The organism is Cohnella lubricantis (assembly GCF_014212015.1).
GTDB classification, from domain to species: domain Bacteria; phylum Bacillota; class Bacilli; order Paenibacillales; family Paenibacillaceae; genus Cohnella; species Cohnella lubricantis.
Genome location: NZ_JACJVN010000065.1, coordinates 55,670 through 110,794 on the forward strand (window position 1 = coordinate 55,670; position 55,125 = coordinate 110,794).

45 protein-coding genes and 1 riboswitch (1 of these 46 running past the window's edge) are annotated in these 55,125 nt (G+C 58.9%); of the genes, 35 read left to right on the plus strand and 10 right to left on the minus strand.

Annotated elements, in window-relative coordinates:
* Nucleotides 1-84: the final stretch of a tRNA epoxyqueuosine(34) reductase QueG gene (gene queG, locus H4Q31_RS16995; protein ID WP_185180255.1), read on the plus strand. The gene continues 1,176 nt to the left of window position 1, outside the view; 84 of the gene's 1,260 nt are visible here — the last part of the coding sequence; its start codon lies off the left edge, out of view; the stop codon is at nt 82-84.
* A 100-nt stretch (nt 85-184) separates the two neighbouring features.
* Nucleotides 185-1,207 carry an HD-GYP domain-containing protein gene (locus tag H4Q31_RS17000; RefSeq protein WP_185180256.1) on the plus strand — a complete coding sequence of 341 codons (1,023 nt, stop codon included), beginning with the start codon at nt 185-187 and terminating at the stop codon, nt 1,205-1,207.
* Nucleotides 1,208-1,509: 302 nt separating this feature from the next.
* Here the strand turns inward: H4Q31_RS17000 and H4Q31_RS17005 are convergent, their stop codons facing one another.
* On the minus strand, nt 1,510-2,373 hold the full coding sequence (locus H4Q31_RS17005) for an AraC family transcriptional regulator (protein ID WP_185180257.1): 864 nt from the start codon (nt 2,371-2,373) through the stop codon (nt 1,510-1,512).
* 128 nt (nt 2,374-2,501) lie between these two features.
* Here H4Q31_RS17005 and H4Q31_RS17010 point away from each other — a divergent pair, with 128 nt between their 5' ends.
* The 7 genes from H4Q31_RS17010 to folE all read left to right on the plus strand — a co-directional run bounded on the left by H4Q31_RS17010 (nt 2,502) and on the right by folE (nt 9,904).
* Nucleotides 2,502-3,869, plus strand: a complete 1,368-nt coding sequence (locus H4Q31_RS17010; RefSeq protein WP_185180258.1) for a Gfo/Idh/MocA family protein — start codon at nt 2,502-2,504, stop codon at nt 3,867-3,869.
* A gap of 68 nt (nt 3,870-3,937) precedes the next feature.
* Nucleotides 3,938-5,389, plus strand: a complete 1,452-nt coding sequence (uxaC, locus tag H4Q31_RS17015; protein WP_185180259.1) for a glucuronate isomerase — start codon at nt 3,938-3,940, stop codon at nt 5,387-5,389.
* 21 nt (nt 5,390-5,410) lie between these two features.
* Entirely contained in the window at nt 5,411-7,042 is a 1,632-nt protein-coding gene (locus H4Q31_RS17020) for a tagaturonate reductase (protein ID WP_245347438.1), read from the plus strand.
* A 17-nt stretch (nt 7,043-7,059) separates the two neighbouring features.
* Nucleotides 7,060-8,634 carry a UxaA family hydrolase gene (locus tag H4Q31_RS17025; RefSeq protein WP_185180294.1) on the plus strand — a complete coding sequence of 525 codons (1,575 nt, stop codon included), beginning with the start codon at nt 7,060-7,062 and terminating at the stop codon, nt 8,632-8,634.
* On the plus strand, nt 8,631-8,771 hold the full coding sequence (locus tag H4Q31_RS17030) for a hypothetical protein (protein WP_185180260.1): 141 nt from the start codon (nt 8,631-8,633) through the stop codon (nt 8,769-8,771). Before H4Q31_RS17025 ends, H4Q31_RS17030 begins: the two co-directional genes overlap by 4 nt.
* Nucleotides 8,772-9,015: 244 nt before the next feature.
* On the plus strand, nt 9,016-9,240 hold the full coding sequence (locus H4Q31_RS17035; RefSeq protein WP_185180261.1) for a YneF family protein: 225 nt from the start codon (nt 9,016-9,018) through the stop codon (nt 9,238-9,240).
* A 70-nt stretch (nt 9,241-9,310) separates the two neighbouring features.
* Entirely contained in the window at nt 9,311-9,904 is a 594-nt protein-coding gene (gene folE, locus H4Q31_RS17040; RefSeq protein WP_185180262.1) for a GTP cyclohydrolase I FolE, read from the plus strand.
* Between the two features lie 95 nt (nt 9,905-9,999).
* Here folE and H4Q31_RS17045 read toward each other — a convergent pair whose 3' ends face one another.
* Together H4Q31_RS17045 and H4Q31_RS17050 are read right to left on the minus strand one after the other, a co-directional pair.
* Nucleotides 10,000-11,751 (minus strand): methyl-accepting chemotaxis protein, encoded by a 1,752-nt coding sequence (locus H4Q31_RS17045; RefSeq protein ID WP_185180263.1) that lies wholly within the window; start codon nt 11,749-11,751, stop codon nt 10,000-10,002.
* Nucleotides 11,752-12,011: 260 nt separating this feature from the next.
* Nucleotides 12,012-12,755 carry a Crp/Fnr family transcriptional regulator gene (locus H4Q31_RS17050; RefSeq protein WP_185180264.1) on the minus strand — a complete coding sequence of 248 codons (744 nt, stop codon included), beginning with the start codon at nt 12,753-12,755 and terminating at the stop codon, nt 12,012-12,014.
* 124 nt (nt 12,756-12,879) lie between these two features.
* Here H4Q31_RS17050 and mobA point away from each other — a divergent pair, with 124 nt between their 5' ends.
* The 5 genes from mobA (at nt 12,880) to H4Q31_RS17075 (ending at nt 19,694) form a co-directional block, all read left to right on the plus strand.
* Nucleotides 12,880-13,542 carry a molybdenum cofactor guanylyltransferase gene (gene mobA / locus H4Q31_RS17055; protein ID WP_185180265.1) on the plus strand — a complete coding sequence of 221 codons (663 nt, stop codon included), beginning with the start codon at nt 12,880-12,882 and terminating at the stop codon, nt 13,540-13,542.
* 90 nt (nt 13,543-13,632) lie between these two features.
* Nucleotides 13,633-15,903 (plus strand): formate C-acetyltransferase, encoded by a 2,271-nt coding sequence (pflB, locus tag H4Q31_RS17060; protein ID WP_185180266.1) that lies wholly within the window; start codon nt 13,633-13,635, stop codon nt 15,901-15,903.
* 42 nt (nt 15,904-15,945) lie between these two features.
* The gene (pflA, locus tag H4Q31_RS17065) at nt 15,946-16,704 is read left to right on the plus strand and encodes a pyruvate formate-lyase-activating protein (protein ID WP_185180267.1); all 759 of its coding nucleotides are present in this window, start codon (nt 15,946-15,948) and stop codon (nt 16,702-16,704) included.
* Nucleotides 16,705-16,820: 116 nt separating this feature from the next.
* Complete coding sequence (locus tag H4Q31_RS17070; RefSeq protein ID WP_185180268.1) at nt 16,821-17,897, plus strand: Gfo/Idh/MocA family protein; 1,077 nt, start codon at nt 16,821-16,823, stop codon at nt 17,895-17,897.
* Nucleotides 17,898-18,083: 186 nt separating this feature from the next.
* Nucleotides 18,084-19,694 (plus strand): sensor domain-containing diguanylate cyclase, encoded by a 1,611-nt coding sequence (locus tag H4Q31_RS17075; RefSeq protein WP_185180269.1) that lies wholly within the window; start codon nt 18,084-18,086, stop codon nt 19,692-19,694.
* Between the two features lie 323 nt (nt 19,695-20,017).
* Here the strand turns inward: H4Q31_RS17075 and H4Q31_RS17080 are convergent, their stop codons facing one another.
* Nucleotides 20,018-21,043, minus strand: a complete 1,026-nt coding sequence (locus H4Q31_RS17080; protein ID WP_185180270.1) for an alpha/beta hydrolase — start codon at nt 21,041-21,043, stop codon at nt 20,018-20,020.
* Nucleotides 21,044-21,277: 234 nt separating this feature from the next.
* Between H4Q31_RS17080 and H4Q31_RS17085 the strand changes: the two genes are divergently transcribed.
* On the plus strand, nt 21,278-22,030 hold the full coding sequence (locus H4Q31_RS17085) for an IclR family transcriptional regulator (protein ID WP_185180271.1): 753 nt from the start codon (nt 21,278-21,280) through the stop codon (nt 22,028-22,030).
* A gap of 539 nt (nt 22,031-22,569) precedes the next feature.
* Here H4Q31_RS17085 and H4Q31_RS17090 read toward each other — a convergent pair.
* Nucleotides 22,570-23,616 carry a YlbL family protein gene (locus H4Q31_RS17090; protein WP_185180272.1) on the minus strand — a complete coding sequence of 349 codons (1,047 nt, stop codon included), beginning with the start codon at nt 23,614-23,616 and terminating at the stop codon, nt 22,570-22,572.
* Between the two features lie 138 nt (nt 23,617-23,754).
* Nucleotides 23,755-26,469, minus strand: coding sequence for an aconitate hydratase AcnA (acnA, locus tag H4Q31_RS17095; protein WP_185180295.1), 2,715 nt, complete (start codon nt 26,467-26,469; stop codon nt 23,755-23,757).
* 290 nt (nt 26,470-26,759) lie between these two features.
* On the opposite strand from acnA, the gene H4Q31_RS17100 reads away from it, so the two are divergent.
* From H4Q31_RS17100 to H4Q31_RS17135, 8 genes are all read left to right on the plus strand, one after another.
* The gene (locus tag H4Q31_RS17100) at nt 26,760-27,842 is read left to right on the plus strand and encodes an amidase domain-containing protein (RefSeq protein WP_311771750.1); all 1,083 of its coding nucleotides are present in this window, start codon (nt 26,760-26,762) and stop codon (nt 27,840-27,842) included.
* Between the two features lie 41 nt (nt 27,843-27,883).
* Nucleotides 27,884-29,038 carry a D-alanine--D-alanine ligase gene (locus H4Q31_RS17105; RefSeq protein ID WP_185180273.1) on the plus strand — a complete coding sequence of 385 codons (1,155 nt, stop codon included), beginning with the start codon at nt 27,884-27,886 and terminating at the stop codon, nt 29,036-29,038.
* A gap of 185 nt (nt 29,039-29,223) precedes the next feature.
* Nucleotides 29,224-29,547: a hypothetical protein gene (locus H4Q31_RS17110; RefSeq protein WP_185180274.1), complete on the plus strand. Its 324-nt coding sequence runs from the start codon at nt 29,224-29,226 to the stop codon at nt 29,545-29,547.
* An 86-nt stretch (nt 29,548-29,633) separates the two neighbouring features.
* Complete coding sequence (locus tag H4Q31_RS17115) at nt 29,634-30,464, plus strand: sulfite exporter TauE/SafE family protein (RefSeq protein ID WP_245347437.1); 831 nt, start codon at nt 29,634-29,636, stop codon at nt 30,462-30,464.
* Nucleotides 30,465-30,607: 143 nt separating this feature from the next.
* Complete coding sequence (locus H4Q31_RS17120; protein WP_185180275.1) at nt 30,608-31,435, plus strand: inositol monophosphatase family protein; 828 nt, start codon at nt 30,608-30,610, stop codon at nt 31,433-31,435.
* 140 nt (nt 31,436-31,575) lie between these two features.
* Nucleotides 31,576-31,869: a hypothetical protein gene (locus H4Q31_RS17125; RefSeq protein ID WP_311771751.1), complete on the plus strand. Its 294-nt coding sequence runs from the start codon at nt 31,576-31,578 to the stop codon at nt 31,867-31,869.
* 306 nt (nt 31,870-32,175) lie between these two features.
* The gene (locus tag H4Q31_RS17130) at nt 32,176-32,403 is read left to right on the plus strand and encodes a hypothetical protein (protein ID WP_185180276.1); all 228 of its coding nucleotides are present in this window, start codon (nt 32,176-32,178) and stop codon (nt 32,401-32,403) included.
* A 48-nt stretch (nt 32,404-32,451) separates the two neighbouring features.
* Nucleotides 32,452-32,745, plus strand: coding sequence for a hypothetical protein (locus tag H4Q31_RS17135; RefSeq protein ID WP_185180277.1), 294 nt, complete (start codon nt 32,452-32,454; stop codon nt 32,743-32,745).
* A 128-nt stretch (nt 32,746-32,873) separates the two neighbouring features.
* Here H4Q31_RS17135 and H4Q31_RS17140 read toward each other — a convergent pair whose 3' ends face one another.
* Nucleotides 32,874-34,184, minus strand: coding sequence for a glutamate-1-semialdehyde 2,1-aminomutase (locus H4Q31_RS17140; protein ID WP_185180278.1), 1,311 nt, complete (start codon nt 34,182-34,184; stop codon nt 32,874-32,876).
* Nucleotides 34,185-34,395: 211 nt separating this feature from the next.
* Nucleotides 34,396-35,442: an LCP family protein gene (locus H4Q31_RS17145; RefSeq protein WP_245347436.1), complete on the minus strand. Its 1,047-nt coding sequence runs from the start codon at nt 35,440-35,442 to the stop codon at nt 34,396-34,398.
* 141 nt (nt 35,443-35,583) lie between these two features.
* Between H4Q31_RS17145 and H4Q31_RS17150 the strand changes: the two genes are divergently transcribed.
* Genes H4Q31_RS17150 through H4Q31_RS17160 form a run of 3 tightly spaced genes read left to right on the plus strand, consistent with a single transcriptional unit; the run spans nt 35,584 to nt 38,214 of the window.
* A complete protein-coding gene (locus H4Q31_RS17150) occupies nt 35,584-36,624 on the plus strand; it encodes an ABC transporter ATP-binding protein (RefSeq protein ID WP_185180280.1) in 1,041 nt (346 codons plus the stop codon).
* The gene (locus tag H4Q31_RS17155) at nt 36,617-37,411 is read left to right on the plus strand and encodes an ABC transporter permease (protein ID WP_185180281.1); all 795 of its coding nucleotides are present in this window, start codon (nt 36,617-36,619) and stop codon (nt 37,409-37,411) included. Before H4Q31_RS17150 ends, H4Q31_RS17155 begins: the two co-directional genes overlap by 8 nt.
* Before the next feature lie 14 nt (nt 37,412-37,425).
* Complete coding sequence (locus H4Q31_RS17160; RefSeq protein ID WP_221626882.1) at nt 37,426-38,214, plus strand: ABC transporter permease; 789 nt, start codon at nt 37,426-37,428, stop codon at nt 38,212-38,214.
* 515 nt (nt 38,215-38,729) lie between these two features.
* On the opposite strand, the gene H4Q31_RS17165 is transcribed toward H4Q31_RS17160, so the two are convergent.
* Nucleotides 38,730-39,404 (minus strand): DNA-binding response regulator, encoded by a 675-nt coding sequence (locus H4Q31_RS17165; RefSeq protein ID WP_185180282.1) that lies wholly within the window; start codon nt 39,402-39,404, stop codon nt 38,730-38,732.
* Between the two features lie 217 nt (nt 39,405-39,621).
* On the opposite strand from H4Q31_RS17165, the gene H4Q31_RS17170 reads away from it, so the two are divergent.
* The 9 genes from H4Q31_RS17170 (at nt 39,622) to H4Q31_RS17210 (ending at nt 53,894) form a co-directional block, all read left to right on the plus strand.
* Complete coding sequence (locus H4Q31_RS17170) at nt 39,622-40,128, plus strand: peroxiredoxin (RefSeq protein ID WP_185180283.1); 507 nt, start codon at nt 39,622-39,624, stop codon at nt 40,126-40,128.
* A gap of 505 nt (nt 40,129-40,633) precedes the next feature.
* Nucleotides 40,634-41,563 carry an ABC transporter permease gene (locus H4Q31_RS17175; RefSeq protein WP_245347439.1) on the plus strand — a complete coding sequence of 310 codons (930 nt, stop codon included), beginning with the start codon at nt 40,634-40,636 and terminating at the stop codon, nt 41,561-41,563.
* 52 nt (nt 41,564-41,615) lie between these two features.
* A complete protein-coding gene (locus H4Q31_RS17180; protein ID WP_185180285.1) occupies nt 41,616-42,503 on the plus strand; it encodes a carbohydrate ABC transporter permease in 888 nt (295 codons plus the stop codon).
* 149 nt (nt 42,504-42,652) lie between these two features.
* Nucleotides 42,653-44,347 (plus strand): type 2 periplasmic-binding domain-containing protein, encoded by a 1,695-nt coding sequence (locus H4Q31_RS17185; protein ID WP_185180286.1) that lies wholly within the window; start codon nt 42,653-42,655, stop codon nt 44,345-44,347.
* A gap of 82 nt (nt 44,348-44,429) precedes the next feature.
* Entirely contained in the window at nt 44,430-46,343 is a 1,914-nt protein-coding gene (locus H4Q31_RS17190) for a cache domain-containing sensor histidine kinase (protein WP_185180287.1), read from the plus strand.
* Nucleotides 46,340-47,869, plus strand: a complete 1,530-nt coding sequence (locus tag H4Q31_RS17195) for a response regulator (protein ID WP_245347435.1) — start codon at nt 46,340-46,342, stop codon at nt 47,867-47,869. The genes H4Q31_RS17190 and H4Q31_RS17195 overlap by 4 nt, the downstream gene beginning before the upstream one ends.
* 28 nt (nt 47,870-47,897) lie before the next feature.
* Nucleotides 47,898-49,826, plus strand: a complete 1,929-nt coding sequence (locus H4Q31_RS17200; protein ID WP_245347434.1) for a glycoside hydrolase family 5 protein — start codon at nt 47,898-47,900, stop codon at nt 49,824-49,826.
* 598 nt (nt 49,827-50,424) lie between these two features.
* Nucleotides 50,425-51,945: a glutamine-hydrolyzing GMP synthase gene (gene guaA, locus H4Q31_RS17205; RefSeq protein ID WP_185180301.1), complete on the plus strand. Its 1,521-nt coding sequence runs from the start codon at nt 50,425-50,427 to the stop codon at nt 51,943-51,945.
* 306 nt (nt 51,946-52,251) lie between these two features.
* Nucleotides 52,252-52,351: riboswitch (purine riboswitch) on the plus strand.
* Between the two features lie 148 nt (nt 52,352-52,499).
* On the plus strand, nt 52,500-53,894 hold the full coding sequence (locus tag H4Q31_RS17210; protein ID WP_185180288.1) for an NCS2 family permease: 1,395 nt from the start codon (nt 52,500-52,502) through the stop codon (nt 53,892-53,894).
* A 142-nt stretch (nt 53,895-54,036) separates the two neighbouring features.
* Here the strand turns inward: H4Q31_RS17210 and H4Q31_RS17215 are convergent.
* On the minus strand, nt 54,037-55,125 hold a 1,089-nt coding region (locus H4Q31_RS17215; protein ID WP_185180289.1), incomplete at its 5' end, for a glycoside hydrolase family 3 protein.

Below are 55,125 nucleotides of genomic sequence, written 5' to 3' on the forward strand. Positions count from 1 at the left end.
AAGCGGCGCAGCTCCAAGCGTAAGGAGCAGCAGCCGGCATCGGGGAGGCGTGACGCCGACGAGGTTCAAGGGAATTATCCTTGAACCTTTTTTTTCGATAGAAGCGATATCCGGGCTTCCGAAAATACATATTTTCACCGATATTAGATATAGGTTTGGAACGCAGAACAGGAGTGAGCAAGACTTGAAGCTAATAGACATCGAAATGGTGGAGCCGGGACAGAATCTGGGCAAGACGATCTTCTCCGCGAACGGAACCGTACTTCTGTCGGAAGGCGTGCAGTTGACTGTCTTCATGATCAGCACGCTCAAGAGGCTCGGCGTTACCATGGTATACATAGACGATCCGCTCTACCGCGACATCCCCGATGAGGAGGTGCTGTCGGAGGAGACCAAACGGATGGTCATTAAGCAGATGTCGGAATCGTTCGATGCGCTGCGCTCCGGCAAGGAATTCAACACGAAAGCGATCAGCAAGTCGGTGGATCAGATGCTGGACGATGTGCTGCAGAACCAGAATGTGCTCGTTCAGCTGTCCGATATCCGCACTGAAGATAACAAGATGTACATTCATGCGATGAACGTCTGCATGATGGCGACGCTCGTCGGCGTCAATATGGGGCTGAACATGATTCAGTTGAAGGAGCTGGCGATCGGCGCGCTGCTGCATGACATCGGCAAGCTTGGCGCGACGGAGAAGGACGAAGGCCGCCATCATCATGCGTGGCGGGGGTTCGAGCTGCTGAAGATGAAGCGGGAATACAGCCTGCTTAGCGCTCACGTCGCCTTCCAGCATCACGAATGCGTGGACGGCACCGGCCAGCCGCGCGGCATCGGGGGGGACGAGATTCATCTCTATGCGAAAATCGTGGCTGTCGCCAACATCTACGATAATCTGTTGACGGATCTCTCCGAGGGACGCCCGATACTCCCTCACGAAGCGTTGGAACGCCTTCATGCCATGTCCGGGACGGCGCTGGACCACCAAGTGCTGGTCGAATTCATGCGCATCGTCTCCGTCTATCCGAACGGTATCTCCGTTCGCTTGTCGAGCAATCGGACCGGCATCGTCGTCGGGCAGCATAGAGGGCTGCCGGGAAGGCCGATCGTGCGCGTCATCGACAAGGAAGGCGACGAGGCCGTCGGTGCGGTGGAGATCGATCTTGCGCAGCATACGACGCTGTTTATCGATGCTGTTCTGTCGTAACGGACGGACGGCATTCATCGTTTGTTTGCCTAGAGGACGGTCCTCGAGCTGACGCTCGCGGGGCCGTCCTTGTTGCGTTAGGGGCTGGCCTGCGCTCGGCGGTTCAATGGGCGAGGCGAGGGCCGGGGCGAGCCGCGGAGTAAGCCGCGGGCGGCGTGGGAGCGGGTGAGTGAACAAGGCACAAAAACAGCCTTGTTGGCGGGCGGCGTGGGAGCGGGTGAGTGAACAAGGCACAAAAACAGCCTTGTTGGCGGCGGCGTGCGAGCGGGTGAGTGAACAAGGCACAAAAACAGCCTTGCTCCTCAGCGCTTCCCGCGGAATTGCGACCGGTAGCCGCGGGGCGACAGCCTCGAGAACGCTTTGAACACCTTCTCGAAGTGGGAGAGGTTCTCGAAGCCGACCTCCTCCGAGATGTCGGTGATCCGATCGTCCGTCTCGCGGAGCAGCTTCTGGGCTTCCTTAACACGCGTGATGCCGACGTACTCGGTGAAGCTGAAGCCGGTTACTTTCTTGAATGTGCGGCTAAGGTAGCTCGGGCTAAGATAGAATCGGCGGCTTAAGCCGTCCAGCGTCATCGGCTCTTGGTAATGGGCAGCGATGTACCGGGCGATCTCGGTCATCTTGGCTTCGGTGGGGGAAGGCGCGCCCTCGGCATGCCCCGCATCGGCATCCAATGCCTGACGGGCCGCGAACAGCAGTACCTCCACGGCGGCATTGCGAATCGACAGCGCATGCCCGGGAGGGCGTTCCTGGATCTCGCGCAGCATCCCGTACAGCAGTTGTTCGATATGCAGCCTGTCCTGCGTCTCCAGCCGGAGCACTCGGCTGCTGCCGCGGAACGAGGAGAGCAGCAGCTTGGCCTCTTCTTCAGTGAACTGGCGGAAGTAGCCGGGGCTGAAGTACAGGACGATGCGCTCGTGGTTCGGTACGCCGGTATCCGACGTCTTGTGCACCTCGTCGCCCGGGATTAATACGAGATCGCCAGGCTGAATCGCATAGGAACGGTCCTTGATGAAGTAGAACCTCTCGCCGCCGAACAAGTAATAGAGCTCGAAGTGGCCGTGCATATGGTTCGCCGGCATTGAGTAATGTCCCCTTCTCCGGTCGTACTCCACATAGAAGAGGTCGCTCTGGCTGCCGTATCGAAGCCCGCTGCTGAGATTCATGCGAACGCCTCCAGTTAGGACAAAATATGCGGGTTTTCATTAAGAATAACATAGATTGCGGAGCTAATATGCATATAATTGCGGTACATTCTCTTCATAAGGAACTTAAGACAAAGGAGAGATGGGGCATGGCGAAGAAAAAGTATGTACAGGTCGGCGCCGGCGGGCGCGCTGAATTCTTCTATTCCGCGATCGCGACGATGTTCCGGGACACGTCCGAGCTGCTCGCCTTCTGCGATATGAACCAGACCCGCATGGATTACGCGAACAAGCTGCTGACTGGCAAGTACGATTACCCGGCTGTGCGCACCTACAAGAGCAACGAGTTCGAGCGCATGATCGAGACCGAGAAGCCGGACGCCGTCATCGTCACCAGCGTCGACCGGACGCATCACACGTACATCATCCGGGCGCTGGAGCTTGGCTGCGACGTCATCACCGAGAAGCCGATGACGGTCGACGAAGAGAAGTGCCAGCAGATACTCGACGCCGTCGAGCGCACGGGCCGCAGCGTCCGCGTGACGTTCAATTACCGCTACGCGCCGCATCACACGAAGGCGCGGGAGCTGATCGCGGACGGCACGATCGGCGACATCACCTCGATTCACTTCGAATGGCTGCTGAACACGCAGCACGGGGCGGATTACTTCCGTAGATGGCATCGCGACAAGCGGAACAGCGGCGGCCTGCTCGTGCACAAATCGACGCACCACTTCGATCTCGTGAACTTCTGGATCGGCTCGCAGCCGGACACGGTGTTCGCGATGGGCGACCTGCTCTTCTACGGCCGGGAGAACGCCGAGAAGCGCGGCGTGACGAAGTTCTACGACCGGGCGACTGGACACCCGAACGCGAAGGACGATCCGTTCGCGCTGCCGCTGGACGGGAACGAGCATCTGAAGGCGATGTATCTCGACGCGGAGCACGAGGACGGCTACAAGCGCGACCAGAGCGTATTCGGCGACGGCATCTCGATCGAGGATACGATGAGCGTGCTCGTGAAGTACAAGAACAAAGCGCAGCTGACGTACTCGCTAAACGCCTATTTGCCTTGGGAAGGCTACCGGATCGCGTTCAACGGCACGAAGGGCCGCATCGAGATGAAGGTCGTCGAGCAGTCTTACGTCAATTCCGGCGGCGACAAGGCGCTGGAGGGGGCGGTTCAGGGCGTGAACATTCTCGTCTTCCCGATGTTCGGCGAGGCGTACAAGGTAGACTTCGAGCTGGGCGAAGGCGGACATGGCGGCGGCGACCCGGTGCTGCTGAACGATATCTTCGGCGTGCCGGCGCCCGATAGGTTCAACCGGGCGGCCAACCACATCGACGGCGCGCGCTCGATTCTGACGGGCATCGCGGCGAACAAGTCGATCCGCACCGGGCAAGCGGTGAAGGTGGACGATCTCGTCCGGTTCTACGAGCCGTCTGCCCGAGCTAAGGCAGCCGGCCGCCCTGCGGACGATTCCAAGCGCGAAGCAATCAGCGCGAGCTCGAACTGAGGGCGCGGCTGGAACTACCTTTTTCGACAGAAGGACTATACGATTATTCGACGGAGGAAGATCTGCACATGAAGACGTTTATGGATGACCGATTCCTGCTGGGAAGCGACACGGCTGTCACGCTGTATGAACAATTCGCCAAGCCGATGCCGATTATCGACTACCACTGCCACCTCGATCCTCAGGCGATCTACGAGAACAAGCCGTTCAACAATTTGACCGAGGTATGGCTGTACGGCGACCACTACAAGTGGCGGGCGATGCGAGCGAACGGAATCGAGGAGCAGTATGTGACGGGCGGCGAAGGCGTCAGCGACTACGACCGATTCTTGGCATATGCGAAGACCGTGCCAATGACGATCGGCAATCCGCTCTATCATTGGTCGCACCTTGAGCTTCGCCGCCTCTTCGGCATCGATGAGCTCATTAATGAGAAGAACGCTCCAATTATATGGGAGAAGGCGAATGCTCGGCTAAGCGGAGGCGGCTTCACGCCCCAGGACCTGATCCGCGGCTCGAACGTCCGCGTCGTCTGCACGACGGATGATCCGGCGGACTCCCTCGAGTATCATCGGAAGTTAATGGAGGAGAACCGCCACGGCTTCCAGGTTCGGCCGTCGTTCCGTCCGGACAAGGCGCTGGAGCTGGCGCGTGCGACGTTCCGGCCTTGGCTGAAGCGGCTGGAGGAGATCTGCGGGTATGAGGTATCCAACTATGACTTGCTGCTGAAGGCGCTGGAAGAGCGGATCGAGGCGTTCCACCAGACGGGCTGCCTGCTGTCGGACCACGCGATCGACACCGTCATGTTCGCGGAAGCGACGCGGGAGCAGGCAGCGGCGATCTATGCCAAGGCGTTGCGCGGGGAGTCCGTAACCGCCGAGGAGGAAGCGCAGTACAAGACGCACACGCTGCTGTTCCTCGCCCGCGAGTATTCCAAGCGCGGCTGGACGATGCAGCTTCACATTCACGCGAACCGCAGCAACAACACGGTGATGTTCGAGAAGGTTGGTCCCGACACCGGCTTCGACTCGATCAACGCAGGGCCGCTGGCCGGGCCGCTCGTCAAGCTGCTGGACGGCATGGAGATGGACGGCGGCTTGCCGCGCACGATTCTGTATTCGCTGAACGCCGGGGACAACGATGTGCTCGCTTCGATCATCGGCAGCTTCCAAGGAGGCGGTATTCCGGGGAAAATCCAGCTTGGCTCCGCGTGGTGGTTCAACGATACGATCGACGGCATGCTCGCCCAGATGAAGTCGCTCGCGAACATGGGCTTGCTCAGCCGGTTCGTCGGCATGCTGACGGATTCCCGCAGCTTCCTATCGTATCCGCGCCACGAATACTTCCGCCGCATCCTCTGCAATCTGATCGGCGATTGGGTAGAGAATGGGCTTGTTCCGGCCGATATGGAGCTGCTTCAGACGATCGTGGAAGGCATCTGCTACCGGAATGCCGAAGCTTACTTCCGCTTCGGCTCCGAGTCCGCGCAGATCGATCGTCCGACGGCAGCCGGCGTCTAAGCGTTGAGAGGGAGCGGGAGGATGAAGCCAATCGGAACGAGGCGGGGGATGGATGCGATTCGCGCGTCCGGAGCGCCAAACGGGAAGGTTAACGATGGGTCGAATGAGAGCGGATTCCAGCCGAATGAGCAGACCGCGGAGACGGCTGACTCGATGCCTAAAGAGCCGCTTCGGTTGATCCGGGCGGCCCTAACAGGCGAAGACGCAGAGCAATATGAGCGCCTGATGGGTTATCCGGTTAAGGTGCTTCAGATCGGGGAGGGCAGCTTCCTCCGGGGCTTCGCGGATTGGATGATTCACCGCTGCAACAAGCAGGGGCTGTTCGAAGGCGGCGTTGCCGTATCGCAGCCGCGTCCGTCCGGCGCGGCCAAGCTAGCGGAGCTGAAGCGCCAGGACGGATTGTACCATCAATGGATTCGCGGCCTGCAGGGCGGGAAGACGGTCGACGAGCTGGAGCTCGTCTCCGTCTTCTCCCGGATGATCGATCCGTATGAAGAGTGGGGCGAATTCCTCGCGCTGGCGGATGGCCCCGAGCTTGAAGCCGTCGTATCGAATACGACGGAAGCGGGGCTGACGTATCAGCCGTCCGAGTGGGCGCCGGATCATCCCGTGCTGTCGTATCCCGGCAAGCTGGCGGTGTTCCTGCACCGCCGGTTCGAACGCTTCCAAGGCGATCCGGCGAGCGGACTGCTGCTGCTTCCGTGCGAGCTGGTCGAGCGCAACGGCGACAAGCTGCGCGACATCGTGCTGCGGCATGCGCAGGATTGGGGGCTGCCGGAAGCCTTCTCGAAGTGGATTCGCGAGCATAATCGGTTCCTCAACTCGCTGGTCGACCGGATCGTGACCGGTTACCCGGAGGCGGAAGCGGAGGAGCGGCTCGCCGAATTAGGAGTGGAGGATCGGCTCCTCAATGCGGCCGAGCCGTATCATCTATGGGCGATCGAAGGCGAGCCGGAGCTAGATGCGGTGCTGCCGTTCGCCCGCGCCGGGCTGAACGTGCGGTGGGTCGACGAGCTTCAGCCGTATCAGCTGCGTAAGGTGCGTATTCTGAACGGCGCGCATACGCTGATCGCAAGTGTCGGCTTGCTGAACGGGCTAAGCGAGGTGCGGGAGGCCGTGGAGCATCCCGTCTACGGCGAGTTCATCCGCGGCGCGATCATGGACGAGATCGTTCCAATGGTGCCGCTGCCCGAAGAGGAGATGAGGCGATACGCCGAAGAAGTGCTTGAGCGATTCGCCAACCCGTTCGTGAGGCACAAGCTGGCTGATATCTCGCTGAACAGTCTGTCCAAGTTCAAGGTTCGCCTGTTGCCGACGCTCGAAGCTTATGTCGAGCGGACGGGCGAATTGCCGCCGCGCATCACGCAGGCGTTCGCTTCGCTGCTTCGGCTGTATCGCGCGCGAGAGACGGATGGCGGATACGCCGGCAGCCGGCTGAACGGCGAGCCGATCGCGCTGCGCGACGATCCGGAGGCGCTGGCGGAGCTCGCCGCGCTTTGGGCGGGAGTGGACCGCGGCGAACGGGGAATGACGGAGCTGGTCGCCGAGCTTCTCAGCCGTTCGGCCTGGTGGGGCCGGGATCTGAACGAAGTAGCCGGCTTGCGCGAAGCGCTGGCCGATGCGTTGACGAGGATGGAGGCGATGGCAGAATGAGCGACGCGGGAACGCCAATGGCAAGCGGAGCTGCCGGCGACACAATAGCGGCAGCGACGGAGGCCGGCTCGGCTGGCGATACGGTCGTGCTGAGCCCTCGCGACGATGTCGCTGTAGCGCTGCGCGACATCCGGGCGGGCGAGACCGTCAGCCTGCCGGCTGGAGACGGCGGTGAGCTGAGGACGGTGCATGCGCAGCAGGATGTGCCGCGCGGGCACAAGCTGGCGCTGCGTCCGATCGAAGCGGGACGTCACGTGCATAAGTTCGGCTATTCGATCGGCGTCGCCAAGGAGGAGATTCCAGTTGGCTGCTGGGTGCATACGCACAATCTGAAGACGGGGCTCGGCGCTGTGCTGGAGTACACGTATAGTCCTTCCTCGGCCCAAGAAGCTGCCGGCACTCCTTGGCCGGGAGGCCGGACGACCTTCCAAGGCTACGTGCGCGAGAACGGAGAAGTCGGCATTCGCAACGAGATTTGGATTATCAACACGGTCGGCTGCATCAGCAAGACGTGCGAGACGCTTGCCCGGCTCGGCTCGAAGCAGTTCGAGGGACGAGGCATCGACGGCGTCTATCATTTTCCCCATCCGTTCGGCTGCTCCCAGCTCGGCGACGACTTGACGGCAACACAGAAGCTGCTCGCCGCACTCGTACGGCACGGCAATGCGGCCGGCGTGCTGGTTGTCGGGCTCGGCTGCGAGAACAATCAGATCGAGTCGTTCCGGCAAGTGATCGGCGATTACAGCCCGGATCGCGTGAGGTTCATGAAGTCGCAAGAGGTGGAGGATGAACTGGAGGAGGGGCTGTCGCTGATCGGCGAGCTGGTCGATTACGCGGAGCGGTTCAGCCGGCAGGAGGTTCCGCTGTCCAAGCTGCGCATCGGGTTGAAGTGCGGCGGCTCGGACGGCTTCTCGGGCATTACCGCCAATCCGCTCGTCGGCCGCGCGGCGGATGCCATCACGTCGGCTGGCGGGACAGCGCTGCTGACCGAAGTGCCGGAGATGTTCGGGGCGGAGACGATATTGATGGATCGAGCAGCAGACGAAGGCGTCTTCCACGATATTGTGGAGCTGATCAACGGCTTCAAGTCTTACTTCATTCGTCACGGGCATGAGATCTATGAGAATCCATCCCCGGGCAACAAGGACGGCGGCATTACGACGCTGGAGGAGAAGTCGCTCGGCTGCACGCAGAAGGGCGGCCATGCGACGGTTACGGACGTGCTGCTCTACGGTGAGCCGTCCCGCAAGCCGGGACTCAATCTCGTGCAAGCTCCTGGCAACGATCTCGTGTCCGTTACCGCATTGTCCGCTGCCGGCGCGCATGTCGTGCTCTTCACGACCGGGCGGGGGACGCCGTTCGGCGGGCCGGTGCCGACGGTGAAGATTGCCACGAACAGCCAGTTGGCGGCGCACAAGAAGAATTGGATCGACTTCGACGCCGGCCGTCTGATCGAAGGGATGAGCATGGAGGCGCTTCGAGACGAGCTGCTTGAGCTGATCGCCGGCATCGCTTCGGGCGAGCGGCAGACGCACAACGAACGGAACGGGTTCCGCGAGATTGCGATTTTCAAGGATGGCGTTATGCTGTGAACAATATCGATTGGGAAGAGGCCAGCCTGCGGGTTGGCCTCTTCGTCTATGCGGGGCGCGCGCTAATCGACTCGGCAGATCAGAACAGGGTTAACCATAATAAGGCCATCCTGATGAATCCCAATACAAATCGCTGATGAGCAGCTTCGGAGCGCCGTTCTCCGCCACACTCTCCCCGGACATCCCTCCTCTCGAATGGCGGGGGATCGATTCGTTGCTTGCTGCAGGCATCCCCTTTTCCTTCCATATGAAATATGCGCCATTTTAGACCAACGGTTTGCCCTTGATTGCGGGGCCATGCTATGATATAGGACAGTCCTTCTTGCGGCCTATGCGAGCAGGAAGATGGATTGATTACAGATAGTCGGAGGGACCTTTCTTATGTGGACCGTTATTATTGCAGTAATTACGCTGATCGTCGGCTTAGTGGTTGGATTTATCGGGGGCGTGTTCTATCTGCGCAGCCAAATGACGAAGATGCAGAGCAACCCGGAGATGCTGGCGAAGATGGCCAAACAGATGGGCTACAATATGAACAAGCAGCAGTTGAGCAAAGCTCAGCAGATGATGAAGCAACAGAACTTCAACAAGAAGGGCCGCAAGTAAGGCTCGGCTGTTCATTGCCGAATGGCGTGCCCAAGGATAGAAGCGCCGTGCGGCGGAAGGAGGGGTTGGAATGTCTGGAGTGAAGGATTATAGCAACTCGAGCGTGTCGGCTAATCGGGAGAAGATCGAGCATCACGTCCGCGAGATTCTGAAGCTGATCGGGGAGGACGTCGAACGGGAAGGCCTGCTCGATACGCCGGCTCGGGTGACCCGAATGTATGAAGAGATCTTCGCGGGGTACGAGGTTGATCCGCGGGACGTGCTCGGCGTCACCTTCGACGAGAAGCACGAGGAGCTCGTGATCGTGAAGGACATCGTCTATTACAGCCAGTGCGAGCATCACATGGCTCCGTTCTTCGGCAAAGCGCACATCGGCTATATCCCGAGCGGCAAGATCGCCGGCCTCAGCAAGCTGGCGCGTCTGGTCGAAGCGATCACGCGGCGGCTGCAAGTGCAGGAGCGGATTACGTCGCAGATCGCGGATATTCTAGAGGAAGTGCTGCAGCCGCACGGCGTCATGGTCGTTGTACAAGGCGAGCACTTGTGCATGTGCTCCCGCGGCGTCAAGAAGCCGGGCAGCAAGACGATCACTTCCGCGGTGCGCGGGGAGTTCCGGACCAGTCCTGCGCTGCGCTCGGAGTTCTTGTCCTTGATCAAGGAATAAGGCCATATTAGCGGTTGAAAAGTAAAAGAAGGCTCTCTCCGGGTCCATGCATTGGCCCGGAGAGAGCCTTCTTTGTCGTGCGATCTTCGTCGGCGTTACAGGCGGAAGCGTCCGATCTCTTCTCTGAGCCCGTCCGCCAGCTCGCGGAGGTGAGTAGACGAGCCCGCGACTTCTTCGATCGTCGCGAGCTGCTCTTGCGAGGCGGCTGCCACCTGAGCCGTTTGGTCCGTCGCGTTCGCCGCGATGCGTTCAAGCTCTTCGAGCGAAGCTGCGATCTCTTCGCTGCTGGCGGACATCTCTTCGGAAGCGGCGGATACTTCCTGCACTTGGGCCGTTACCTTCCGGATCGATTCGACGATGGATCGGAACGTCTCGCCGGCGCGCTCGGCGACGACGGAACCCGAGCGAACTTCCGTCATCGTCGCCGTCAATGCGCCAACGGACTGCTGAATGCTGGCATCGGCATTCTGCAGCATCTCGGTAATCTGTTCGGACGATACGCGGGAGCTCTCCGCCAGCTTGCGGATCTCCGTCGCTACGACGGCGAAGCCTCTGCCGTGCTCGCCTGCGCGGGCAGCCTCGATGGAGGCATTCAGGGCCAGAAGGTTGGTGCGCTTCGCTACGTCGGAGATCATGACCAGAATGTCGTTGATCTGGCTGCTTAGCTCAGCTACGTTCTGCATACTGCCAACCGTTGTGCTGACATTCCGCTCGATGGACTGCATCTGGGTGACGGTCGATAGAATGACGGATTCTCCGTCCGAAGCCCGCCTCGAGGTGTCGGCTGCAAGTTCGGAGACGACAGACGAGGATTCGGCGATCCGTTGAATGCCAAGCGCCATCTCGCTCATCGAACGCTGGCATTCCTGCGAGCTCTGCAGCTGCGTCTCGGAACCCGCCGAGACGGCTTGCACGGACTTGGCGATCTCCTGAGTAGCGCGCGAAGTCTGCTCGGAGCTCATCTGCAGATCAAGCGCGGCTTGCGAGACTTCGCTCGACGTGCTCTGAATCTGCTGAACGAGACTGCGCAGGCCGGAGAGCATTTGGTTGAAGGCTTGCGACGCCCGGCCCACTTCGTTGCTGCCATTGACTTGAACGGATACCGTCAAGTCTCCTCCCGCAGCCTGCCCCGCCACTGCGGCTAATCGGCGAAGCGGCTTCAGCGTCTGCATCATGAATAGGCACACCAGAACGATCGCAACGATGCCGATGCCGCCGCCGATCGCGATCGACTGCCACATCGCCTGCAGCATTCTCTTCTGCATTGCGCCGTAGTCGAAGTCGATGCCGAACAAGCCGATCGGCTTGCCGCTGTTGTTCTTTATCGTCCCGAGGTACGTGATCCAGGTTCCATAATCGTCCGAATACGGATCGGACATCGCGTAACCATTGTTAATGGCTTCGGTATAGGTCTGCTGGAATACGGCGGACATCTCATAATCAGATCCTGGCACGACGCCTGCCTTAGCCAGCCCGGAATCCGTCTGGAGCGTCTTCAGGTAGCTCTTGCCGTCCGTTGTGGCGATGTCCGGAAGCATGATGTAGGAATTCATGATGTCGGGATCCGTGACGATTCCATCGAACAGCCGCCGCAGCGTCGTAAACACCGCGTCGCCGGTCTTATTGGTCGAGAGGAACATCGAAGCGTTATTAATGAGAGCGCTGTTCGCATTCATCTGCGAGGCGAGAGTCGAACCGATTGCCTGCATCTGCTCTGTCTCAGTGCTCTTCTGGGTTCGGTAAGAGATCGTGACTAGACTTCCGACGACAACGACGAACAGGATGGAAATGATGACGCTGCTCGTTAGAATAAGACTTCTGTTGCGATAGAAACGTACAATGGACAACATCAATCACCTCGTATAGAAATCATAGAATGTATGCAAAACTTCGATTGTTATGGGTATGCCTTCCTAGTATAGAAGGTTTTTTTGAGTAGATTAAGCCCGATGTAAGGTATTTCCGAGAGAAAATTTCTATTTTTCAAAGAAATCGATTGAACGCCGCTGATATTTGTCGACTCGCGACAAAAAAGCGCCCTCTCCGCTTGGGAGAAGGCACTCTATAGAAATGCAGTATGCATAGGCGCTCCGAATCATCTCTAATCTCACATCCGGCAAATCTCCAGCGGGCAATTCTCGCAGCGGCAGACACCTCGCAAATAGTCCATGTCCTTCACGACGAGATGACCGTCCTTCACGGCAACCACGTTCTCCTTGCGCAAATCCGCCAGCATTCGGTTAACGCATTCCCGAGTCGCGCCGATCATGTCCGCCATCTCGGTATGGTTGATCTTAAGCGAGATCTTCGTGCCGTCTTTATCCAGCGTTCCGTTCGAATTGCACAGCCGGATCAGAAGCGAGCACAGCGCACCGGACTTGCCGTAGAGCATTAAGTCCCGGAACTTCGTCTGCGTCATCCGATGCATAAGCCCCATCCACTTCATGAACTCAATCGCAAGATCTCCATGCTGCCAGAGCAGCACCTCCAGGTCGGCTGTCTGGATCATGCCGATCTCCCCGTCCTCGAGTACTTCTGCGTTGAAGGAATGGACCTGGTTCTGAAAAGGATCCAGCTGCCCGTACAGGTCCCCGTGCTGGAGCAGATAGAGCGTGATGTGCCGGCCGCTGTCGGATGTCTTCGTAATGCGAACCCTTCCCCGGCGAATGAAGATCAGCTTATCGGCGGGATCGCCTTCCCAGAACAGCACGCTGCCTTTCTCGATCGGCTTGGTATACATCACGCTTTGCAGCTTGGCGAAGCTGTCTGCGGAGAAGAAGCGGGCAGTGCCGTTGAGCGGTTCGTTCGTTATGGGAAGTCTTGCTGTCCTGCTCGCCGTTGTCGTCGTCATGCGAGTCACGCTCCTTTATTTCTTGTTGGCTTTATTGTAACGCTAATAGAATCTCGGGGTTATGAGGGGATCGACTGAATGTTGCGGGGGGAATTCCCTGATTTTTGAGCAGGGGATATCCGGAATGACCTATATCACTGCGGAGCAGATGCTGCGTGTCGTTAAATGGGGGAGACGATGGATGAAAGGAGAGAATCGCATGCTAAGCGGCATTATTCTGGCAGGCGGCATTACCTCCGGCATTCGCGGCGGGATGAAGTCGCTGTACCCGTTGGAGGGCGAGACGCTGATCGAACGGCAGATTCGCTTAATGAAGCAGCTATGCGACGAGATTATCGTCGTGACGAATTCGCCGCGCTCTTATTTGCACTGCGTACCGCCGCAGGTTCGGATCGTGTCGGATTACAAGCCGGGCTCCGGGCCTCTCGGAGGGATGGCGGCGGGCCTGTCGCTTGCTCAGCAGCCTTTCGCATGGATTGTCGGCTGCGATATGCCATATCTGTCGCCAGATGCAGCCAAGTGGATGATGAAGCGGCTTCTTCCCGGCACAGACGCTGTCTGGGCGTCGGATCTGAACGGCATCTACCCGCTGCACGGCGTATATGACTGCCGCTGCGCGCCCCAGTTAACGTCGATGGTCGACGCCGGCAAGACTTCGCTCAGGGATCTCCCTTATGCAGTGGCTTGGGAAGAGGTGACCGAAGGGGAGTGCAGGCAGATGGGGTTCGGGTTTGACTTTGTCACGAAGCTCGGCAGACGGCTAGAAGCGGAGCCTGCGACAATGTGATTTGCATCATAGTTGGAGCCTCGCAGAGAGCGTACGCTTAATTCGAGCAGGCGGGCAGCGACGGCGCAGAAGAATGGGAGGAGATTCACAATGGCGAAGCTTGAAGACGAAGTGAGGAAGGCTTTGACGGAAGAACATCCTTGGCGGAATTTCGCAGATGGTCCGTGGCAGGAGCGGGTGGACGTCGCAGGGTTTATTCAATTGAACGTGAGTCCATACGAAGGAGACGAAGCCTTCCTTGCTCCGCCGACGCAAGAGACGTTGGCATTGTGGGAGCAGGTTCTTGAACTGATGAAGCGCGAGCGGGAGAACGGCGGCGTTCTGGACGTGGATACGGAGACGATATCAACGATTATCTCTCACGCGCCAGGCTATATCGATCAGACGAGAGAGAGAATCGTCGGCCTTCAGACCGACGCTCCGCTCAAACGGTCCATTCAGCCATTCGGAGGCATACGGATGGTCGTCGATGCCTGCGAGGCATACGGCTACAAGCTGCCAGCCGATATCGAGCGGTTGTTCACCGATGTTCGCAAGACGCATAATCAAGGCGTGTTCGATGCTTACACGACGGAGATGAGAACGGCGCGCAAAGCGGCCATCATTACGGGGCTGCCGGACGCCTACGGCCGGGGGCGAATCATCGGTGATTATCGCCGAGTGGCGCTGTACGGTACGGATCGGCTTGCAACTGAGAAGCGCAAGGAATTGCTGGAGCTCGAAAGCGAGGCGATGTCGGAGCCGATCATCCGCTTGCGCGAGGAGCTGTCCGAGCAGATTCGGAGTCTAGGCGAATTGACGGAGATGGCGAAGTCGTACGGCTTCGACATCAAGCGGCCGGCCGCCAATGCGCGCGAGGCGTTCCAGTGGCTGTACTTCGCGTATCTGGCGGCGATCAAGGAGCAGAACGGCGCGGCTATGAGCCTTGGACGGGTGTCTAGCTTCCTGGATATCTACATCGAGCGGGACATCGGAGAAGGGGCGCTGACGGAAGACGAAGCCCAAGAGCTGGTAGACCACTTCGTCATGAAGCTTCGGTTGGTGAAGTTCCTGCGGACGCCGGACTACAACGAGCTGTTCAGCGGCGACCCGACGTGGGTGACAGAATCGATCGGCGGCATGGGGCTGGACGGCCGGACCCTCGTTACGCGGGGTTCGTTCCGATTCCTGCACACGTTGTACAACTTAGGGCCGGCTCCGGAGCCGAACCTGACGGTGCTCTGGTCGGAGCATCTGCCCGAAGGCTTCAAGCGGTACTGCGCGAAGGTGTCGATCGAGACGAGCTCGATCCAGTACGAGAACGATGAGCTGATGCGTCCGATGTACGGCGACGACTACGGCATCGCCTGCTGCGTATCGGCGATGAGGATCGGCAAGCAGATGCAGTTCTTCGGCGCTCGCGCCAATCTGGCGAAGGCGCTGCTCTACGCAATCAATGGAGGCGTGGACGAGAAGCTGGGTATCCAAGTCGGTCCTAAGATGGAGCCGATGACAGGCGATACGCTCGATTACCACGAAGTGATGCGCCGCTACGACGAAGTGCTGGAATGGCTGGCCGGACTTTATATCGACACGCTTAATGTCATTCACTACATGCATGACAAGTACTGCTATGAACGTATCGAGATGGCGCTTCACGACCGCGATATCATCCGCACGATGGCGACGGGCATCGCGGGCCTGTCGGTTGTCGCCGACAGCCTAAGCGCGATCAAGTATGCGAAGGTTCGCCCGATTCGCGATGCGAGAGGCATTGCCGCAGACTTCGAGATCGAAGGCGATTATCCGCAATACGGCAATAATGACGAACGGGCCGATCAGATCGCGACTTGGCTGGCCGAGACGTTCATTGCGAAGCTTCGCAAGCACAAGACATACCGCGATTCGATTCCGACGCTGTCGGTCTTAACGATTACGTCGAATGTGGTCTATGGCAAGAAGACGGGGACGACGCCGGACGGACGCAAGGCGGGCGAGCCCTTCGCTCCGGGCGCCAATCCAATGCACGGCCGCGACCGCAAGGGTGCGCTGGCGTCGCTCGGCTCCGTCGCCAAGATTCCGTATGAGAGCTGCCAAGACGGTATCTCCAACACCTTTTCGATCATCCCGAAGGCATTGGGCAAAGAAGATGAGACGCGTGTCTCGAACCTCGTCTCGATGCTGGACGCATATACGGCTACAGGCGGGCACCATCTGAACGTCAACGTGTTCAACCGCGAGCAGTTGCTCGACGCGATGGAGCATCCGGAGTTGTATCCGCAGCTGACCATTCGCGTGTCGGGATACGCCGTCAACTTCATCAAGCTCACAAGAGAGCAGCAGATGGATGTGCTGAATCGGACGTTCCACGGCACAATTTAAAGAAGCAACGCATTCATGATGAGGTAGAAGGGCGTGATGTCCATGTTATCATTAGGGCGTATTCACTCTATGGACACCTGCGGCACCGTAGACGGCCCGGGCATCCGCTTCGTGCTGTTCATGCAAGGCTGCGCGCTGCAGTGCGGCTACTGCCACAATCCGGACACTTGGAGCACCGATAAGGGCATGAGGTTGACCGTCGATGAGGTGCTTGCCGAGATTGAGCCATACGTCCCTTATTATCTTCGTTCGGGAGGCGGCATCACAGTCACGGGGGGTGAACCTACGCTGCAGGCGCCGTTCGTCGCTAAGCTGTTCGCTGAGTGCAAGCGCCGCTGGGGGCTGCATACAGCGCTGGATACTTCCGGGTTCTGCGATCCCAGCCACGCCGAGGAGCTCATGGCCGTCACCGACCTTGTGCTGCTGGACTTGAAGCTAATGGACCAGGAGCGCCATATGGAGCTGACCAGCCAGCCGAACGATCGGATACTAGCATTCGCGCGCTGGCTGGCGGAGCGGAATCAGGACGTGTGGATCCGGCGAGTGCTGGTTCCCGGAGTCACTGACGATTACCGGGAATTGACCTTGCTCGGCCGCTTCATCGCCCGCCTCGGCAACGTCCGCAAGCTGGAGCTGCTCCCGTATCATCGGATGGGCGTGTACAAGTGGGAGGCGCTAGGCAAGGAATATCCGTTGGAGGGCATTCGGGCGGCAACCGAGAAGGATGTCGCCCGGGCGAAGGCAGTTATTGACGCGGCGGAGACCTCGGATTTGGGTCAAGGATACCCACGTCGGATATAAATATAGCCAAATCGGACATCGTAATGGCAGAGGGCCTTGCAGTATGATGACGTTGTAGCCTTGCGGCCGGACAACCGGAACGGCCGCGCGAATCGATTACAACGGAGGGGTCGCCCATGGGTTCTTCTGACCAAGTCCGCATCGGCCTGATCGGCGCGGGCAATATCGGCAACGTGCACCTGCAAGAATTCGGCAAGCTGGAACATGACTGCAAGATAACGGCTATTACGGATGCTTATCTGCCTCTGGCGGAGCAGCGCGCGAAGCAGTACGGCATTGAGACCGTCGCGCCTTCGCCGGAGGCGCTCATTGCGCGAAGCGACATCGACGCGGTTATCATCGGCGTGCCGAACAAGTATCACGCGCCGTTGGCCGTTCAGGCACTGGAGAGCGGCAAGCATGTGCTGCTGGAGAAGCCTATGGGGCTGGACTCCGCGGCGGCGAAGGATATCGTGCGCGCGCAGAGGCGTACAGGCAAGACGCTGATGGTCGCGCATCAGATGCGATGGGATTGGCTTCCGCTGCAGGTGAAGGCGCAGATCGAGCGCGGCGAGCTGGGCCATATCTACACTGCGAAGACCGGCTGGTATCGCCGCAAGGGGATTCCGGGCTGGGGCACATGGTTCACCCAGCATGCGGAATCGGGCGGCGGCCCGCTCATCGACATCGGCGTCCATATGCTGGATTTGGCCTTCCACCTCATGGGCGAGCCGAAGCCGATATCGGTATACGGTTCTACGTATGCCGAATTCGGTCCCCGCAAGAAGGGGATCGGCGGCTGGGGCAAGCCGGATTGGAACGGCACGTACGACGTCGAGGACCTGGCGACGGCCATTATTAAGATGGACAACGGCGCGTCGCTGACGCTCGAGGTGAGCTGGGCTGTCCATATGAATACGGACAGCAATCCGTTCGTGCATCTGATGGGCTCGGAAGGCGGCGTATACTTGAGCGGCAATGAAGGCAAGTTCCTGATGGAACGCTTCGATCAGCCGATTGACGTTCCGCTGACGACGCCGAACGATGACGAGGGCGCCCGCGTTCGCCTGTCCCGCCACTTCCTGGAGTGCGTCCGCGAGGGCAAGACGCCGTGGACCTCGGCCGAGACCGGGCTGCGCAGCAATCTGATCATCGATGCGATCTATGAATCCTCCCGCACAGGCGGCGAGGTCAAGCTGGACTGGAGCCTTTAATCAAGGCAGCCTCTCCATCTCATTCCGATCCGATGCACCAAGCTATCCCAAGGCTGACGCCTTGCGGATGGCTTTTTTCTATTGATGCTCTGCAAGGATATTCAAATATGATAGAATAGGAAGAGCTGGTCGAAATATGTCGAACAATGTCAATTATATTTTCGAAGGGCAGGAATGGTCCTCCAAATGCACTATTGGCATGAGAGAAAGAAAGGCTTCAAGCTTAAGCTCTCCTTTATTATATTTATTATCGTTTTTTTCTCGGTGGCCGCTACGTTCACGCTCAATACCCTAGTCAGCTTCAATACGCAGAAGAGCTCGCTGACGAACAATACGCTGGATATGAACTTGATCACTGCGGGGGAGATCAGCCAGACGACGAATACGATTCTGCTGTCGATGCAGGATTCGCTCGAGGCAGCCGCGGAATTCATATCGGATGGGGGCAGCGGGAACCAGAAGAGCGCACAGCATCAGGTGGATTTCCTAAGAGCATCGGTTCCTTACTTCAACTCGGTTGTTCTCGTGGATTCGTCCGGCACCGTGACGGCAGCTTCGCCGGAAGAGCTGGACATCAAGGGCTCGCGGCTGACCTCGGTTCAGTCTCGGGAAGCCCTGGCGGAGAAGAGGCCTCTCGTCTCGGATCCATACATGAGTTTAACCAAGCACATGATCGTGCTGGCTAGCTATCCCGTGTACAGTTCGGACGGGCTATACATGGGGTTCGTTGGCGGTACGATCTACTTGCAGGAATCTAACGTGTTCCAGAAGCTGCTCGGCCAGCAGCGGGTCAACGAGAACGGCTCTTACTTCTATGTGGTGGATGCGGATGGCAATTTGATCTTCCATCCGGAGGCGGCCCGCATCGGCGAGAATGTCTCCGGCAATCCAGCCGTGAAGGAACTGCTTAGCGGCCGAAGCGGCAAGATGGAACTGACGAACACGCTTGGCACAAGCTACTTGGCCGGCTACTCGGTCGTGCCGGCGACCGGATGGGGAATCATCTTCCAGACGCCGACAGAGAACGTGGGAGATAGCGTCGACAACGTCATCTCGCGGATGGCGCTGATCTCCGTTCCTTTGCTGGTGCTGCTGCTGCTGCTCGCCTTGTTCGTGTCGCACAGGCTGGCGTCCCCGATCAACCGGCTGGCATCCGCCGCATCGCGGTTGAAGCGCGGCGATGCGACGGTGAGGGAGCTGCCCGAGGCTAGAAGCATGATTTTCGAAGCGAAGGTGTTGTACGACACAGTGTCGGCTGCGCTCCGCACTCTCGATGAGCGGGCGGAAGTCTACTCGAGGCAGGCCAGAACCGATGTGCTGACCGGCTTGAGGAACCGCCGCCGAATGGAGGCGATCGTGGAAGATTGGGCCAGCCAGCGAGTGCCGTTCTCCGTCATCATGATCGACATTGACCACTTCAAGCAGGTCAACGATACGTTCGGGCATCAGAATGGGGACGAGACGCTTCGTTATGTGGCGGGCATCCTGGTTGAAGAGAAGGGCTCGATGGACCAGTGCTGCCGCTATGGGGGCGAAGAGTTCGCGATTCTCCTGCCATGGCGTTCGGCTGAACAGGCGTTTGAGCTGGCCGAGAGAATCCGGATCCGGACGGAGAATGGGAACAGCCCGACCGGCCAAGTCTTGACGGTGTCGCTCGGAATCTCTGAATTTCCCGCCTTCGCATCAGATGCGAAGGCGCTGTTCAAGCAAGCGGACGAAGCGCTGTACGCGGCCAAGGATGGCGGTCGCAACCGTGCGGTTATTCATAGGCCGGGGAAGAACGATGCTCTAAAGTGAAGCGTAAGCTGATGCGTGAAGGCGCTGTTCAGTTGGTGCGAAAGCTGGTGCGGTAAGCATTAGGAGGATAGTCACGAGCCCTGAGCCGAACCTCGCAGGTTGGTCAGGGCTTGTTTGTCGTCTGCAGCGTCTATGCTGCGTCGGCGTCTTTAGCCGCTATGGAGACTAGGGCGATATCGGTGTTATACGCTGTTGCGGTGATTTAGGCGGCTTCAGTGCTTTAGCGGCTTAGCTGACTTAGGTGACTTAGGTGACTTAGATGACTTAGGTAACTTCGGTGACTGAGGTGACTGAGGTGACTGAGGTGACTGAGGCGGCATATGCTATTGCGCATCTATGCTAGCTAGGGTGTCCGCGTCGATCGCCTGCAGGAAAGCCGTCGTCCGCTGCACGTATTCTTCCGGATGCGTGCGGAAGATCATCTCGTGTATGGCGCCTGGGACGCTCCACAGCTGCGACAGCGGATTCGTCTGGGATGCGGCGATGTTCTCGGAGATGGCGGCCGGCGACTTGTCGTCATCGGTACCGTGGATGAGCAGAATCGGATACGGGAACGCCGTCGATTGGACTTCAGCGGATGGAATCTGATCCAAGCTGGCGCCGGAGAACATCGGGACAAGCTTGCGAATCCATTGGGTAGCCAAGCTCTTCGGAAGGTTCACGTAGCGGTTAATGTTGTAATAGATGGATTCCTCATCCGGGATGAATGTGCTGTCAAGGATCATGCCGTCGATCAGATCGGTCTGCAAGGCTGCCTGAAGCGCGGTTCCGGCTCCCATGGAGAAGCCCCAGACAATCAACTTGGAGCTCCCTTGGGACTTCGCGAACTCAAGCGCTCCCAGCAGCTGCTGCGATTCGGTAACGCCTCCGGTGGCGGGAAGCCGATGCTCGGCGTTGGCATAGCCGTAATCGAACATGAGCACGTTGTAATCCAGTCCGTGCAGCAAGCTAGCGATGTCGTACATCGGTACCCACTCTTCCTCGCGGTTCGTACCGTAGCCGTGGCTGAGCACGACGGTCCGGCCGCTTGCGGACGGAATCCACCAGCCGTTCACCTGCGAGCTGCCGTCCAGGCTCGGGAACGATACGTCTTCATAAGCGAGGCCGCGGGCGAGCATCGGGTTGGAGGCAAGGGCGCCGACCGGCGGGTAGGAGATCGCCCAGGCGGCGACGACGGAGGCGGCGGAGAACAGGAAGAAGGCTGCGGCAATGATGGAGATCAGGGCCGTGGAGATCCAGCCGTACTTCTTCTTCGGGATGGCTGCGGCGGCAGTGAACGATTCATCCGGCAATGCGGGCGCTGGGAGCGCTTCCAGAGGATAAGAGTTATAGGCTGCGGCTGTGCTCATCGTCATCATCTCCTTGCCCATGTGAGTCTGATCGTGTTGAAAAGGTAAATGAAACGATTTCTAATATTAATTTAATCGTATAAGGGCGCATGACCAGCGTCAACGGAGCTTGTCGAATTGTAAGAACGCCGTAATGCAACTGTAATACGGCGATTCCGGCATTTACTCAAGTGGGAGCATCGGTTATACTGAGTGTACCGATGTTTCACAGAGTGAAACCAAGGAGGTTCGGCGATGGAAGAAGAGAAGCGAACGATTCGGGCTGTTGAGCGAGCGCTGGACGTGATGCTCTGCTTCACGACGGGGAGCGATTGGGGACTGACGGAGATCGCCCAGCGAGTGGGCTTGCATAAGAGTACCGTTCATCGAATGCTGGCGACCCTCGAGCAGAAGGGGTTCGTCTTTCGTGACGAAGCGACGGAGAAATACCGGCTCGGCCTCCGCATTCTGGAGCTGTCCGCCCATGCGCGAGCAAGCGATCCTGCCGTCGTGCTGCTGGGTGAGATGGAACGCCTGCGCGACCAGCTCGGAGAGACGGTCAGCTTGTACGTGCGCGATCGGAACGACCGCGTACGTATTCAAGCGGTGCAGAGCGAGCAAGCCGTGCGCCGGGTAGCTCCGGTCGGCGCGCGTCTGCCGCTGACGGTCGGCGCATCGAGCAAGGTGCTGCTCGCCTTCGGCGATGCGGGCGAGCGGGATGCGCTGCTCGCCGAAGTGAGCTGGCCGGCGCCGAAGGATCGGGATGCTTACCTCGAGCAGCTGCAGGAGATTGCGGCGCTTGGCTACGCGACCAGCTTCGAGGAGCGCGAGGCGGGGGCGGCGGCGATCTCGGCGCCGATCTTCGACCGCTCGGGCAAGCTGTACGCGGCGCTGTCGGTATCCGGCCCGTCGAACCGGCTGACGGCGGACATCATGCGCGAACGCGCGCCGGCGGTTATGGAGGCGGCGCGGCGCATGGGAATGCTGCTAGGCGGGACGGGCGTGTAGCCAGCACTATGGTCGCAGTAGCCGCCGCGTGGCGGAGCAATTGCGCAGAACCGCGATCTCTCGCTCAAGAAGGTAATCCAGTTACCTACATTTGCGCAGAACCGCGATTTCTTGCTTAAGAGAGTAATCCAGTTACCTACATTTGCGCGGAACCGCGATTTCTTGCTTAAGAGAGTAATTCAGTTACCTACATTTGCGCGGAACCGCGATTTCTTGCTTAAGATAGTAATTCAGTTACCTACATTTGCGCGGAACCGCGATTTCTCGCACAAGAGAGTAATCCAGTTACCTACATTTGCGCGGAACCGCGATCACTCGCACAGGAGGGTAATCCAGTTACCTACATTTGCGCAGAACCGCGATTTCTCGCACAGGAGGGTAATCCAGTTACCTACATTTGCGAGGAACCGCGATTTCTTGCTTAAGAGAGTAATTCAGTTACCTACATTTGCGCGGAACCGCGATTTCTCGCACAAGAGAGTAATCCATTTACCTACATTTGCGCGGAACCGCGATCTCTTGCTCAAGAAGGATTACTTTCATTTCTTCTCCTCGAGCTCCTCAAGGAAGTTCAGCGCGTCCTGCAGCGACGACACCTTCACGAGCTGCAGATCTAGATTCAGCTTCTTCACCGTCGCTTCGGCCTCGTTCCAATTGCTGTATTGCCCCGACTCGACGTACGGCACCAGGAAGTAATCCGCCTTCTCCCGATCGGCCGCCATCAGCTTGTATTGGATGCCGCCGATCTGGCCGACCGATCCGTCCGCCGCGATCGTGCCGGTGCCCGCGATACGGTAGCCGCGCGTCAGATCCTCGCCTTTGAGCTGCGCTACAATCTCCAGTGTCATCATCAGGCCGGCCGACGGGCCGCCAATATCGTCAAAGTTGAATTTCACAGGATCGGGCGCCGTCACATCCAACACCGCGTCCGGCCTGAAGCCGACGCCGGCTCTTCCCGTCTCGTCCATCTGGATGAGCGGCACCGACACCTCGAACGGCTTGCCGCCGCGCGTGCCGGTCAGCTTAACGACGTCGCCCGGCTTCTTGGCTGACAAGATGCTCGTCAACTCCTGCGGCGACTTGGCTTCTTGCCCGTCAACCGCCGTTATGACGTCCCCTTCCTGAAGGCCATGCTCTCGGGCTTTGGACTGCTCTTCAAGACTGGTAACGATCGTGCCGTCCATAGCGATCTGAATATCCTTCTTCAATGCGGTATAGGCAGCGATCAGCGCCCCGTCCTCCGAGCTGTCCCGCATCCAAGCGAGCAGGTTGCGGTACGCCGCCAGGTTGACGGTGCCGCCCGTCGCGCTCTCCTCTGTCGTGATGTCCATACGCGGATTCAAGCGCGCATAGAGCAGCTCGAATGCGTTCGGCCTGGAACGGGTGGACACGGTTGTGAACAAGAAGGAGCCCTTCTCGTCTAACGGATGCCTGGTCTCGACCCGGGGATGAACGGGTTCGGCAGATCCGGCTTGATAAATCACATAAGGCCAACTCTTAAAGAAAGCGACGACCAGCAGAAGGGCGATGATACCCCCGACAATGGCTGTCCAGTTACGCCTTAACCAATGTCTAATAGCAGCCATCTGGGCTTCACCTCCGTTCCCCATTATAGCGCATCTTCGCTGGTCGGAACAAAATATTCCAGCCAACATGCGGACGGAACAGAACAGCCCGCGGGAGTCGCCTCCCTGCGGGCTGTTCATGCTGCAACTGCAGCTGTCTTATTGCGCTTTGAGCATCTGGCGCAGAACCGTCTGCAGAATGCCGCTGTTGCGGTAGTAGTCGACATCGACCATCGAGTCGAGGCGGACGATAACCGGGAACTCGAACGTCGAGCCGTCTTCGCGCGTTGCGGTGACGGTGATTGTCTGGCCTGGCTGCACGTCGTTGCCCAGACCGGCAATCTCGAACGTCTCGCGGCCGGTGATGCCGAGCGACTTCCAGCTTTGTCCCGGCTGGAACTGCAGCGGGAGTACGCCCATGCCTACGAGGTTAGAGCGGTGAATCCGCTCGAAGCTCTCGGCGATAACCGCCTTGACGCCGAGCAGGAACGTTCCTTTGGCCGCCCAGTCGCGGGAGGAGCCGGTGCCGTACTCTTTGCCTGCGATGACGACGAGATTCGTACCGCTGTCCTGATACTTCATCGATGCATCATAGATGGACATGACTTCATCCGTCGGCAGATACGTAGTAACGCCGCCTTCTGTGCCCGGAGCCACTTGGTTGCGGATCCGAATGTTGGCGAATGTGCCGCGCATCATGACCTCGTGGTGTCCGCGGCGGGAACCGTACGAGTTGAAGTCCTTCTTCTCAACGCCGTGCTCTTGAAGATACTTGCCTGCAGGGCTGTCGGCCTTGATGTTGCCGGCCGGCGAGATATGGTCCGTCGTGACGGAGTCGCCCATCAGCGCGAGGACGCGTGCGCTCTTGATGTCGGCGATGTCGCCTGGCTCGGAGCTCAGTCCGGTGAAGAACGGCGGGTTCGCGATGTAGGTCGACTTCGGATCCCATTCGTACAGTTCGCCCTTCGGCACCGGAATCTTGTTCCACTGCTCGTTCTGCGTGAAGACGTTCTCGTACTTGGCGCGGAACATCGACGGGTTAAGCGACTTGGAGACGGCGTCTTGAATCTCCTCATTCGTCGGCCAGATGTCCTTCAGGTATACCGGCTGGCCTTCCTTGCCGTAGCCAATCGGCTCGCTTGTCAGGTCGATGTTCACGTTGCCGGCAAGCGCGTAAGCGACGACAAGCGGCGGCGAAGCGAGGTAGTTCGCTTTGACCTGCGCGTGGACGCGGCCTTCGAAGTTCCGGTTGCCAGAGAGGACGGCAGCGACGGTCAGGTCGTTATCGGCGATTGCTTCGCTGACTTCGTCCGGAAGCGGGCCGGAGTTGCCGATACAGGTCGCGCAGCCATAGCCGGCTACGTAGAAGCCAAGCTTCTCGAGGTAAGGCAGCAGTCCCGCTTTGGTCAGGTACTCGGTCACGACGAGCGATCCCGGCGTCAGCGAGCTCTTCACGTATTCCGGCTTCGTTAAGCCAAGCTCGACGGCCTTCTTCGCGACGAGACCAGCGCCAACCATAACGCTCGGGTTCGACGTGTTCGTGCAGCTCGTGATCGCGGCGATGACGACGGCTCCCGTGCTGAGCTTGCTCGTCTTGCCGTTCTTATGCTTCACTTCCGCCTCAGCGGCGATCTTCTCTTCGGACAGGCCGTAGCCGCCCTTGTCGATCGGCGTGCGGATGATTTCATTGAATTCCTTCTTCATCGCCGTCAGTTCGACGCGGTCCTGCGGACGCTTCGGTCCAGCGAGGCTCGGCACAATCGTGGACAGGTCGAGCTCGAGGATGTCGGAGAATACCGGATCCGGCGTCTCGTCGGTGCGGAACATGCCTTGCGCCTTGTAATAAGCTTCAACGAGCTCGATCTGCTTCTCGTCGCGGCCGGTCAGGCGCATGTAGTTCAGCGTCTCATTGTCGACCGGGAAGAAGCCGATCGTAGCGCCGTATTCCGGCGCCATGTTGGCGACCGTCGCACGGTCTGCCAGGCTGATGTTGGACAAGCCGGAGCCGAAGAACTCGACGAACTTGCCGACAACGCCTTTCTTGCGGAGCATCTGGGTCACGGTCAGCGCCAGGTCAGTCGCTGTCGCGCCTTCGGCCAAGCGGCCGGTCAGACGGAAGCCGATAACCTCCGGCATGACGAAGTACAGCGGCTGGCCGAGCATGCCGGCTTCAGCTTCGATACCGCCAACGCCCCAGCCCACGACGCCGAGACCGTTGATCATGGTCGTGTGGGAATCGGTGCCGACGAGCGAATCCGGATAGACTTCCGTGACGCCGTCTTTATTCTTCGTCGCAGCTACCGATGCCAGGTACTCCAGATTGACCTGGTGCACGATGCCGGTCGCCGGCGGTACGGCGCGGAAGTTATCGAACGCCGTCTGCGCCCAGCGAAGGAAGCGGTAGCGTTCTTCGTTGCGCTCGAATTCAACATCCATGTTGTATTGCAGAGCATCGGCGGTGCCGAAGGCGTCAACCATGACGGAGTGGTCGATCACGAGATCGACGGGAACGAGCGGGTTGATGCGCTTCGGGTCGCCGCCCGCCTTCTTCACGGTCTCGCGCATGGCGGCCAGGTCGACGACGACGGGTACACCCGTGAAGTCTTGCAGCACAATGCGCGCGGGGATGAACGGAATCTCCTTGTCGTCGCGTCCGTTCGCCCAGTTCGCGAGTTGCTTCACATGCTCCTGCGTAATGGCGCGGCCGTCGAATTGACGGATCGCCGCTTCAAGCAGCACTTTCATGGAGAAGGGCAGCTTGGAGACAGGGCCTGCGCCTTGCGCTTCCAAACCTTGCAGGTTGTAGTACCGGTACGTCTGGCCGGCGGCCTGCAGGTCTGCCTGAACCTGATACGGCAGGTTAGACAATAGAATCAGCCTCCTGAATTAGTTTCATACAGTGAAACTTGATTTCATAATTAATCCTCGAAATCAGTATACCGCTTGCAGCCTGCTCCGTAAAGATGTAATTCGCCTGAACGAGACGGAAATCGCAGGCATTCCACACCGAATCATAGACCGTATCCGGCGATTATCTCACATCTGATTAGGATACCACACCGGAAGCCGGATTCATCCGCACCTTCCGGATTCCGGCATGCGGGCCGTCCGGCGCGCATAAAATGAAAGGACGCAATCTGCACTAGGCGGAAGGGGGAAGTCCGGTGCCGGATCGGGAGAACGGTTGGCAGCAAGTGTTGGTGGACTACGTGAACGCGGTGAATGAAGACGGGCTGAACAGCCGGACGGAGCCGCTCCGGCGAGTGCACGATCCCGCCCATCGGGCACGCCTGGCACGGCGCTTCGAGGCGTTGTCCAGCCGGGAGCGGGACGAGAGCATGAAGCCCGTTCGCAGCGAGATTCGCGCTCGGCTGCTTCGCAAGTCGGAACGGAAGAACGACGGCGAATGCGATCTGCAGCTTCACCTGATCCGCTCCTATGAGCAGGATGGGGTGTCCTGGCAGGAGGAGCGGGTCGAGCTGGAGCGAATCCACTTCGTCCGAACGGGAGGCAAGTGGCGGATCGATCGGATCGATCCGCTGGTGACGGAGCGCAGCGCGGAGGCGTGGACGATAGACGAGAGCGGACCGGAGGCTTGGTGGGATCCCAAGGCGTCCATTCCCTCGATTCCCTACATTAATCCGACGGCGGCGACGAAGTTCAAGTCCAAAGTGCTGGCCGGTCCTTCGGCAGGCGCGATCGGCTGGGGCGACAGCTGGTCCGACTGGACTCGAAGAGGCATTCCATACCGCAGAGAATCGGCTGTCGCTTACGCGGAGAAGTGGTGGAACGAGCTGAATCCTGCTTATGTCGACATGGAGGTTAACTGCACGAATTACGTGTCCCAATGCATCTTTGCAGGGGGGGCACCGATGAACTATACTGGAAAAAGAGAATCGGGCTGGTGGTACAAGGGACGTACGAACGGCCAGGAGCTCTGGAGCTACAGCTGGGCGGTGGCCAACGGTCTGCAGCATTATTTGCGGCAGCCGCGGTCTGCCGGCCTTCGAGCGGAGGCGATGGATTCGCCGCTCGACCTGATGCTAGGCGACGTCATCTGCTACGACTGGGATGGCAGCGGCCGATTCCAGCACAATACGATCGTGACTGCGTTCACGCCTGACGGCATGCCGCTCGTGAACGCCAATACGGTGAGCAGCCGCCGCCGCTATTGGGATTATCGCGATTCGTATGCGTGGACGGAGCGGACCCGATATCGCTTCTATCATATCGCCGACGAATTCTAGGTGTCGGGCGACGACTTCTAAGGTGAAACCGGAGGATACCCATGGGACACAAAGTAAGAGTCGGCCTTGTCTACGGCGGACGCTCGGGAGAGCACGAAGTATCGCTTCAAACCGCGCTCGCGGTGCTCAAATCATTCGATTATGACAAATACGAACTCATTCCGTTCTATATATCGAAGACGGGCCAATGGCATTCGGGTCCGCTGCTGCAGGCTCCTCCTTCGGCGGTTGCCGAGCTGCAGTATGGCACGGTGAACGAAGCCGGCTCGGAGGACGGCGGTTTGCAAGCGCAAAGCCAAGGGCTGCAGCCGGTGCTTCGCGGCATGCAAGGCAGCGCGCTGGCCGCAACGGAAGCGAACGCAGGGGCGGACGAACGGGTTATTGACGTCATGTTCCCGCTGCTTCACGGCACGTTCGGCGAAGACGGCACGATTCAGGGGCTGTTCGAGATGGCAGGCATGCCATACGTCGGAGCGGGCGTGCTCGCTTCCGCGGCCGGCATGGACAAGGCCGCGATGAAGACAATGTTCGCGCAGGCGGGCCTGCCGCAGGTCGGCTATCGCTACTTCACCCGGTTCCATTGGAAGCGTGACCGGGAGAGCCTGCTCACGGGCATCGAGGAGAGTCTGGGGTACCCATGCTTCGTCAAGCCGGCCAACCTTGGATCGAGCGTCGGCATCTCCAAAGCGCGCGATCGCGAAGAGCTGATCGCGGGCATCGAGGAAGCTCTGCGTTACGACCGCAAAGTCGTTGTCGAGGAATTCGTCGACGCCCGAGAGATCGAAGTGGCCGTGCTTGGCAACGACGAGCCGCGCGCTTCGGTGCCGGGAGAGATCGTCAGCTCCCACGAATTCTATGATTATAAGGCGAAGTACACGGATGGCAAGTCCGTCATGGTCATCCCTGCCGACATTCCGCCGGAGACGGCGCAGGCTGTCCGAGAGATGGCTGTCCGCGCGTTCCTGGCAATCGACGGCTCGGGCCTGTGCCGCGCGGACTTCTTCCTGCGCAAGAGCGACGGGGCGCTGTTCATCAATGAAGTGAACACGATGCCGGGCTTCACCCCGTTCAGCATGTATCCGCTCATGTGGAAGGAATCCGGCTTATCCTACCGCGAGCTGCTGGATGAGCTGATCCGGCTGGCGATCGAACGCTACGAGGAGAAGCAGTCGATCGATTACGGCGTCGGCGAGTAAGCCGTTCTGCCTTCGGCGATGTGCCAATAGCAAGCCTTCGGCGGCGGAACGGCCTCGGAGGCTTTTTTTTTTCGAAGAGTCGGAATAATTCTTCTTAAGCCAACCCAAACGTCAGGCGTGGAAAGGGTTGTGCTATAATGCGGGTAAGAATGTTCCGCCAAATGGGCGAGAACAGGAGGATCAGTATGGGATTCCAGACCGAATTCAATTCCGTGTGCAAATTCAAGTCGGAGCAGGAGCTGTACGAGCTGCTCGAATACGGGCGCGGCAAAATGGTGAAGAAGAGCTTCCGCGTCTATCCGACCGGCCAGAAGGTGATCGCTTATGCTCCTGACAACAAGGCTGTCGCCATCGTTCGCATCGTCGCGTCGATCGCGGAGATCAACTTCCAAGGCGAAGAAGTGACAGAAGTGGAGATGGAGCTGGTTCGGCGATTAACCGATGAAGAATCTCGGATTCAGACCGCGCTTGCATACGAGATGTTCTTCGGCGAGCAAGCCAAGGGTTGACCGGCGGGCAGCCAGTGGATGCCCAGCAGTTAGAATAGGAGCGGGGAAAGTGAACGAAGCGCTCCGCGACAAAGGAATGAGTTCGCATGTGGCTGGCTTTGGCATGGGCAGCAATGGTACTGATCGGAGCGGTCTCCGCTGTGTTCGGAAGCATCGTAGGGTTAGGCGGGGGGATCGTCATCGTACCGTCTCTCGTCCTGCTAGGTCCTGCTTTATTCGAAGAGACGATTCCATCGCAGAACGCGGTCGGGACATCGCTTGCGGTGCTGATCTTCACCGCCTTGTCGGCGACTTGGACGTATAAGAAGCAGGGCAAGGTAGATTTTCGAACGGGATGGCTGTTCTTCGCAACGAGCGGCCCGGCGGCGATGGCCGGCGCTGCGGTGACGGAATACATACCTCAAGGCCCGTTCCAGTTGGCGTTCGGCTTGTTCATGCTCGTCATGTTCGGGCTTATGATCGCCAGGGAACGGATGAAGCCGCTTCAGATTCAATGGAGCATTCAGCGCACGTTCACGGACGGGAGCGGCAACACTTATTCCTACGGCTACAATCTGACGATGGCTTTGACCATCGGAGCGGGCGTGGGCATCGCCTCCGGTCTGTTCGGCATCGGCGGCGGGTCGCTGTTCGTTCCGCTAATGGTGCTATTGTTCCGGTTCCCGCCTCATCTGGCGACGGCGACTTCCATGTTCGTCATTCTGCTCTCGTCGGTGCTGGGAAGCGGCGTTCATCTATGGAATGGCAATATCGATGGCTATTTATTCCTGGCTCTGGCGCCAGGCGCGATCGTCGGCGGCCGGATCGGCGCGGTTATCGCGTCCAAGCTGAGCGGCAAGCAGCTGATGTGGCTGCTTCGGACGACGCTGCTGCTGGTGGCCGTCTACTTAATCATTAAGGGATTCCGAGAGATATAACAGCCTGCCGAGTCGATTCATCCGGGAATATCGCCGGAACGCGAAGGAGGACTATGACGTAAATAAAGGTAGCAAGGACAACTCGCATTCAAGGGATCTGCGATCATTCGCGTGGATTAATTATGATGTTATGGGGGATGGAAATGGATTCGATCATCGGTATAAAGAGCTTCACGGCCGTGGCCGTCAACAGCGCGTCCAAGGCGGGCGAATGGATTAAGAGCCGCATCGGACGCTTCGCGGAGCCGGATCTGAAATATTCGATGCACGATCTCGTGACGGAAGTGGACAAGGGGTCTGAGCGATTGATCCGCAATCTGATCGCTACCCATTTCCCTCAGCATTCTTTCCTGGGGGAAGAGGGAGTGGAGCCCGGCCCCGAGGCTTCGGCGAAGGCGCTGGAAGCCGTCGAAGACGCCGAGTACTTGTGGATCGTCGATCCGATCGACGGCACAACGAACTTCGTCCACGGTTTTCCGTTCTTCTCCGTGTCGATCGCGCTTGCCCATAAGGGGCAGGTGATCGTCGGCGTCGTCTACGATCCGTCCAAGGACGAGCTGTTCGTCGCGGAACGGGGCAAGGGCGCTTACGTGCATGGCAAGCCGATGAACGTGTCGAAGGAGCAGTCGCTTCGCCAGAGCTTGGTGGCCACCGGCTTCCCGGCGGACCATCAGATGGCGCTGCCGTTGAATCTGCGGCAGATCCAAGCGGTTGCGCCTCAGGTGCGCAACATTCGGACCGCCGGATCTGCGGCGTTGCATATGGCCTACGTCGCGGCGGGCCGGCTGAGCGGGTTCTGGGAGATCGGGCTGAACTCTTGGGATCTGGCGGCAGGCTCGCTGCTCGTTGAAGAGGCCGGCGGCAAGGTGACGGATCTGAACGGCGAACCGTATCACTTGGGCGTGCGCAATGTGGCCGCCAGCAATGGCGCGGTGCACGGCGAGCTCCTGAAGGCGCTGCAAGTCGAGTAGCGTCGATCAGGCGGCAGAGCTGGGAGGTCGGCAGGCTGGCACCGTCGGGAAGACGGCGGGCCGGTATTCGGCCTGAAGCTGGCGGATTCATGAAATGGCATTTATTCGACCATCCTACAAGAACGAAGGAGGCGGAGGCCGTGGAAGGGAACGATCAATCGCTGAACCTCAAGGCTGGAGAAGGGCAGGAGGAGCCGCAACTGGACGAAGCGGCTTCCGAGGCGGAGTTGGAGCTGGCTCGCCGACTGATGGGGGACGAGTCCGAGGTGCGGGACCCGGCGGAGGAAGCGGTGGCACAGCTGCCACCGCGCTGGGAAGTGCGAATCCAGACGACGCGGGATCCGGTCGCGGAAGAGACTGCGTTGTATCGCAAGATGGCCAAGGAAGTGGACGGCCGCTATGACGATGTGAGCGGCGGCGAGAACGGCAGCTAGCTGCTAGGACAGCAGCAATGACAGCAATTCACGCAGCAGAGACGCTTCCCCATCGGAATAAGAATATAGAGGCTCCCCGCCGGATTTCATTCTAAGCGGCATCCGGCGGGGGGCTTTTTTTGCTTGCAATCCGACGGAAGATGCACCTAGGCTGCTGTGCGCACTCACAATCATGAGAATCCTGAACATTCCCTCATATACCGCAATCTTCCGGCAGAGGTGAGATATGATGAATCAAAGAAAGGGGGATATGAACCTGACATATAGGCACGTCAATTCAAATATCTATTTAAGGAGGCAACTCGCATGAAGAGAGTGTATTCTTATTTGCTACTGTTAGCGCTTGGCGTTGTGCTGCTGATGGCTGCCGGATGCTCCAGCAATAGCGAGAATGCGCCTGCAGGCGACATGAGCACGGATACCATCCAGGAGGACGTTGGCTCTACAGCTGAGACACCGGCTGCGGATGGAAGCGACGCTGCCGGGAGCGACACAGCCGGCGACACATCGGACTCTGCCGACGCCAGCTCGTAACTCATCCATTCTGAGCCCCTGATCGGGGTCAACCAAAGGAGGACATTCATGATGCTTAGAGCGGTGGATGTCAATTTGGATGCGACAGAAATGGTGCTTACGCTGGAGAAGGAGCAATCGCCCAGAACAATTGAATACATCAAGATCGATCGGTTGGAGAAAATCACAGAACAGGTCAAGAAGCTATTTCGAACCGTTGAAGTACAGGGAGTCAAAGTGTCGGTCAAAGGGATGGACGAACCGATCGTTATCTCCAGCGACAAACTCGGAGATTACCAGCGTATCGAGGATTACTTGCTTCACACGGTGGCTGAGAAGTATGATGTGGCAGTCGAACAATAGCTCATTATCATAAATGGAAAAGGGAAAGTCCCCGAGCTTAACGGCTTAAGCTAGAGGACTTTCCTTTTTTGCCGTTTACCGGGCCGGCTCTCTTGCACCCCAACTCTTAGCGAGCGGTCTCCTTACCCTCAAGCCATCGCTTTGAACGAAGCTTCCGCCGCTTCCAGCGTAGCGTCGATGTCCGAGTCGGTGTGGGCCGTTGTCAGGAACCACGCTTCGTACTTCGACGGCGCGAGGTAGATGCCGCGCTCCAGCATCTCGCAGAAGAAGCGCGCGAACAGCTCGCCGTCCGTGTCCTGCGCTTCTTCGTAGTTCGTGACCGGGTGATCGCAGAAGTGAGTCGAGAACGAGCCGACGATGCGGTTGATCGTCAGCGGTACGCCATAGCGAGCGGCTGAATCGTGCAGCCCTTCCGTCAGCCGAACGGCCTGCGTGTTCATGCGCTCGTACACGCCAGGCTGCTGCAGCACCTCGAGGCAGGCGATGCCCGCCGATATGGATGCGGGGTTGCCCGCCATCGTGCCCGCCTGGTAGGCCGGGCCGAGCGGCGCGACCTGCTCCATCACTTCGCGCCGGCCGCCGTAAGCGCCGATCGGCAAGCCGCCGCCGATGATCTTGCCGAGCGCCGTCAGGTCCGGCTCGATCGCGGCCAGATCGGGGAACGCCGCGCCGAACGTCTGCGTGGAGCCGTAGTGGAACCGGAATGCCGTGATGACCTCGTCATAGATGACGAGCGCTCCGGCTTCCCGCGCCAGGCGGCAGACGCCTTCGAGGAAGCCCGGCTTCGGCATGACCATGCCGAAGTTGCCGACGATCGGCTCCACCATGACTGCCGCCACGTCGTCGCCCCAGCGCTCGAGCGCCAGCTTCAGCCCGTCCAGCTCGTTGAAGGGAACGGTGACGACCTCGCTCGCGATGCTGACCGGGATGCCGGCGCTGTCGGGAATGCCGAGCGTCGACGGGCCGGAGCCGGCCGCGACGAGCACGAGGTCGGAGTGGCCGTGGTAGCAGCCGGCGAACTTGATGATCTTCGTGCGCTTCGTCGCTGCGCGCGCGACGCGGATCGTCGTCATGACCGCCTCCGTGCCGGAGTTGACGAAGCGCACCTTGTCCATCGACGGGATCGCTTCCTTCAGCATGCGGGCGAGCGTGATCTCCAGTTCCGTCGCCGTGCCGTACAACGTGCCGTTCTGCGCGGAGCGCACGATCGCTTCGGTCACATGCGGATGGGCATGGCCGGTAATGATCGGGCCGAAAGCGGCCAGGTAGTCTATGTACTTATTGCCGTCCGCGTCCCAGAAGTACGCGCCCTGCGCCCTTTCCATGAAGACGGGTGCGCCGCCGCCGACCGCCTTGAACGAACGGGACGGGCTGTTCACGCCCCCGACGATATGCTGCTTCGCTTCCTCGTATAATTGTGCGGATCGAACTCTCTCCATGATCCGATAACCTCCTCTGATTCCTTGGGATAGAATGCAATGAGGGACCGTCTGAGTGACGGCCCCCTCGTCTGCGCCTAATTGGCTGCTTGTTTTCTTGCATCATGCTTCGTACAGGACGGTTCTTACAGGACGCCTCTTACAGGATACCTCTAATAGGCTTCCTTTTCCACACTGCGCCGACTCTGCTGCCTTGCGCCGCGCTTCCCGCCTACTCGGAATCCGCCGCCGACGGAGAAGCGGAGGCGGATGACGACGGCGTCTCCGTCTCGTCCTTGCCGAGCACTTCCTGCACGTAATCCTTCAGCTTCTCTTCATTCGTAATGCCGAGCACGGAATCGCCGCCGACCTTCATGTCCTTGAGCAGATTCATCGGCGGCAGCTGCGCCGACCCAGCCTGATGCGACTTGAAGCCAAGGCTCGCGAGCTTCAGCATATCGTTCGGCTGCAGGTTCGTCTCGATATAAGGCGTGACCTTGCTCAGAATGTCCGGCAGCCGCACGATGTTCCAGCCGCTCTGCAGCTTGTCGGCGACGGCCTTCAAGAATGCTCGCTGCCGCTCGGTTCGCGTGAAGTCGCTCATCGCGTCATGCCGGAAACGGACATACATGAGCGCTTTCTCGCCGTCGAGATGCTGCTGGCCCTTCTCCAGATGGATATCGTATTGATTCTTATCCGCCTTGGAGGAGTAATTCATATCCTTCTCCACGTAGAAGTCGACGCCGCCGATGGCGTCTACCAGCTTAATAAACCCTTGGAAGTCGACATAAACGTAATATTGGATATCGAGGCCCGTCATATTCCCGATCGTCTTCATCGCCAACTCCGGACCGCCCATCGTGATGGCTGCGTTAATCCGGCTGCTGCCGTGTCCGGGGATGGGTGCGTACGTATCACGCAGCACCGAGAACAGGTGAGCGTCCTTCGTCACCGGATCGAAGGAAGCGACCATCATCGAATCCGAACGGGCGACTTCGCCTTCCTTCAGGCCGCGATCGTCTCCGCCCATGAGCAGGATGTTGACGCGCTCGGTGCCAGTCCACTCCGGCGGCGCCACTTCCGGATCCTCCGTGAATTGGCTGAAGCGGGATTCGTCCGACGGCTTGGACATGTCGTCCAGCTGTTGGAAGCCGCTGTAGACATACCATGCGGTGAAGCATAGAGCGATTACCGCGACGCCAAGGACGCTGTACAACACCCAATGCCACCACCTGAGACGCTTCTTCTTCTTGGCTCTGGATTCGGATCTACTTTGCATCGGCATTATCCTTTCGCGGCGCGGCTAGCTAGCGCCGTTTGGGCGGAATGGTTAGTGTAATTAGATGACTTATTGTAAAATTATAAAGTTACACGACGGAAAGAATCAAGTTTTGTCGAAAATAGGAGGACCCTTACAGTCATGCTAGCAATCGATGTACATCAGCTGCGCAAGCAATTCAAAGTGCAGAAGAACCGCGAAGGCCTGAAGGGCGCCATGCTTGATCTGTTCAAGCGCGAGCATACCGAGGTAATGGCGGTTAAAGATATCAGCTTTCAGATTCCCCAAGGGGAGATATGCGGATACATCGGCGAGAACGGCGCGGGCAAGTCGACCACGATCAAGATGCTGACCGGCATTCTCGTGCCGACGTCCGGACGCATTCTGGTGAACGGCTTCGTTCCGCATCAGGAGCGAGAGCAATTCGTCGGCAGCATCGGCGTCGTGTTCGGACAGCGCAGCCAACTGTGGTGGGACATCGGCGTCATCGAATCGTTCCGCCTGCTCCGCAAGGTATACAAGGTGGACGAAGCCGACTTCAAGGCGCGGCTGGTCGAGCTGGTGGAGACGCTGCAGCTAGGCGATCTGCTCAACCGCCCGGTGCGCAAACTAAGTCTCGGCCAGCGGATGCGGTGCGAGCTCGTGGCGGCGCTGCTGCACAACCCGTCTATTCTGTTCCTGGACGAGCCGACGATCGGTCTCGACATCGTCGTGAAGACAGAGATCCGCGAATTCCTCAAGCGGCTCAACCGCGAGTACGGCACAACCATTCTGCTGACGACGCACGATCTGCAGGACATCGAAGCGCTCTGCTCCCGCGTCATTATGCTCGACGACGGCCGGATCATCTACGATGGCGGCCTCGAGGAGCTGAAGGAGCGCTGGGGCAAAGGACGCGAGGTGCAGTTCCAATTCACCGATCCGATCTCGCTCCTCGACGTATCCGGCTTGACCTCCGGATTCGAAGGCGTGCGCTGGACGAAGGAGAACGAGGTGACGGCGAAGGTGTGGATTCCGCGCGAGCTGAACGTGTCGGATGTGCTGTCCCGGGTCGTCGGATCGGCGGCGGAGATCAGCGACATTAAGATTTTCGAGACGAACACCGATGAGATCGTGCGCGAGATCTACAAGACCGGCAGCCCGGAGGCGAAGGAGCAGGCGAAGGAGGCTGTCCGTGGCTAGCGCTTATTTGGATTTTATTCGTATCCGCTTCTTAACGATGCTCGCTTATCGGGTAAATTATTACAGCGGCATCGTTATTTATGCCATCAACATCGGCGCGTACTACTTCATGTGGAAGGCCATCTACGGCAGCGCGGAGACGCTTGGCGGCTTCACGGTGGCGCAGATGACGACATACATCGCCGTCTCGTGGATGGCGCGGGCGTTCTACTTCAACAATCTCGACCGCGAGATCTCGAATGAGATTCGCGACGGCAGCGTGGCGGTGCAGATGACGCGGCCGATCTCCTATCTAATGGTGAAAATGATGCAGGGCCTGGGCGAAGGCGTGTTCCGCCTCTTGCTGCTCATGGTGCCGGGGATGATCGTTGTCACGTTTATGTTCCCAGTGTCGCTGCCGACCGACCCGGTTCGGTGGGTCATCTTCTTCGTCATGATCTGGTTCAGCTTCCTCATCAACACGCAGCTGAATCTCATGACCGGACTGTTCGCGTTCTTCGTGGAGAACAACGAGGGGCTCATGCGCATGAAACGGGTGCTCATCGACCTGCTGTCGGGCGTCATTCTGCCGATGGCGTTCTTCCCGGGCTGGGCGCAGGCGGCGCTGAACTGGCTGCCGTTCCCGGCGATCACGTACTTGCCGAGCTCCGTGTTCACGGGGCGGCTCGCCGGCGGGGACGTGTGGAACGCGCTTGCCGTCCAAGCGATCTGGTTCGCGGTGCTGATCGTGCCGATTCTGCTTATGTGGCGGGCAGCGCGCAGGCGGCTGTTCGTGCAAGGGGGGTGAGCCGGATGCAGCAAATGATTTTCAACCTGTCGTTGTTCCGGGAATACATCGCGAATTACATGAAGACGAAGCTGACGTACCGCGCCGACTTCTGGGTGGAAGTGTTCTCCGACCTGATGTTCTCGGCGACGAACCTGATCTTCATCTTCGTCGTGTTCCAGCACACGCCCGCGCTGGGGGACTGGAGCGAGGCCGAGGTCGTGTTCGTCTACGGCTACTTCATGATTCCGTACGGCATCTTCAGCACGTTCACGAATCTGTGGAACTTCAGCGAGCGCTATATCGCCAAGGGCGAGATGGACCGCATCCTGACGCGCCCGGCCGGATCGTTAACCCAGGTCATGCTCGAAAATGTGGATCCGCCCTCGCTCATCGGCTCGCTGATCGGGCTGTGCATCATGGGCGCCTCCTGGTCGCAGCTGGGGCTGGCGTTCCATTGGTACGATCCGCTCGTGCTCATCGTCATGACGCTCGGCTCCGTCCTCGTCTACATGGGACTGTACACCGCGCTCGCGACCATCTCGTTCTACACGGACGCGCCGACAGGCATCGCGCCGCTCATGTACAACATTCAGAACTACGGGCGCTATCCGATTCAGATTTATAATAAGGGCATCCGCTTCCTGTTGACGTGGCTGCTGCCGTTCGCGTTCGTCGGCGTCTACCCGGCTTCGTTCTTCCTGGAGCGGCACCGCGATCTCGTCATGGCTTGGCTGACGCCGGTCATGGGCGTGATCTTCTGGGCGATCGGGCTGTGGATATGGCGGCGCGGCGTGAAGCGTTACCGGGGAGCGGGAAGCTGAGCGTGAGTAGCTGAGCGTGAGTAGGACGGCGAGGGGGTGAAGCGGTGGCGGGGAACGGGGAGCTGAGCGTGAGCGGTGCGACGCGGCTTGAAGCGGTGCCGGGGAGCGGAGGGCGCACGTGGGCATGCTGCGCGGCAAGCGGGGGTGGAGTAAATATAGCGCAGTCGCACCCACGTCCCGCCCCTGCACACTTGCTCGTTGTAGCTTCCTCCACCCATACTCCCGCCCCACGTTGTTCTACACCTGCGCGGGTGGAGCAACTATCTCCTGCGGCATAACGGAACGTCGTTCCGTTATTCGGTATATCGGTAGCTTATTGTGCGCGATAACGGAATGGTGTTCCGTTATTCTAGCGTTTCAGAATCGTTACTTGTGAGAATGCGGCGAATAACGGAACGGTGTTCCTTTATTGTGGCGGCGGGCGGAATGGTGTTCAGTAATAACGGAACGCCGTTCCGCTATTTACAACGTGTGCTCCTTTAAATTACCTGCGTCCGTTATCGTATCGTGCCCCGTTAGGGGATATAGACGCGTGCGCCATATTCGGTTAACCGGTAGCTTCTGATTCTCACGCGGCCGCCGGCTGCTTCAAGCAGCTCCAGTTGAACCAACTCCTGCAACAATTCGCGCACGTACCGATCGCTCACCCCTAAGCAGATACTCGCTTCGGCCGGAGTGAAGGGACGCTGCAGGCGGCGGGCGAGGCGCATGATCTCGCGCTGCTCCAGCGCGAGGCTTCGGCTGGGCGTATCCATTGCAGTCAACCCGAACAGTTTGCCCATGGACTGCAGCACGAATTGCTGGCATGCCCGCGGGCGTTCGCGGATCTTGTCCAGACTGATGCGGAAGACGATCCAACCGTCCAGCACAAGTTCATTTTGCCGATCTAGATGGTATTCGTGCGTCCGGCGATTCAAATTCTTGGCGTGAGAGCTGAAGTCGTCGACTTCCCAACATACGCGATAAGGCGGGCGCAAGTAGGCAAAGTCCATATAGTAACAACCGTTCTTGTAGCTGCGTACCTCGTACTCCGCATAGAGATCATCGAAATTGCCGATCGCCGGATACCATACCGTCTCTACGAATAGTTTCTCGTTGTGCGAGTGGCCCTCCGCTAAGCGCCGGCGCGCTTCGCCTCTTAGGCTGCGCTTCTGCCGATGAAGCCACTCTTCATACCGTGCTTCGAACATGGATATCACTCTTTCCCAACGTACGCGAATGCAAAAAAGCCGCTTCCATCCCCCGATGGGGAAAGAGCGGCGTGCTTCGCGCGCGTGTTAATTTGTGGTTATATTCTACAGCAAGGGGAGAGGAAAGTCACTAGAGTTATAGGAACGAATGAGCGAGTATGATAAGCTGTACCCTAAATAAGAAATGCAAATGCTTCAAGCGAAAGGATCTTCCTATATGCCTCCAGAATCTCAAACGCAAATCGGCCGTACGGCACCGGACTTCGAGCTGCCCGCTATCGTTGAAGGCGGAGACGAAGCGATGGTTAGACTCAGCCAGTATCGCGGCAGCAAAGTCGTCCTGTTCTTCTATCCGAAAGACATGACCCCGGCCTGTACGCAGGAATCGTGCGATTTCCGAGATGCAGGCGCGCTGTTGTCGGCGGAGGACTCGAACACGGTCATCCTCGGCATCAGCACGAACGACTTGAAGTCGCATCGGAAGTTCGCTGACAAGTACAATCTAGGTTATCCGCTGCTTGCGGACGTTGAGCACAAAGTATGCGAGCAATACGGCGTCTGGCAGGAGAAGAAGCTGTACGGACGCGCCTACATGGGCATCGTTCGCTCGACGTTCCTGATCGATGAGAACGGCAAGCTGCTGAAGGAATGGCGCAGCCTGAAAGTGAAGGGTCACGTGGACGAAGTTGTCGAGACGATTCGCGCGCTGCGCGGAAGCAAGTAGAAGAGGTTGCTCAAGTCCCGGCTGCAGATCGCCTGCAGCATATCTCGTTAGCGGAAGCAGGTTCCGCTATTTCGGACCATCCACCTGCTCGCAGACACAGTAGAGGAACACAGTTCCGCTATTCGCCGTACTCTGTCGAGTAACCAACCTAAAACGCCGAAATAACGGAACGCAGTTCCGTTATCGCGCGGTTACCGCACCCCAGCATGCCAATAACGGAACGCCGTTCCGTTATGCGATAAAGGGGAGTTCTCCAACCAGTTAGAGCAAGAAGGGCGAAGCGACGGCAATGGCCGAAGCTTCGCCCTTCTTGTTTATCCCCCCGCCGCCATCGCCCGCCACCCGAAAAAACAGCACCTTACCTTGAATGAGGTGCCTGTTCATCGGTCAGCGGCGACTGTACAATGAGGCATATTGAAAGGGTTTACACTTATTCGCACTCATAACGGCGGGAGGTGCCCCACAAATGAACGCGAACGCAGAGGCGCCAAGCCCAGCGTCCGGGATGGTACCCGGCAGCGAGAGAAGGAAGAGCTGGCTGCGGAAGCTGTACAGGCAGCGGTACCTGCAAGTCATGGCTCTGCTCGGCGTGGCCTGGATGATTATTTTCAACTACATTCCGATGTATTGGACGACGATTGCCTTCCGCGACTACGACATTCTGCGGCCGATGTCCGAAGCGCCATGGGTCGGGCTAACGCACTTCAAAGAATTCTTCCAAGACGATTACCTGTGGCCTGTCATTCGCAACACGCTAGGCATGAGCTTGCTGAAGCTGATCATCAACTTCCCGCTGCCCATCGTGTTCGCGCTGCTGCTCAATGAGGTCCGATCGCTCCGGTTCAAGAAGTCGATCCAGACGATCTCTTACTTGCCTCACTTCCTGTCGTGGGTCATTCTAGGCGGCATTCTGGCCAACTGGCTGGCGGATGTCGGCATCGTCAACCAAATTCTGATGGGGCTCGGCTTCATCAATGAGCCGATCTTCTACTTGGCGGAACCGAACTACTTCTGGTCGATTGTCGTCGCCTCCGACCTCTGGAAGGAGCTTGGATGGTCCGCGATCATCTATCTGGCCGCGATGAGCGGCGTCTCGCCGGATTTGTATGAGGCAGCGACGATGGACGGAGCCGGGCGGTTCCAGAAAATGTGGCGTATTACGCTTCCCTGCATCAAAGGGACGATCGCGATTCTATTCATTCTCGCGGTCAGCGGCCTGCTGAATTCGAACTTCGATCAGATTCTCGTGCTTCGCAATTCGCTTAACGAGAGCACGAGCAGCGTCATTGACATCTACATCTACCAGGTGGGCATTCTGGATAGCCGCTTCTCCTACTCGGCAGCCGTCAATCTGCTCAAATCCTTGATCGCGCTCGGTCTGCTGCTCGGAGCGAATCAAATCACGAAGAGGCTGAACGGCACCTCTCTGTTCTGAGGCGAATCCACCGCGTGGAGAGCCCTACTTCAAGAAAGGCGGCGAATCTCATATGTTCTCTCTTAATCGCCGGACGGTAGGCGAAGCTGCATTCGATTGGGTGAACAATCTGCTGATGCTCATCATCTGCTTCGCGACGCTGTACCCGATCTGGAACGTGCTCGTCAACGCCTTCAACGACGGCACGGATGCCATGAGGGGAGGCATCTATTGGTGGCCTCGCCAGTTCAGCCTCGATAACTTTAAGACCGTCTTCGAGAGCAACGGCATTATGACCGCGATGGGCGTGACGGTGGCTAAGACGGTCGTCGGCACGGTGGTGCATGTCCTCTTCACCGCCATGGTCGCGTACGCCTACTCGCGCAGAGAGCTGATCGGACGAACCGTCTACATGGTCATCGGAACGATCACGATGCTCTTTCCCGGCGCGCTGATTCCGACATTTCTGCTGATCCGCGATCTTGGGATGATCGACCACTTCAGCGTTTATATCATTCCAGCCTTATTCAGCTTCTTCGATCTGATCATCTTCCTTAGCTTCTTCCGGGAGATTCCGGACGGGCTCATCGAAGCGGCGGAGATCGACGGCGCGGGCGACTTCACGGTCTTGTTCCGAATCGTGCTTCCCGTCTCCATGCCGGTCGTCGCGACGATTGCCCTGTTCCACGGCGTCTACCAATGGAACGATTACTTCACCGGAATGATCTATATCAACAATACGGACCTGCAGCCGATTCAGACGTTCCTCTTCCGCGTCGTCGCACAAGCGAGCTCCAATCAGATGATCTCGGCCATGCCGAGCGGCGTCGCGACGAACGTCACGAGCCAATCGCTGAAGCTGGCGACGATGATCGTCACGACAGCGCCGATCGTCATCGTCTATCCTTTCTTGCAGCGGTACTTCGTGAGAGGCTTCATGATCGGTTCGATTAAGGGCTGAGGCTGAGCGCACTTGCCGTATTCAACGCGTATCGACCGATCCGACCGTATCCGCCTTACCCTCCGCCTCCACCGGTTTGTCCGTCTCGCGCCTACTGCGCGGGCTGATAATATACGCAATTCATTCTATTCAAAAGGGGCCAAAAGATAATGGGAACCAAACGCAAGCTCTTGACCTCCCTGCTCGCTGCGACGACCGCTCTGTCGCTTGCCGCATGCTCCTCCGGAGGCAGCAACGCCGCGAACAACGGCAACGATGCCGGCAATTCCGCATCTCCGTCAGTATCTCCTTCGACGACGTCCTCCGCGTCGTCCAGCCCGCAAGCGGGCAGCGATCAGCCGGCTTGGCAGAAGGATACGTCGCCGATCACGTTCGACTGGTACATTAACTTCTCCTGGTTCAACTCGAAGTGGGGCGACGACGTCGTAGCGAAGTACGTCACGAAGAAGACCGGCGTCAGCATCAACTTCATCGTCCCGGCCGGCAACGAGACCGAGAAGATGAACACGATGCTCGCCTCCGGCTCGCTGCCCGACTTCATTACGATTGACGCTCCGAACGAGGCCGTCAAGAAGATGATTAACGGCGAGATGGTGCTGCCGCTGAACGAGCTGGCCGATCAATATGACGCTTACTTCTACAATGTCGCCGACCCGGCCAAGCTCGGCTGGTTCACACAGCCCGACGGCAACGTATACGGCTACCCGAACGCTTCGTCTTCGCCGGCCGACTATGAGAAGTACGGCCAGAACTTCACATCGAACCAGACGTTCGAAGTGCGCAAGGATATGTACGAAGCGATCGGCAGTCCGGACATGAGTACGCCTGAAGGCTTCCTGAACGCTCTCCAATTGGCGAAGGAGAAGTTCCCGGAGGTTGACGGCCAGCCGCTCATTCCGCTCGGCCTGCATGAATTCACCGACACCGGCAACTACTCGCTGGAGGATTATCTGCAGAACTTCTTGGCGATTCCGCGCCAGAAGGACGGCAAGCTGGTTGACCGCAAGCAGGATCCGGAATATCTGAAGTGGCTGAAGACGCTGCGCAAAGCGAACGAGATGGGCCTCCTCTCCAAAGACATCTTCATCGACAAGCGTCCGCAGATGGAAGAGAAGATCGCGCAGGGCCGCTACTTCGCGATGCTCTATCAACGCTCTGACTTCGCGACGCAGAACCTGTCTCTGTACCAGGAAGATCCGAACAAGGCCTACATCGCAATCGACGGGCCGGCGAACAGCAATCACGACCAGCCGACGCTGGCAGGTCCGGGCATCTCCGGCTGGACGGTGACGTTGATCTCGAAGAACGTCAAAGACAAGGAGCGCGCCATCGCCTTCTTGAGCTACCTGATCAGCGAAGAAGGCAACAAGGATCTGTTCCTCGGCGAGAAGGGCGTAACTTGGGATACCATCGACGGCAAAGACCAATTCAAGCCGGAAGTCGTGGAGCTGCTCAACAAGGATCGCACGGCGTTCGACCAGCAATACGGCGCGTCCTTCAAATACTGGATGCTCATGGACACGAACATGAACCTGCAGTGGGCTCCGCCGAGCGTCGATCCGGCGAAGCAGATGGAGGATTGGACGAAGGGCAAATCGATCAGCATGTCGGAATTCGACGGTCTTGATCCGTCGCCGGAGTCGAAGGAAGGCGTCGCGAACAGCAAGAACCTCCGGGAGTGGGGCAAGACGCTGCCGCAGCTGCTGCTTGCCAAATCGGATGAGGAATTCGATAATATTTTTAACAAATATTTGAATGGCCGTACCGATGTGGAAGCGGTGGATGCCGCGCGCCAAGCCGCATACGACGCGAATGTGCAGAAGCTTGAATCCTTAAATAAATAACGATCAGCACCGCAATCCGCGGCCTGGCCATCCCTCTCGGAATGGTCGGGCTTGCGGTCATTAATCGGCAGGATGTGAGCAGGTGGCTAGAACGGGGAGAAGCTGGGCCGCGACGATTCGTATTGCTATAGCAGGCTTGCCGATTCAGGCCAAGCTTATTTTATCGTTCGTGCTTATTATCTTCATCCCGATCGTCCTGTTCGGCTGGTATGTCTTGAACGGCATCTCCGACAGCGCCATCCGCGAGATTACGAAGAAGTCCGAGAACATCCTCGACATCGAGAAGAACAACATTCAGAACAACTTCGATCTGATGGAATGGACGGGACAGCTCGCCCTGACGGAGACCAATCGATCGATGAAGGATTACTTGAATTCGCAGGAGGAGATGGATACCGCCTCGCTGCTGGATTTCAAGAGGAATACGTTCAGCAGCTTCGAACGGTTCCTCAACAACAACCCGCGTATTGCGGCTGTTCGGCTGTATACGAGCAACCCGCATGTCTACGAGTTCTGGCCGGTTGTCCTGAAGGAAGAGCGGATCATGAACAAGCCTTGGTACAAGGCGGTCCTGCAACAGCAAGGGATCAACTGGTGGGAGATCCAGCACGACATCGACTTCTCGGCGATATCGCCGGACGACTCGGCAGGCGACGGGCCCTTCGTCTCCTTGCTCCGCGAATTTACGTACGAGGATCGGAAGACACATAACGGCGTGCTTGAAGTGAGCATGAACGTCAAACAGTTTTTCACCAAGACTTATAGCGTTCAAGAGCCAAGCTCCCAGCTGCTTGTCGTTGCGCGCGACGGGGAGATCTATACGGATGATCGGGCGCAAATCTTCCAGCGGGCGACGGCGCAAGAGTTAATTAGCAAGATTCCGCTTAAGCCGGAAGAGAGCGACAGCGGCGAACGCTTCGAATATAACGGCGGGTCGTATCTGGCTATTCAATCTTATGTCCCGCAGCTGGATATCCATCTGGTGAACGTCGTCTCCTTGGCGGACACGATGGCGGATCTGAAGCACACGCGCAACAATCTGCTGCTCATCGCGCTTATGCTGGCAGCCGTGCTGATCGTCATCTCGGCGTTCATGCATTCGCTTATTCTGAAGCGGCTCAAGGTGCTGCGCGATTCGATGAAGAAGGTCCGCAGCGGCGACTTCCACCTGGACGTGCCGGTATACGGTTCGGACGAGGTGGGCGAGCTCGGCCATCATTATCGGCAGATGCTGAGGAAGATCAACGAATTGATCGTGGACCAGGTCAACCGCCAGGCGGCGACCAAGGAGGCGGAGCTGCGTTCGCTCAAGAACCAGATCGATTCCCACTTCCTCTACAACACGCTCGAAAATTTAAAGATGCTGGCCGAAGTCGAAGGCCAGTATACGATATCCGATGCGCTGACATCGCTCGGAGGCATGATGCGGTACAGCCTGCAGTGGACGCACGACCGCGTCCGGCTGCGCGACGAGATCGAGCACATCCGCAATTACGCCGCCATCATGAACGTTCGATATGACGGACGGCTGGAGCTTCGGGTGGATGTGCCCGAGGAATGCATGGACCAAGAGGTGCTGAAGATGTCGCTTCAGCCGATCGTCGAGAATGCGGTCAAGCATGGGATGGACTCGCCGCGGCTGAAGGGCGGGAAGCTGACAATCGCGCTGTCGGCGGCGATCCGGCAGGAGCAATGCGTCATCGAGGTGACGGACAACGGCAAAGGCATCCCCGAGGAGCGGCTAAGGCGTCTCAACCGGATGCTGCGAATGGACGAATCCGATTACCGGGAGCTTCGCGAGATGTTTGGCCAAGGACAGAGGGAGGGCGGCGGCAGTGGAAGTGGAAGCGGCATCGGCCTGCGCAACGTCGACCAGCGCCTCGTCATGTCCTATGGACAAGAGAGCGGCATTCGGATCGAGAGTCTCGAAGGAAGCTACACTCGCGTCGTGATGACGCTGCCCAAATTCAATTGGACCGGAGGAGAAGGCCGATGAAGCGCAAATTGGTCATTGCCGACGACGAGACGAATATTCGGCTGGGCTTGCGCGCGATGATCGAACGGCAATATCCAGAACGTTACGAGATCGCGTTCGCGGAGAACGGCAGCGAAGCGCTCTCGATCATCGCGGCCGGAGGCGCGCACCTGCTCATCACGGATATCCGCATGCCGGTCATGGACGGCATCGAGCTGCTCGAGCAGCTGCAGCATCAGCCGGAGCGGCCGGAGGTTGTCATCCTGAGCGGGCATGACGACTTCCCTTACGCTCAAGCCGCTATTCGCTATCAGGCGAAGGAGTACTTGCTGAAGCCGATCGTGCGCAGCGAGCTGTTCGCAGTGTTGGAGCGGCTGGAGGAGGAGCTGCGGCAGAAGGACGAGCGCGCCTCTGATGCGGAAGGGCAGCGGATCGTCGACAAGCAGACTCGGCTGGCGCAGGTGCTGCAGCGGGAGAGCATCGCGGAGAGCGAACTGCGCAGCCTGCTGCTGGAAGCCGACATGGGCTGGCTGGACGGGGAATACACCGTCGGGATTCTGCGTCCGCCTGCAGGCACGACGGAGGCGCCGGCCCTATTCTCGCGGGTCGAGCAGTGGCTCGGCGGTCAGTCGGACTGGGCAAGATGCAGCCTTCGCGAAGGCGAGAAGATCATCGCCGCGCGGGATCCCGCATTGTTCTCCGGCATGCTGGAGCAGCTCGCGGACCATGTGCAGGGCCGGCCTTGCCTGGCTCTCAGCTCCAGAGCGACCGGCATGGGGCAGCTGCGGCTCGCGTACAGTCAGGCGCGGCAGGCATCGAAATATTATCTGCTATATCCGGATCTGGAGTCCATCGAATACGATGTCGTTCGCAATCTCAACTCGCGCTGCCCGTTGCCGACGGAACCGATTCGCAAGATCGCCAATCTGATCGGCATGGGACGCCTGCCGGAGATCAAACGGCTGCTTCAGCAGACGCTCGATATCCGCTTCGTCTCCCGCTGCGAGATCGGTTATTTGATGGCGATCAGCCGCTTGTTCAACGAAGAGGTGTTCGACAGGGTGTTCCGCACGTACGGCGAGGAGTCTGTCGAGATTCTCAGGCTGTACAAGAAGGCGGGGCACATCGACAACTTCGACCGGTTCCACGACTATTACCACCACGTAGAGCAGCTGCTCGAGCGGCTTGACGAATATGTCGCGCGCGTCCGCTCCGTTCACGCGGAACGCAAAGACATGCAGCGAGCCGTCGATTATCTGCACGAGCATTATCGGGAAGACGTCAATATGGCGGTCGTATCCAATTATATATCCCTTAACTATACGTACTTCAGCGAGGCATTCAAGGAATTCACGGGAGAGAGCTTCTCCGTCTACTTGCGGAAGCTGAGGCTGAACAAGGCTAAAGAACTGCTAGCGAAGACGGATCTGAAGGTGTATGAGATCTGCGAGCTGTCCGGCTTCGAGAGCGTGAAGCACTTCACGAGAGTGTTCAAGGAATCCGAGGGTATCACGCCGGTGGAATATCGCAATCGCATGCTCGTATGACCGATTCGATGCAGGGGAGGGGCAAGAAATGGGAGATGGAATGAGGGCAGGAACTGGAGCGGAAGCAGGAATTGGATCGGGGACAGGCGCGGGAACCGGAACGAGAACGGGACAGACGGAAGTGGACGGATGGGTGCGCGCAGAGGGCAAACGGCTGGTGAACGGCAGAGGGGAAGAGTTGATGCTGCGCGGAGTCGGCCTTGGCAGCTGGCTTCTGCCGGAAGGCTACATGTGGAAGCTGCCGGAGGGAGGCGATCGTCCGCGCCGCATCGAGCGGATGTCGGCGGAGCTCGTCGGTGCCGAGGAGGCGGCCGGCTTCTGGGAAGCGTACCGCGAACGGTATATAGCGGAGGCCGATATCCGGCGGATCGCGGAGGAAGGCTTCAACTCCGTTCGTGTGCCGTTCAACGCGCGAATGCTGCTGGAAGGGGACATTGACGGAGGGCTGGAGAGGAAGGCGGATGGCGAGCCGGGCGGAGGGTTGAGCGGAGAGTTGCATGGAGAGCAGAGCGGAAGGCTCGGCAGCGGACTGAATAGCGAAGGCTACAACGAGCGCGCCTTGGGATTGCTGGATCGCGTCATCGAATGGTGCAAGCGCTGGAACGTGTACGTCATCCTCGACATGCATGGCGCGCCCGGCGGCCAGACGGGGGCGAACATCGACGATTCGGAGAACGACCAGCCAGAGCTGTTCATCCGCGAGGAGTACCGGCAGGCGGCCATCGACATGTGGCGCATGCTGGCCCGACGTTACCGGGACGAGTGGATCGTCGCCGGCTACGACCTGCTGAACGAGCCGCTGCCGGACTATCACGGCGCATATCATGGCGAGGTTCAGTCATTGTACCGCGACATGATTCGGGCGATACGGGAGGAAGACGCGCGCCATCTGATCATTCTGGAGGGCGTGCATTGGTCGACGGACTGGTCCATTTTCACCGAACGGTTGGACGATAATGTACTCTACCAATTCCACAAGTACTGGAACAACCCGGATACAGAGAGCATTCAGAAGTACCTGGACTTCCGAGACGAGTGGGAGGCTCCGATCTGGATGGGCGAAGGCGGGGAGAACGATCTCGACTGGTACGCCGGCGCGTTCCGGTTGTTCGAGGATCACGGCATCGGCTGGAACTTCTGGACGTGGAAAAAGATGGACACCCGCAACTCCCCCTGTTCAGTCGCGCGTCCGGAGGGCTGGGAGAAGCTCGGCACATATTTGGAAGGCGGAGAGAAGCCGTCTCGCGAGGAGGCGAGCCGGATCTTGACCGCGTATCTGGACGGGCTGCCGCTGGAGGCTTGCCAATATCGGCCGGAGGTCGTCCGGTCGCTCTTCCGCCGGCTGCCGGTGCGTATTCCGGCGATCCATTACGGCTATCAGGGAGCCGGCATCGGCTTCGGCGTCGCCGTACGGAGCGAATGGGAAGCCGGCTACCGCGGTGGCGATGGCGTGGAGATCCGCTATGTGGACGGCGCCCCGCGAACACCGCCGACCGAGCCGGGCTGGCACCGCTGGGATACGGGCATCGGCCTGTGCGTGCAGATTGCCGCTGGCGATTGGCTAGCCTATGACTTCACGGTTGGGCAGAGGGAGGAAGCGGCAAGCTATGCAAGCGTGACAGAGCCGGGGCCGGGGCCGGGGCCGGAAGAGGCAGCAGGGGTCGAAGAGGCAGCAGCGACAGCTGCAGCGGAGACGGCGAAGGCAGAGCGGGGAGAGGCAGATGCGGCGCTGTTCCGGCTGACGCTTCGATTGGCGGCCCCGGAAGCGCCGGCGGTGCCGGCAATAGTCGAGGCGGCCGTCGATGGAACGGCGATCGGCACCGTGAGTTCGGCATCGGCGGAATGGATGGAGGCTAGGATTGACCTGCCGCCGCTGGCGACGGGCGAGCATCGAGTCGTACTGAAGGCGTGCGAAAGCGCGGTCAGGCTGGAGTCGCTGACGTTCGAGCGGGCTTAAACGTAAGCGCGATGCGATAACGGAACGGCGATCCGTTATTACTGGACACCATACCGCTCGCCGTCACAATAAAGGAACACCGTTCCGTTATTCTTCGCAGTCGCACAAGTAACTAACTCAAAACGCGCAAATAACGGAGCGCCGTTCCGTTATCGTGCATAAATGGTTATTCATCTCGTTAATAACGGAACGCTGTTCCGTTATGCCAAAGGAGACAGTTACTCCAAACCCGCAGGAGCGGGAGCGAGCAAGTACGGAGGAATGCGAGGGGATCGACTGCGCTTCAGTTACTCCAATCTCCTGCGAGCAGGGGCGAGCGGATGCGGGGTTACATGAGACGGAATCGCGTGCGAGTGCCCCGTAAGCCGGCAAGGCGGGTTGCATGAGCTGCCAGCCTGGCGGCGGCAACCTATGGCGACCGCTGTCCCCAGCTCCCTTCGCCTTGACGCTGCCGAACGCGCACCGCTATAATTGACATCAATTAATGGAATGACCCCAGCAAATTGACGTCGATTCGCGCGTTCCAGTCAGCCGGAACGACCGTTGTTGCATTCCTTCAGGAGGCTCGGTTAGCAAAGTGAACAACAATCCGCATGAAATGATCGTCGTGCTCGACTTCGGCGGCCAGTACAATCAATTGATCGCGCGCCGCATCCGCGATCTTGGCGTCTACAGCGAGCTGCTCCCGTACAACACGAGCGCGGACAAGCTCCGCGAGCTTCAGCCCAAGGGCATCGTCTTCTCCGGCGGCCCGGCTAGCGTCTACGCGGAAGGCGCGCCTTCCGTCGATCCGGGCGTCTACGACCTCGGCGTGCCGATTCTCGGCATCTGCTACGGCATGCAGCTGATCACCCATCAGCAAGGCGGCAAGGTGGAGCCTGCATCCAAGCGTGAATACGGCAAGTCGGACGTGGACTTCACAGCCGACAGCCGGCTTATCAAAGGGCTGGAGAGCCGCCAGACGGTCTGGATGAGCCACGGCGACCACGTCACCGAGCTGCCGGCCGGCTTCAAGGTGGACGCGAGCACGGAGCATGCGCCTGTAGCGGCGATGAGCCACGAAGAGCGCGGGCTGTACGCGGTGCAGTTCCACCCCGAAGTGCGCCACTCCGTCTACGGCAACGAGATGATCCGCAACTTCCTGTATGAGGTTTGCGGCTGCCATGGCGATTGGAGCATGTCGACGTTCATCGAAGATACGATTCGCGACATCCGCGAGCAAGTCGGCGACAAGAAGGTGCTATGCGCTCTGTCCGGCGGCGTCGATTCGTCCGTCGTCGCAGCGCTCATTCACAAGGCGATCGGCGATCAGTTGACGTGTATGTTCATCGACCACGGCTTGCTTCGCAAAGGCGAGGCCGAGAGCGTCATGGAGACGTTCGCCGGCAAGTTCGAGATGAACGTCGTGAAGATTGACGCCAGCGAGCGCTTCCTCGGCAAGCTGCGCGGCGTCTCTGACCCGGAAGAGAAGCGGAAGATGATCGGCAACGAGTTCATCCGCGTTTTCGAAGAAGAATCCGCTAAGTTTGACGACTTCGCGTTCCTCGCGCAAGGCACGCTGTACACCGATATCGTCGAGAGCGGCACGGCTACGGCACAGACAATTAAGTCGCACCACAACGTAGGCGGCCTGCCGGAAGATATGAAGTTCAAGCTTGTCGAGCCGCTGAAGGCGCTGTTCAAGGACGAAGTGCGCAAGGTCGGCACGGAGTGCGGCCTGCCGGATGTGATCGTCTGGCGTCAGCCGTTCCCTGGACCGGGCCTCGCGATTCGCGTGCTTGGCGAAGTGACGGAAGAGAAGCTCGAGATCGTGCGCGAATCCGATGCCATTCTGCGCGACGAGATCGCCAAGGCGGGCCTCGACCGCGAGATCTGGCAGTACTTCACGGCGCTGCCGAACATGAAGAGCGTCGGCGTCATGGGCGACGGCCGCACGTACTCTTACACCGTCGGCATCCGCGCGGTCACCTCGATCGACGGCATGACGGCCGATTGGGCGCGCATCCCGTGGGACGTGCTGGAGAAGATCTCCGTGCGCATCGTCAACGAAGTGAACAACGTCAACCGGATCGTCTACGACATCACGTCGAAGCCGCCGGCGACGATCGAGTGGGAATAAGAGGGCATCGAAAATCGAAAGCCGTCAGAATCGCTGATCCAGCGGTTGTGGCGGCTTTGTTCGTTCTGTCAGCTAAAGGAATACGACCACATTGCCGCCGCCGACCCCAGAATGCACGCGTGCAGAGACAGGCCTGCTGCGCCTTCGGAATCCAGGATGGCATCGCGGAAAAATCCATAAAATGTAATGAATCCACTATGAATCGAGATCAAACTGCGAAATTCCCGAACTTAATAGTCGAAAAACCACAAAAAAGTTCGTAAAAACGGTTGACGGCGCATGGCATTGTACCTAGAATGAGAGAGGACTCATAATTGAATCGTGCTTCGTATAATCCCGGGAATCGGCCTGGGAGTCTCTAGGGATCACCGCAAATGATCCGGCTACGGAAGACGATAGAGCAACCGCCAGGGGAATGACGCGCGATCTCCTTTGGTATGCTTTGTCGTTGGTCGGCGAAACCTAGAAGAGACATCTTCTAGGTTTTTTTGCCTTTAGCGATTCATTTATCCATCCTAATCATCTGACCAAACTTAAGGAGGACATGCACGAGCATGGACAAGTTCTTCAAGTTGAAGGAAAAGGGCACGAACATCCGCACGGAGATTATGGCCGGCTTGACGACGTTCTTCACGATGGCGTACATTCTGGCCGTCAACCCGACGGTGCTCAGCCCATCGGGTCTCGACGCTTACGGCATCTTCCTCGCGACGGCGCTGGCGGCCGGCATTTTCACCCTCGCCATGGGTCTGTTCGTGAACTTCCCGGTAGCTCTCGCTCCAGGCATGGGACTTAACGCGTACTTCGCGACGGTAGTCGTCGCTTCCGCGGCGACCGATCATCAGATCAGCGCTTCGATGGGACTTGCGGCGGTATTTATCTCGGGCATTATCTTCCTGATTCTGACGGTAACGAAGGTTCGGCAGATGCTGATCGTCGCCGTTCCGGACAGCCTCAAGCACGCGATTACGGTCGGCATCGGCCTGTTCATCACGCTTCTCGGCTTGAAGAACAGCGGCGTGCTGACGATCTCGCTTGACGCCTTCGGCCGCGACTTCGCGCAAGGCTCCTATACGAACCTCGGCGGCAGCGAGACGGTTATGCACATGGGCGATCTCGCGGATCCAGCGGTATGGCTGACGATCGTCGGCCTGCTGATCATCGCGGCTCTCATGGTGCTTCGCGTTCGCGGCGCGATTCTGATCGGCATCGTGCTGACGACGCTGATCGGCGCGATTCCGGGCGTAGACGTGACCGACTTCGGTTCGCTCGCGAACCAGAAGTGGGTTCCGGATTTCCGCGAATTGAACTTCTGGGATTTCGACTTTAAAGACTTGCTCACGACAGGCCTGCTGTCTGCCATCGCCACGTTCACGTTCGTCGAGCTGTTTGACACGTTCGGAACGCTCGTCGGCACAGCGAACCGCGCCGGCTTGCTGAAGAACAAAGATGAAGGCCACAAGCGCATCGGCAAAGCGATGATCGTCGATTCCCTCGCCGTCAGCGGCGGCGCTATGCTCGGCACGAGCACGATGACCGCCTTCGTCGAGAGCTCCGCTGGCATCGCCGAAGGCGGACGCACGGGCCTCACGTCTTCGACGACCGGCGTGCTGTTCCTGCTCTCGCTGTTCATTGCCCCGATCGCGCTGCTCGTGCCGACTCCGGCAACCAGCGCCGCGCTGATCATCGTCGGCGTGCTGATGGTGCAATCGATCAAGGAGATCGACTTCAGCGACCTCGTCATCGGCATTCCGGCGTTCCTGACGATTGCCATGATGCCGTTCACGTACAACATCGCTAACGGCATCTCGTTCGGCATCGTATCGTACGTCGTGCTGGCCGCTCTGTCCTCTTGGATCGGCAAGAAGAAATACAGCGTGCACTGGCTGATGTGGATTCTGTTCGTCCTCGTCATCGCAAGATATATCTTCATCGGTTCGGAAGGGTAATGGATCGAAGCTAGTTGGCATTGCCCAAGCATGACAAGCTATATTGCGGCAACTAAGAGAGGCCGATCGGGTTCGCCCCCGATCGGCCTCTTCTTGTCTTCGGATCATCATTCGGATCAATTATTAGACGGCATGAATCCGATCAGATGAATCGGAAGCTGGAGATCCGCAGCCCGGCGCTTGGCGCAAGCACGATATCGCAGCGTCCGAGCAGCGGCTCGACCGCGCACGTAACGGTATGCCAGCTTTGCGCGCCGCCAGTGGCAGGCACTTGGCAGACGCCGACAACCGTCTCCTCGCCGCCTGCGGCGCTCCGGAGCTCGATTACGCCGTCGCCGTCAGCCGCAGATACCCGCGCTTCGAAGCAGACAGCGCCGCGATCGCCGAATTCAGCATCGCGATAGCGCAGCCAGGCGCCTACCCGCATAGAAGCGGCGCTGCTGCCGCCTTCGCGGCACTCGTCGATAATGACACCTTCGTACTCGTCATAGCAGACTGCCGCTGTCGGCATGCGCAAATTGCGCGGCGGCACCTGCTCGCCGGCGACCTTGAGCTCTGCTGCGAGGACGATGTCCGCCGATGAACGTCCGGCCATCAGCCGCCAGGTGCCGGCTTCCAAACACCAGCGGTCGCGCGTCACATCCCAGAAGGCCAGCTCCGCGGCGTTCACGGTGAACTGCACCGCCCGGCTCTCTCCTGCTTCAAGCGCAATTCGGCGGAATCCGAGCAGCTGCTTCAGCGGCCGCTTCACGCGCGAGCTGCCGGCGGCTCCATAGAGCTGCACGACTTCCTCGCCGGCTCGTTCGCTTGCATTGCGTACGGTGACGCTGACAGTCACTTCCTCATGCTCCCCTATGGTGGAGCGATCCAACTGCAGGCTGCTGTATTCGAACTTCGAATACGTTAAGCCGTGCCCGAACGGATACAGGACATCTCCAGGGAAGTAGCGGTAAGTCCGTTCGCCCTTGATAATGTCGTAGTCCATGAAGTCGGGCAGCTGATCGACCGAACGGTACCAGGTCATGTTAAGCCGTCCCGCCGGCGCGTAGTCGCCGAACAAGACGTCTGCGACCGCATGGCCCAGCTCCGGACCGGCGTGTGACGTGTACAGAATCGCCGGGACGTGCTCGTCCGCCCAATTGACGGCGAACGGATAGCTGCCGACGATGACGACGATCGTATTCGGATTCGCCGCGTATACTTCGCGGATGAGCCGCTCTTGCGCTTCCGG

Coding starts and splice junctions, on each gene's coding strand:
- H4Q31_RS17005 (WP_185180257.1), bottom strand. CDS start 2,373: ATGAATCTCAGCAGCGGGCTTCGATACGGCAGCCAGAGCGACCTCTTC.
- H4Q31_RS17010 (WP_185180258.1), top strand. CDS start 2,502: ATGGCGAAGAAAAAGTATGTACAGGTCGGCGCCGGCGGGCGCGCTGAA.
- uxaC (WP_185180259.1), top strand. CDS start 3,938: ATGAAGACGTTTATGGATGACCGATTCCTGCTGGGAAGCGACACGGCT.
- H4Q31_RS17020 (WP_245347438.1), top strand. CDS start 5,411: ATGAAGCCAATCGGAACGAGGCGGGGGATGGATGCGATTCGCGCGTCC.
- H4Q31_RS17025 (WP_185180294.1), top strand. CDS start 7,060: ATGGCAAGCGGAGCTGCCGGCGACACAATAGCGGCAGCGACGGAGGCC.
- H4Q31_RS17035 (WP_185180261.1), top strand. CDS start 9,016: ATGTGGACCGTTATTATTGCAGTAATTACGCTGATCGTCGGCTTAGTG.
- folE (WP_185180262.1), top strand. CDS start 9,311: ATGTCTGGAGTGAAGGATTATAGCAACTCGAGCGTGTCGGCTAATCGG.
- H4Q31_RS17050 (WP_185180264.1), bottom strand. CDS start 12,755: ATGACGACGACAACGGCGAGCAGGACAGCAAGACTTCCCATAACGAAC.
- mobA (WP_185180265.1), top strand. CDS start 12,880: ATGACCTATATCACTGCGGAGCAGATGCTGCGTGTCGTTAAATGGGGG.
- pflB (WP_185180266.1), top strand. CDS start 13,633: ATGGCGAAGCTTGAAGACGAAGTGAGGAAGGCTTTGACGGAAGAACAT.
- pflA (WP_185180267.1), top strand. CDS start 15,946: ATGTTATCATTAGGGCGTATTCACTCTATGGACACCTGCGGCACCGTA.
- H4Q31_RS17070 (WP_185180268.1), top strand. CDS start 16,821: ATGGGTTCTTCTGACCAAGTCCGCATCGGCCTGATCGGCGCGGGCAAT.
- H4Q31_RS17075 (WP_185180269.1), top strand. CDS start 18,084: ATGCACTATTGGCATGAGAGAAAGAAAGGCTTCAAGCTTAAGCTCTCC.
- H4Q31_RS17080 (WP_185180270.1), bottom strand. CDS start 21,043: ATGAGCACAGCCGCAGCCTATAACTCTTATCCTCTGGAAGCGCTCCCA.
- H4Q31_RS17085 (WP_185180271.1), top strand. CDS start 21,278: ATGGAAGAAGAGAAGCGAACGATTCGGGCTGTTGAGCGAGCGCTGGAC.
- H4Q31_RS17090 (WP_185180272.1), bottom strand. CDS start 23,616: ATGGCTGCTATTAGACATTGGTTAAGGCGTAACTGGACAGCCATTGTC.
- H4Q31_RS17105 (WP_185180273.1), top strand. CDS start 27,884: ATGGGACACAAAGTAAGAGTCGGCCTTGTCTACGGCGGACGCTCGGGA.
- H4Q31_RS17110 (WP_185180274.1), top strand. CDS start 29,224: ATGGGATTCCAGACCGAATTCAATTCCGTGTGCAAATTCAAGTCGGAG.
- H4Q31_RS17115 (WP_245347437.1), top strand. CDS start 29,634: ATGTGGCTGGCTTTGGCATGGGCAGCAATGGTACTGATCGGAGCGGTC.
- H4Q31_RS17120 (WP_185180275.1), top strand. CDS start 30,608: ATGGATTCGATCATCGGTATAAAGAGCTTCACGGCCGTGGCCGTCAAC.
- H4Q31_RS17130 (WP_185180276.1), top strand. CDS start 32,176: ATGAAGAGAGTGTATTCTTATTTGCTACTGTTAGCGCTTGGCGTTGTG.
- H4Q31_RS17135 (WP_185180277.1), top strand. CDS start 32,452: ATGATGCTTAGAGCGGTGGATGTCAATTTGGATGCGACAGAAATGGTG.
- H4Q31_RS17140 (WP_185180278.1), bottom strand. CDS start 34,184: ATGGAGAGAGTTCGATCCGCACAATTATACGAGGAAGCGAAGCAGCAT.
- H4Q31_RS17145 (WP_245347436.1), bottom strand. CDS start 35,442: ATGCAAAGTAGATCCGAATCCAGAGCCAAGAAGAAGAAGCGTCTCAGG.
- H4Q31_RS17150 (WP_185180280.1), top strand. CDS start 35,584: ATGCTAGCAATCGATGTACATCAGCTGCGCAAGCAATTCAAAGTGCAG.
- H4Q31_RS17160 (WP_221626882.1), top strand. CDS start 37,426: ATGATTTTCAACCTGTCGTTGTTCCGGGAATACATCGCGAATTACATG.
- H4Q31_RS17165 (WP_185180282.1), bottom strand. CDS start 39,404: ATGTTCGAAGCACGGTATGAAGAGTGGCTTCATCGGCAGAAGCGCAGC.
- H4Q31_RS17170 (WP_185180283.1), top strand. CDS start 39,622: ATGCCTCCAGAATCTCAAACGCAAATCGGCCGTACGGCACCGGACTTC.
- H4Q31_RS17175 (WP_245347439.1), top strand. CDS start 40,634: ATGGTACCCGGCAGCGAGAGAAGGAAGAGCTGGCTGCGGAAGCTGTAC.
- H4Q31_RS17180 (WP_185180285.1), top strand. CDS start 41,616: ATGTTCTCTCTTAATCGCCGGACGGTAGGCGAAGCTGCATTCGATTGG.
- H4Q31_RS17185 (WP_185180286.1), top strand. CDS start 42,653: ATGGGAACCAAACGCAAGCTCTTGACCTCCCTGCTCGCTGCGACGACC.
- H4Q31_RS17195 (WP_245347435.1), top strand. CDS start 46,340: ATGAAGCGCAAATTGGTCATTGCCGACGACGAGACGAATATTCGGCTG.
- H4Q31_RS17200 (WP_245347434.1), top strand. CDS start 47,898: ATGGGAGATGGAATGAGGGCAGGAACTGGAGCGGAAGCAGGAATTGGA.
- guaA (WP_185180301.1), top strand. CDS start 50,425: ATGATCGTCGTGCTCGACTTCGGCGGCCAGTACAATCAATTGATCGCG.
- H4Q31_RS17210 (WP_185180288.1), top strand. CDS start 52,500: ATGGACAAGTTCTTCAAGTTGAAGGAAAAGGGCACGAACATCCGCACG.